Source organism: Sphingomonas molluscorum, assembly GCF_039522995.1.
In the GTDB taxonomy this organism is placed as follows: Bacteria; Pseudomonadota; Alphaproteobacteria; order Sphingomonadales; family Sphingomonadaceae; genus Sphingomonas; species Sphingomonas molluscorum.
Window position 1 is genome coordinate 1 of record NZ_BAAAEL010000013.1, and the last position, 52,721, is coordinate 52,721.

The window sequence follows — 52,721 nt, forward strand, 5'->3', positions numbered from 1 at the left end:
CCGCCTCGCGCCGCGTCCCCTGCGCCCGCTCCTCGGCATCCGCCGCCGCCAGCGCCGCCCGCGCCTGCTCGATCGCGCCCAGCGCCGCGACGCGGGCCGCGACGGCCGCCGCACGTGCGGCATGAAGCGGCGCCGCATCGGCTAGCGCCGCGAGCTCGGCCGCGATCCGCCGCTCATCCCGAGTTGCCCGCTCCAGCCGCGCCTGCGCAGCCTGCAGTGCCGCGCGTGCGACGCGCACGTCTGCAAGCTCGCTCGCCTGCCGCGCCAGCGCCTGGGCAAGCGCCACCTCGGCATCGCGGCTCGCCTGCTCGGCCGCCGCCAGGGCCGCGGCCAGCTCCGGCAGCGCCGCGTCGGCCGCCGCCGCCTCGGCCTCCAGGGCCTTGCTCTCGGCCGAAAGCCGCGCCAGCGCCTCGGCCGCATCGCTCGCCAGCGCGCCCTCGCGCCCGCGATCCTCGGCGATGCGCCCAATCGCCGCTTCCAGTTCGCGCAACCGCCGTTCGGCAGCCCCGCGTTGCGCCACCAGCGCCTCACGTCGGTGCGTCGCCTCGGACAGCGCGTCGCGCGCCGCCTGGGCGGTGCCGCGATGGGTGCCGAGCGCCGCCACCGCTGCCACCTGCGCCGCTTCCGCCGCCGCCTGTTCGGCCGTGCGGCTCGCCACCAGCGCGTCCGCCTCCTTGGCTTCGGCCCGCGCCGCATCCGCCGCCGCTGCCGCATCGCGCCAGCGCGCAAAGATCAGCCGCGCCTCGGCGACCCGGATCCGCCCCGACAGCTCGCGATAACGTTCCGCCTGCCGCGCCTGCCGTCGCAGCTGCGCGATCCGCCCATCCTGGTCGGCGAGCACCTCCGCCAGCCGGGCCAGATTGGCCTCGGTCGCGCGCAGCCGGTTCTCGGCATCCCGCCTGCGGACATGCAGCCCGGCGATCCCCGCCGCCTCCTCCAGCATCGCCCGCCGCTCGGCCGGCTTGGCGGAGATGACGGCGCTGATCCGGTTCTGGCTGACGAGTGCGGGCGAATGCGCACCGGTCGCGGCGTCGGCGAACAGCAGCGCCACGTCCTTGGCGCGCACGTCGCGGCCGTTGATGCGATAGGCGGAGCCGGCACCGCGCTCGATCCGGCGCACCACCTCCACTTCCTCCGCGTCCGGCCCGACTTCGTCGGCCAGGATCGACACTTCGGCGAAGTCCCGCGGCGGGCGCGTCGCGGTGCCGGCGAAGATCACGTCCTCCATCGCCGCGCCGCGCATCGACCGGGCGCTATTCTCGCCCATGGTCCAGCGCAGTGCTTCGAGGAGGTTCGATTTCCCGCAGCCATTGGGGCCGACCACGCCGGTCAGCCCCGCTTCGATCACCAGGTCGGACGCGTCGACGAAGCTTTTGAAGCCGGACAGGCGCAGCCGCCGGATCCGCATCGCCGCACGCGCCCGGTCAGAAGGCGATCAGGCGCCGGCGTCGCGCAGCGCCGCCTCGACCTGCGTCCAGTTCACCGCGTCCAGCTTGTTGTCGTTCAGGAAGAAGCTGGGCGTGCCCGTCACCTTGTCGGCGGCTTCCTCGGTGATCTTGACGAGCGCCTCCAGCCCCTTCTGGTCGGCCAGGCACTGGCGCGCCTTTGCCTCGGGAATGCCGCGCTGCTTGACGAAGTCGATGTAGCCCAGCTGCTGCGCCCAAAGCGAAACCGCCTGGGCCGGCGGCATCTGCTGCACCTGCGCCTGGAAGCTTTCCGGCAGCGACTGGAGCTTGTCCAGCACCGCATTCTGGTTGGCGTACATCTGGTCCAGGATCGGGAAGAACGGCCCCGTCCCGCCGCAGCGGCCGAGCAGCCCGGCGGCAAGATCCGGTGCGCCGTGGACCGCGAAATCGCGGAACTCGTAGGAGACCTTGCCGCTCGCGACATAGGTATCCGCCAGCGCCGGCACCGAATCGCGGCCGAACTGGCCGCAGGTCGGGCAGGTGCGCGATCCATATTCGACCAGCTTGATCGCCGCGTCCGGGTTGCCCATGCGATAGCCGCCCTCCGGCGTCACCGACACCGTCTCGGCCCAGTTCGTGCCGGCCGGTGCCGCCACCGCCGCCACCTTCTGCGCGGGCGCGCCGCTGTTGCCGGAGCCCGCGTCCCCACCACCGCAACCGACGAGCAGGAGAAGGGGCAGCAGGGGAAGAGCGATACGCATGATATTGGCTCCGTGAAGAGAAAGGGGGTTCAGCGCTGCAGCGCCTGGCGCAGCGGGGGCTCGACCTCGGCCCAGCTGTTCGCGGCCAGCAGGTTGCCGTCGATCTCGAAGCTCGGCGTGCCCTCGATCCGGCCCTGGACCTTCTCGGTCGCAGCGACGAGTTCCTGGCGCGCGGCCGGGTCGACCAGGCAGCGGTCCGCCTGCTGGGCGGTGAGCCCGCTGCGCGTCATCAGCGCGGTCAGCCCCGAACCCGCGGCGATGCGCCGCAGCCGTGCCTCGAGCGTCGTCGCGCCCTTGAACGAATCGGGCTTGGCCTGGAACGCCATCGCCTTGTCGAGCAGCGCCTTCTGGTTGGCAAAGATCAGCGCGTGCTGACGCGCGAACCGCGCCGTCCCGCCGCAGCGGGCGAGCAGCGCGCTCGCAAGGTCCAGCGGATCGCGCACGAAGTTGCGGATCTCCACCCGGACCTGGCCGTTGCGGACCAGCCCGTCATGGAGCGGCGCCTTGGATTCCTCGACGAAATGGCCGCAGTGCGGACAGGTGTAGCTGACATATTCGACCAGCGTGACGCGCGCCTTGGGGTTTCCGATCTGGAAACCGCCGCTTGCTGCCTTCACCGTCACCGTGCGCCAGTCGCGTGCCGGCTGCGCCTCCGCGCCGCCCATCATCACCAGCCCCGCGAGCACACCCGCGAGCACCCCCAGCAACCGCATCAACGAACCTTTCCCAGAACCGGAATCGAAAGCGGCGTCGGCGGCGCGGCGACGCCGGCCGCCAGTGCCGAAAGCACCGCCTTCAACTCCGGGTCGGCGATGGTGCGCAGGCTCTCGCCCAGCTCGGCGGGCACATGCGTCGGCGTCGGGCGCGGCGGCGCGACCCGCTGCGCGCGGCGAACGTCGCCCTGCCGGAATGCGATGCGGCCGACCGCAGCATAGCCGAAGAAGCGGTTCACCCGCTCGACGATCTCGGGGCCGATGTGCTGCATCATGGTCACGTGCGCGCCGTGCACCACCAGGGTCAGCACCCCGTCGGTGCGCTGCCCCTGCGGGAAGCGGATCGATTCGGGTGCCGAGACGCGTGCGTAGCGCTCGCCGACGATCTCGGGCCAGCGGCTCACGACCGCGCTCTGGATGAAGCCGAACTTGCGGAACGCCGCCCGGCCGATGTCCGGCAACAGGTCCGCCACCGCGCGCGCATAGCCGTGGCGCTTCGGCTCCTCCTTGGGAGGCCGGACCTTGGTGGCGGTTGGGGCTTTAGGGGGCGTCGTCATCGCGGCTTCCCCATGCCATAGGCGCGGCGTGCCCGCCAACCTTTCTGCAATCGCTCCCGCCCTGCTCGACTGGTACGACGCCAATGCGCGCAGCCTGCCGTGGCGCGCGCCGCCCGGCACCCCTGCCCCCGATCCGTACCGGGTGTGGCTGTCGGAGGTGATGCTCCAGCAGACCCAGGTCGCGACCGTCCGCCCATACTTCGAAAAATTCGTCGCGCGCTGGCCTGACTTCGCGAGCCTCGCCGCCGCCGAAGATGCCGAGCTGATGGCCGCCTGGGCAGGGCTCGGCTACTATGCCCGTGCCCGCAACCTGCTCGCCTGCGCCCGTGCCGTGGCGAACGACCACGGCAGCGTGCTGCCGGACACCGAGGAGGGCCTGCGCGCCCTCCCCGGGCTCGGCGCCTATACCGCCGCCGCCATCGCCGCGATCGCCTTCGGTCGCCGCGCGGTGGTGGTCGACGCCAATGTCGAGCGGGTGGTCGCGCGGCTGTTCGCGCTGTCGCAGCCGCTCCCCGCCGGCCGTCCGGCGATCCGCGTCGCAACCGGTTCGATCACGCCGGACGCGCGTGCCGGCGATTTCGCCCAGGCGATGATGGACCTCGGCTCGGGCATCTGCACCCCGCGCACGCCGCGTTGCCTGCTCTGCCCCTTGCGCACCCAGTGCGACGCCTTTGCCACCGGCGATCCGGAAGCCTTTCCGCTCAAGGCGCCCAAGCGCGAGAAGCCGCACCGCCACGGCACGATCTTCTGGCTCGAACGCGACGACCAGGTGCTGCTCGTCCGCCGCCCGTCCAAGGGCCTGCTCGGCGGCATGCGCGCGCTGCCGACGGGCCCCTGGGCGGAGACGCCCCCCGGCCTGGCCGAGGCGCCGTTCGAGGCCGAGTGGCAGACGATGGGCGCCGTCGCCCACGGCTTCACCCATTTCCGCCTGAGCTGCACGGTTGCGGCGGCCACGCTGCCGGCCCACATGGCCGTGCCGGATGGCGAATGGTGGCCGATCGACTCGCTCGACGAAGCGGGCATGCCGACGGTGTTCGTCCGCGCACAGCGGCTGATGGAGGGATTGCGATGACGGCACGGACGTGGATGGCAGGCATCGCGGCGCTGGCACTGGTCGCCCCGCCGATCGCAACCGCGCAGGTCGCCTCCACCCGCCAGCCCTCCGCCCCAGCACTCCCGAGCGTCGAAGCGGTCGCCGACCGCTATGTCGCCGCCGGCCGGGCGCCCGGCATCGCCGTCGCGATCGGCGGTCCGGGTGAAACCCGCTTCGTCGCCAGGGGAAGGCTTTCGGACGGCGGCGCCGCCGTCACTCCCGATTCACTGTGGCGCGTCTATTCGATGACCAAGCCGATCACGGCGATGGCGGCGATGATGCTGATCGAGGACGGCAAGATGCGGCTCGACCAGCCGGTGTCGGATTTCCTTCCCGCCTTCGCCAAGATGCGGGTGCTCACCGATCCGGAGCGCAGCCTCGCCAGCCGCCCTGCCGCGCGCCCGATCACCATTCGTCACCTGCTCACCCACACGGCGGGTCTGGGCTATTCCATCGTTACCAAGGGGCCGTTGCTGCACGAGTATGAGCGGCTCGGCATCGTCCCCGCCGCGATCAATGCCAAGGTCGAGACCGAGATGCTGCGCGTGCGGCCGAAATCGCTCGCGGAGTTCGCCGACCGTCTCGCCACCCTGCCGCTGATCGCGGATCCGGGCAGCACGTGGAGCTATTCGGTCAGCCTCGACCTGATGGGCCGCGTCATCGAGGTCGCGAGCGGCATGTCGTTCGAACGCTTCCTTGAAACGCGCATGTTCGGCCCGCTCGGCATGACCTCCACCTACTGGCAGGTGCCCGCCGACCAGGCCGGGCGGCTCGCGACCAACTATGTTTTCGTCGGCGACCGCGCGGTGCCGCTCGATCCGGCCGCGACCTCGATCTTCCTGAACGCGCCGAGCTTCCCCTATGGCGGCGCCGGCCTTGTCTCGTCGGCACGCGACTATGATCGCTTCCTCCACATGCTCCAGAACCGCGGCACGTTGGACGGCAAGCGCGTGATGAAGCCGGAGACGGTTGCGCTCGCCATGTCGAACCTGCTCCCGGCCGGCGTCTCCTTCGGCGGCGTCGACGCGAGCACCGGCGGCACCAATGCACCGAAGATGGGCTTCGGGGCCGGCGGCTCGGTGTATCTGGAGGACGTGCCCGGCAGCCTGGGCAAGGGCACCTATGGCTGGGGCGGTGCCGCCGGCACGATCGCCTTCGTCGATCCCGCCCGCCAGCTGCGCGGCACGGTGATGGTCAACTATTTCCCCGCAGATCGCTGGCCGCTGCGTGCCGACCTGACGCGCGCGCTGCTCGCGGACCTCCAGCGATGATCGGCTTCACCGGCGGCACTCTCGACCGCGCCGATCGCGAGCGCGACGATCCGGAGGCGCTCGCCACCGCCCTCGCCGATCCGCGCGCCCGGCTGCTGCGCCTGCGCGCGCTCGAACCGGAAGTGGACGCCGACGGCCGCATGGTCTGGGACGCGCTCGACACGCTTCCCGCCGGCGTAACGCCGCTGTTCCTGGGCTATGACGCGGGCGTCCCCCGGTTCGTCGCCGCCCTCGATGCGGAAGGGTCGCCGGTCAGCCGCTCGCCGAACCTGATGGGGGTGCTCGCCGCCATGCCGGCCGCCGACGCCGCCACCTATGCCGCCGCGCGCAGCCTCGCCGACTGGCACCGCCGCCACCGTTTCTGTGCCAATTGCGGCACTCCGACGGACCTGTTCCGCGCCGGCTGGGCGCGCCGCTGCCCGGCCTGTGCTGCGAAGCATTTCCCGCGCACCGACCCGGTCGTCATCATGCTGGCCGAACATGACGGTCGCGTTCTTCTAGGCCGCCAAGCCTCCTGGGCACCCGGCCGCTATTCGGCACTCGCCGGCTTCGTGGAGGTGGGCGAATCGCTGGAAGAAGCCGTCCGCCGCGAAGTGCTGGAGGAAGCGGGCGTGCCCGTGGGCGCCGTCCGCTACGTCGCCAGCCAGCCCTGGCCCTTCCCCTCGCAGCTGATGCTCGCCTGCGTCGGCGAAGCGCTCGACGATCGCATCACGCTCGACACCCACGAGCTGGAGGATGCCTTCTGGGCGACCCGCGACGAGGTGGCCGGTGCGCTCGCCCGGGCCGAGGGCGCGCGGTTCGACGCCCCGCCGGACTATGCCATTGCCTACAGCCTGCTCGCCCATTGGCTGGACGCGCAGGACTGACCGCTCAGCCGCGCTCGCGGGCGCGGGGATAGCTGCCGAGCAGGCGCACCCATTTGCTGTGATAGCGCAGCTCGTCGAGCGCACGGTCGACGGCGACGTCGCCCGGCTGCCCCTCGATATCGGCGAAGAACTCCGACGCAGTGAAGCTCGCGTCGCGCTGGTAGCTTTCCAGCTTGGTCATGTTGACGCCGTTGGTCGCAAAGCCGCCCAGCGCCTTGAACAGGGCTGCGGGCACGTTCTTCACCTCGAACACCAGGCTGGTCATCGCCGGCCCCTCGATCCGCCCGCCCCGCGCCTCGCGCGCCAGGATCACGAATCGGGTCGTATTGTGCGCAGCATCGGCGATGTCGCTGGCGAGCACGTTGAGGCCGTAGAGCTCGGCCGCGCCCGGCGGCGCCAGCGCGGCAAGGCTCGGGTCGCCGGTTTCCGCCACCAGCGCCGCCGCACCGGCCGTGTCGGCATAGGCGACCGGCGCGATCCCGCGCTCGGCCAGCCAGCGGCGGCACTGGCCCAGCGCCTGCTCGTGGCTGGTCGCCTGCGTCACCTCGTCCAGCCGGCCCAGCCCCATCAGCGTGTGGCGGATCGGCAGGAAATGCTCACCCACGATCACCAGGCCCGATTCGGGCAGCAGGAAATGCATGTCGGCGACACGGCCGTGCAGCGAATTCTCGATCGGGATCACGCCGCAGCCGGCCGTGCCGCTCACCACCGCCTCCACCGCATCGGCGAAGCTGAAGCACGGCAGCGGCAGCCCGTCCGGAAGCGCCTGGTTGGCGGCGACATGGGAGTTCGCGCCCGGTGCGCCCTGATAGGCGACGGCGCGTTCGGGGGCTGCGCGCGCCGCTTCGGTCATGCGCGCGACCAGGGCCCGCGCCGGTGCGGCATAGCTCTGCATGGGGCAGGCGATTAGTTGCGCGATGTCAACGACGCAAGGCCTGCTTGCGACGCAAGGGCAGACCGACGTAAAGCGTAACAATCTTCCCTTGTTTAGCGAGAAATCGGCGGCGGCATGGACAATCGGATGAACACGATCGCTGGCTGGACTTTGGCTGGTCTGGCCGCTGCTTTGGGCCTGACCGTCGCCAGCGGCATGATTTTCGAAGGCGGGCGCCCGGAAAAGATGGGCTATCCGATCGAGGGCGTGGAAGGCAAAGGCGCCGGTGGCGCTTCGGCGGTCCCGTTCGCGACGCTGCTCGCCTCGGCCGATCCGGCCAAGGGCGCCGAGGTGTTCAAGAAGTGCACCGCCTGCCACACCGTCAACCAGGGCGGCGCCAACGGCATCGGCCCGAACCTCTACGGTGTCATCGGCAAGCCGCACGGCCACCTGCCGAACTTCGCCTATTCCGACGCGCTGAAGTCGGTCCCCGGCAACTGGGACTTCGACGCGATGGACGCCTGGCTGACCTCGCCGCGGAAATACGCGCCGGGCACCAAGATGACCTTTGCCGGTCTCGGCAATGCCCAGGATCGCGCGAACGTCGTCGCCTATCTCAATTCCCAGGGCTCGAACCTGCCGCTCCCGGCCGCACCCGCCGCAGGCGAGGCGCCGGCCACCCAGGCGGAGGCCAATGTGGCCGAGGGGGCGCCGACCGCCGACCTCGAGAATGCCGCCACCCCGGCGTCGGGTGCGCCGTCGGTGGATCCGGCTGCCGCCGTCCAAGCTTCGAAGAAGGGCGACTGATCCCGGGCTCCGGCGCCCGGCCGGAGCCGGTCAGTAGTTGGGCCAGAGACCCGGCGTGGCGAGTTCCAGGACGTGCCCGTCGGGGTCCTCGAAATAGAGGCTGCGCCCGCCGCGCGGCCACGCCACTTCGCTGCGCAGCGCCACATCGCGCGCCGCGAGGTGCGCGCGCCACGCATCTTCGCTGCCGGCGGGAATCGCGAACGCCATGTGCACCGGGCCGCTGCCGTCATGGCCCGGGACCACGCCGCCGGCACCCGGCATGTCCTCCGTGGAGGCTCCGGCCAGGAACAGCAGCAGCACGCCCGAGCCGCCGGCATCGAACGCCGTCAGCCGCTCGCCCGTGAGCATCGGCCGCAATCCCAGCACCTCGCGAAAGAAGTCGGCCGCGCGGGCCATGTCGGCGACGTAGAGCGCGGTTTCGAGCAGGCCGGAGATGGGGGGCAGCTCCGGCACCGCGTCAGAAGCCCTCTTCGCGCAGCGGACGCGTCAGCAGCGCCTCGACCACCCGGCCCACGTCCGCCCCGTCCAGCAGCTGGCACACGGCTTCGGTGACCGGCATGTCCACGCCGGCGGCAGCCGCCGCCTGCGCCAGCACCGGCGCGGTATGCGCACCCTCGGCCACGGTGCGGCGATCGGCGAGCAGGTCCTCCGCCGCGCGCCCCTGCCCCAGCCCCACCCCCAGCGAGAAGTTGCGCGAGCTCGTCGACGAACAGGTCAGCACCAGGTCACCCAACCCCGACAGCCCCGACAGCGTCTCCGCCCGTGCGCCGCGCGCCAGGCCGAAGCGCGTCATCTCGGCAAAGCCGCGCGCGATCACCGCCGCCCGCGCATTCTGCCCGAGCCCTGCGCCCTCGACCACGCCGCACGCGATCGCCAGCACGTTCTTGACCGCGCCGCCCACCTCCGCGCCGACCACGTCGGTCGAGACGTAGGGGCGCAGCGTCGGCTGGGCGATGGTCGCCGCCAATTGATGGGCAAGGGCGGCATCCTCGGCCGCCAGCGTCACGGCCGTCGGCAGCCCGGCCGCCACCTCGTGCGCAAAGGTCGGCCCAGACAGCACCGCCACCGGAGATCCATCGACGACCTCGCCCGCCACCTCGTGCAGGAACTTGAGGCTCCCCGCCTCGATGCCCTTGGAGCACAGGATCAGCGGCTGGCCGTGGCGCGGCAGGTCGGCGAGCACCGCGCGCATGTGCTGCGCCGGCGTCACCACCAGCACGGCCGCCGCCTCCGCGGCCCAGGTAATGTCCCCGGTCGCCTCGATGCGCTCGGATAGCGTCCGGCCAGGGAGGAACAGCGGGTTCTCGTGGGTCCCGTTGATCGCCTCGATCACCTCCGGCTCGCGCACCCACAGCCGCACATCGTGGCCGCCGCTCGCCAGCACCTGCGCCAGCGCCGTGCCCCACGCACCGCCGCCAAGAACCCCCAGCACGCTCATGCCTTCACCCCCGCCCCGCGCACGCGTTCCCCCTCCAGATCGAGCGGCCAACGCGCCCGCGCCGGCACGTCGAGCGGATCGGTGAGCCCCGCTTCGAAGCGCTCGGCACCGGCCCAGGCGATCATCGCGGCATTGTCGGTGCACAGCCACAAGGGCGGCGCCACGAAGCGCAGGCCATGCTCGGCCGCCACCTGCTCCAGCGCACCCCGCACCGCGCGATTGGCGGCGACGCCGCCGGCCACCACCAGCGCCGTCGGCGGGGCGATCCGTCCCAGCGCGCGTCGGGTACGATCGACCAGGCAATCGACCACCGCCTGCTGGAACGAGGCAGCGATATCCGGCGTCGCATGGATGCCGGCATCCCGCGCCCGCAGCACGGCGCTCTTCAACCCCGCGAACGAGAAATGCGGCTCGCCCGATCCCACCAGCGGCCGCGGCAGCGGCACCGCACGGGGGTCGCCATCGGCCGCCGCCCGCTCCACCGCCGGCCCCCCGGGAAAGCCCAGCCCCAGCAGCTTGGCCGTCTTGTCGAACGCCTCGCCCGCGGCATCGTCGATCGTGGTCGCCAGCCGGCGATAGGCGCCGACGCCCTCCACCAGCAGCAGCTGGCAATGGCCGCCCGACACCAGCAGCAGCAGATAGGGAAACTGGAGATCCGGATCGGCGAGCCTGGGGCTCAGCGCATGCCCCTCCAGATGATTGACCGCGATCAGCGGCTTGCCCGCCGACAGCGCCAGCGCCTTGCCGGTCACCAGCCCGACCATGACGCCGCCGATCAGCCCCGGTCCCGCCGTCGCCGCGATGGCATCGACGTCGGCCAGCGCCACCCCCGCATCGGCCAGCGCCGCCTCTACCAGCGGCCCCAGCACCTCCACATGCGCGCGCGCGGCAATCTCCGGCACGACCCCGCCGAACGGGGCGTGATGCGCCTCCTGCCCGGCAAGCTTGTGCGACAAAATGGTGCGGTCGCCGCGGACCAGCGCGGCAGCGGTCTCGTCGCAGCTCGATTCGAGCCCGAGGATCAGGGGGGCGGACATGGCCCCGCTTCTATCCGCTCAGAGGTGGCTTGTCGAAGGGGCGGCTTGTCGAAGCGCGGCCGCTTGCCTACGCCAACCTCCATGGACACCGCTCCCCTCTTCCGTCTCGGAACGCGCGGATCGCCGCTGGCGATGGCGCAGGCGCACATGACGCGCGACGCGCTCGCCGCCGCCCATGGCTGGTCGCCGGACCAGATCGCAATCGTCCCGATCCGCACCACCGGCGACCGGGTGCAGGACCGCGCGCTCGCCGAGATCGGCGGCAAGGCGCTGTGGACCAAGGAACTCGACCGCGCCCTGCTGGAAGAGGAGATCGACGCCGCCGTCCATTCGATGAAGGACGTCGAGACGATCCGACCCACCCGCATCGCCATTGCCGCGATGCTGCCCCGCGCCGATGTCCGCGACCGCATCCTCGGCGTCGCCGCCCTCGCGGACCTGCCGCAGGGCGCCGTCGTCGGCACCAGCTCGCCGCGCCGTGCCGCCCAGGTGCTCCGCCATCGCCCCGACGCGAAGATCGTGCTGTTCCGCGGCAACGTCGAGACCCGTCTTGCCAAGCTCGCCGCCGGAGAAGTGGACGCGACGCTGCTCGCCTCGGCCGGACTGGTGCGGCTCGGCCGCGAAGACGTGGGCACCCCGGTGCCGCTCGACGTGATGCTCCCCGCCCCGTCGCAGGGCGCCGTCGGCATCGAGGTGCGGGCCGAGGATGCGCGCGCCCGCGAACTCGTCGGCGCCATCAGCCACGCCGATACCCGCGCGGCGGTGTCGGCCGAGCGCGCGCTGCTGGAGGCGCTCGGCGCCGACTGCCACTCCCCCGTCGCGGCACTCGCCACGATCGAGGGCAACCGCCTGACGCTGCGCGCGGAACTCTATGCGCAGGACGGCAGCGCCCATGTGACCGGATCGACGGAAGGCTCGGTTGGCGACGTCGCGCTGGCACCGGCCCTGGCGCAAGACCTGCTCGCACGCGCCCCCGATAGCGTGCGGCGGCTGTTCGCCGGCGAATGAGCCGCCCCCTCGCGGTGCTGCGCCCCGAACCCGGCGCATCGGCCACCGTCGAGCGGATCACGGCTGCCGGCTACCAGACGCTGCGCACGCCATTGTTTCACGTGGAGCAACGAGGATGGCCGCCGGTTGCCGCCTCGGACCACGACGCGCTCGTCCTGACCAGCGCGAACACGGTTCGGCACGCGGGGCCTCAGCTCGCCAGCCTGGCCATGCTCCCGGTGTGGGCAGTCGGAGAAGCGACCGCCCGGGCTGCCGCAGGCGTCCGCTTGACCGTCATTCGGGTCGGGACGGAGGGGGCCAAGACGCTCCTCGACACCGCCTGGGCGGCCGGCGTCCGTCGCGCCTTGTGGCTGGGCGGCGAGTCCCTCCGCCTCTTGGAGCATCCCGCCGTCTCCCGCATGGTCGCGGTCTATGCCAGCACGCCGCTGGCCCCGTCATTGGACGCCGTTCGCCGCCTCGCCGGCAGCGTCGCTCTGGTCCACTCCCCTCGCGCCGCCGAGCGGCTCCGACACGTCCTTGCCGAAGCCGGAGTGGCCCTCTCCACCCTAAGGCTCGCCGCCATCAGCCCCGCGGCGGCAGAGGCGGCCGGAAACGGCTGGGACGCGCTCGCCGTCGCGTCGGTTCCCACCGATCCGGCGCTGGTTGCGGCTGCAATCCGCCTCGCCGATTGACCGCGCGCACCGCCGCGAGGATAAGGACGCCATGACGATGGAAACGGCGACCTCCGCCACGGGGGCTCCCCGCAAGCCGCGCGGGAACACCATGCTGTGGATCGCGCTCCTCGCCTTTGTGCTCGGACTCGCGGCCATGGCCGGGCTGGTCCACCGCTTCGGCGCCTGGATCGGCCTCGGCCCCGCAGCCACGCCAGCCGTGGTCCAGAGCGCACCGCTGCCTGCCGCCCCGCAGAACCCCCGCCCGCCCGCGCAGCGCCCGGCCGACATCGCCACGCTGTCGCAGCGCGAGCAGGTGCTCGCCGCGCACATCGCCGAGCTCGAGGCGCGGCTCGCCAATGTCGATACCAGCTCGCGCGTTGCCTCCGGCTTCGCGACCCGCGCCGAAGGGCTGCTGGTCGCCTTCGCCGCCCGCCGCGCGCTCGATCGCGGACTGGCGCTCGGCTATGTCGAGGACCAGTTGCGCCAGCGCTTCGCCGCGGCCGAGCCGCAGGCGGTGGCAACCGTTATCGCCGCCGCACGCCAACCGGTGACGCTGGAGGACCTCCGCCTCGCACTCGACACCATCGCCCCCAAGCTGTCGGGCGGCGGACCCAACGAAAGCTGGTGGCAGGGCATCCGCCGCGAACTGTCGCAGCTGATCATCATCCGCCAGGATGCGAGCCCAAGCATGCTGCCCGCGGACCGCCTCGCCCGCGCGCGCCGCCGACTGGACGCCGCCCAGGTCGAAGGCGCGCTGGCGGAAATCGCGCGCATGCCGGGCGCCGCCAATGCGCAGAGCTGGATGGATGCCGCCCGCCGCTACATCGCCGCGCGCCAGGCGCTGAATGCGATCGAGACGGTGGCGATCCAGGGTGGCGGCACCCTGCCCGTGCCGCCGGCGCCGCTTCCGGTCCCGCCCGCCGCCCAGCCGATGGCGGACGAAGCCGCGCCTTCCGCTTCCGATCCCGTCCCGAACGACGAAGCCGGCCTGAGCCAGACCGGCGCCTGAAGAAGGAAGCGGCAATGGCCGACATGGGCCGGTTCGACTGGGCGGACCCGTTCGGGCTCGACGCGCAGCTGACCGACGAGGAACGCCTCGTCCGCGACACTGCCCAGGCATACGCCCAGGACAAGCTACTGCCGCGGGTCACCCGCGCCTATCTCGACGAAAACTTCGACCGCGACATCCTGCACGAAATGGGCGCGCTCGGCCTGCTCGGCGCAACCATCCCGGCCGAATATGGCGGCGCCGGCCTCGGCTATGTCTCCTACGGCCTGGTGGCACGCGCGGTGGAGGCGGTGGACTCCGGCTACCGCTCGGCAATGAGCGTGCAGTCGAGCCTCGTGATGCACCCGATCTACGCCTATGGCTCGGAGGCGCAACGGCGGAAGTACCTCCCCAGGCTCGCCACCGGCGAATGGGTCGGCTGCTTCGGCCTGACCGAGCCCGATGCCGGCTCCGATCCCGGCGGCATGCGCACCCGCGCCCAGGCGATCGTCGGCGGCTATCGCCTGACCGGTACCAAGACGTGGATCACCAACGCACCGATCGCCGACGTCTTCGTGGTCTGGGCGAAGTCCGACGCGCATGGCGGCAAGATCCGCGGCTTCCTCCTCGACAAGGGCACGCTGGGCCTGTCGGCACCGAAGATCGAGGGCAAGCTGTCACTTCGCGCCTCAGTCACGGGTGAAATCGTGATGGACGGCGTCGAGGTGGGCGAGGACGCGCTGCTCCCGGACGTGGTGGGGCTGAAGGGTCCGTTCGGCTGCCTCAACCGCGCCCGCTACGGCATCGCCTGGGGCGCGATGGGCGCGGCCGAGGCCTGCTTTCACGCCGCCCGCCGCTACACGCTCGACCGCCACCAGTTCGGCGTCCCCCTCGCCTCCAAGCAGCTGGTCCAGATCAAGCTCGCCGACATGGAGACGGAGATCGCGCTCGGCCTGCAGGCGGCGCTGCGCTGCGGCCGCATGTTCGACGACGGCACCCTCGCGCCAGAGGCGATCTCGATCATCAAGCGCAACAACTGCGGCAAGGCACTGGCCATCGCCCGCGTCGCCCGCGACATGCACGGCGGCAACGGCATCTCCGCCGAATTCCACGTGCTGCGCCACGCCATCAACCTGGAAACCGTGAACACCTACGAAGGCACCCACGACGTCCACGGCCTGATCCTGGGCCGCGCAATCACGGGTATTGCGGCGTTCTAGGGTGGCCCAACGTTCATCATGAACGTACCTGCTGCCCCCTCCGTTCGCCTCGAGCAGCCGTCGAGCTTGTCGAGACGGCGTGTCGAGAGGTCGGCGCGCGCGGCTTCCTCGACACGGGCTCTCGACAAGCTCGATCCCTGCTCGAGACAAACGGGAAGGGTGACCCCTGTCCTAATGGCCCGCCTAGTGCCACACCGAGTCGTGCGGCCGGACAAAAGGGACGCCAAGGTGCAGTTGAGCCTCAACTTCCTCAACTTCGTCCCGCAACGGGACGTTCAGTCGATCCGCACCAGCCCCTGGGCGAACCGGCGCTGACGCTCCGCATAGCCATCGGCGGAGCGGCGCAGCGCGGCGATCGCGGCCTCGTCCAGGCTGCGTACCGCGCGTGCCGGGCTGCCGATGATCAGGCTGCCGGGCGCAAACACCTTGTCCTCGGTCACCAGTGCGCCGGCGCCCACCAGCGACCCCGCACCGATCACCGCTCGGTTGAGCACGATCGCCCCCGTGCCGATCAGCACATCGTCCTCGATGGTACAGCCGTGAAGGATCGCATGATGCCCGACGGTCACCCCCGACCCCACCGTCAGCGGGCTGCCCGGATCGGAGTGCAGCATCGCCCCCTCCTGGATGTTGGTGCGGTCGCCGACCGAAATCGGCGTGTTGTCCGCACGGATCACGGCGCCGAACCACACCCCCACCTCGCGCCCCAGCCGGGCATCGCCGATCACGTCGGCCGAGGGTGCGACCCAGCTCGATCCGTCCTCCGGCAGCTGCGGCGAAAGGCCGTCGATTGCGTACAGAGGCATCGCTCAGCGCAGCCGCGCGATCAGCGCCTGCGCGGCTGCCGGCGCGCGCACCTTCGCCCCGTTGATGCAGAACACATAGGTCTCACGCGGCTCCACCGGTGGCGGCGCGGCGTCGACATAGGGCAGCCCTTCCGGCACGCCGCCCGCAGCCCAGGTCTGCGCTGCCTGCGCCCAGCGATCGAGTGCGGCCGCCGCATAGCCCTCCGGCTCCGCCTCCTCCGCCGCCTCCAGCCGCGCATAGACGAAGTCGGCGGTCACATCGGCGATTGCGGGATAGCTGGTCGAATCAGCGAATACGATCGCCACCCCCGCCTCACGCGCCATTGCCACGAACTCGGGGACGGCAAAGCTCTCATGCCGCACCTGCACCGCATGGCGCAGCGCCACGCCTCCGTGGCGACCCGGCAGCAAGCGCAGGAATGCGGCGAAGTCGTCGGCGTCGAACTGCTTGGTCGCCATGAACTGCCACAGGATCGGGCCGAGCTTGTCCCCGAGTTCGACGATTCCCTGGTTCAGGAACCGCTCGATCGATTCGCCCGCTTCCCCAAGCACCTTGCGATTGGTGACGTAACGCGATCCCTTGACCGCGAAGACGAAGCCCTCGGGCGCCGTGTTCGCCCAATTGGCAAAGCTCGCCGGCTTCTGGCTGCCATGATAGGTCGCGTTGATCTCGATCGCGGTCAGCGCCCGCGACGCGAACTCCAGCTCGCGCTTCTGCGCCAGGCCTTCGGGATAGAAGGTGCCGCGCCAGGGCGGAAAGCTCCATCCGCCGATACCGACCCGCACCGCGCCATCCGCCATCACCGCTCTCCCGCACTGCTTGCAGCAGCTAGGACCGGGAGAAGCGCAGACGCAAGCTGGTTGCGCTTGGGAGAAAGATCAGAAGGAGGAGGAGCGCCGTGGCAAAGCCACGTCGTCGGTCGCCGCGTTGCGGCGCCGGCCGTGTCGCCGATCATTTCATGATGTGGCGCCGCCACATCATGACGGCGACTGGAGCGGGCGAAGGGATTCGAACCCTCGACCCCAACCTTGGCAAGGTTGTGCTCTACCCCTGAGCTACGCCCGCTCTCTGGCGTTTCGCCGGTGTGCCCCGGCGAGGTGGGGCAACTAGCAGCGACTTTTAGACCCGACAACCCCCTTCTTGCACTTTTTCGAAAAGACTTGGCCTGCCGCATCCCAGCGCCCACATAGGCGGCCAACGCTGACCGCAATCGCAACAGGAGCACGCCTTGGCCACGCTTGGACTGTCCGCCGCCGAGAAGGAGGCCGTGGAAGCCTTCCGCCGCGACGTCGTCGAACCGTCGATGACCAAGCTGGTGATCATCGACTTCTGGGCGGAATGGTGCGGGCCGTGCAAGGCGCTCGGCCCCGTGCTCGAAAAGGTCGCCGCTGCCTATGCCGACAAGGGTGTGGTGCTGGCCAAGATCGACACCGACAAGAACCAGTTCATCGCCTCGCAATTCCAGGTGCGGTCGATCCCCACCGTCTATGCGATGTTCCAGGGCCAGCTGGTCGCCGACCTGACCCAGGCCCGCACCGAGAGCCAGCTCAAGGGCATGCTCGACCAGATCCTGCGCCAGCTGCCGGTGGAGCCCGGTGCCGCGGGAGAAGATGCCGGTGCCGATATCGAGCCCCTCGTCCAGATGGGCGAGGAGGTTCTCGCCGGCGGCGACGCCGAGCGGGCGCTGTCGATTTTCGATCAGGTTGCCGAGATCGCGCCCGAGCATGCCGGCGTCGCCATCGGCCGCGTCCGTGCGCTGATGGCGCTCGGCCGCAACGAGGAGGCAGAGGCCGCGATCGCCGCCCTCCCCGCCGAGGCCGCGAAGAACCCGGAGGTCGAGCGCGCCCGCGCCGCCCTTGCGCTGGCACGGGAAGCGCAGCCGGTGGACGATCTCGCCGGCCTCGCTGCCGAGGTGGCCACCAATCCGGAGGACCTGGATGCGCGCTTCCGGCTCGCCGGCGGGCAGATGGCGGCAGGTGACCGGGATTCGGCCGCGGCGACGCTGCTGTCGATCATCGCCGCCGATCGCGAGTGGAATGAGGGCGCTGCCCGCCAGCAGCTGTTGAAGCTCTTCGAAGCCGTCGGCCTGGAAGACCCGTGGGTGTCCGCGCAGCGTCGCAAGCTCTCCGCCGTCCTGTTCGGCTGAGCGAATGGCGACCCGCGTCTCGATCTTCCCGCTTTCGGGCGCGCTGCTGTTTCCAGGCATGCACCTGCCGCTGCACATCTTTGAGCCGCGCTATCGGGCGATGGTGTCCGACGCGCTCGCCCGCGATCGCCGGATCGGCATGATCCAGCCGCGTGGGGACGGCGAGCGCCCGGCGCTGTTCGACATGGGCTGCGTCGGCCAGATCATCGACGTGGAGGCGCTGCCCGACGGCCGCTTCGACATCGTGCTGGAAGGCCTTGCGCGCTTCCGCGTGCTCCAGGAGCTCGATGTGGCGACCCCGTTCCGGCAGGTCGAGGCGGAACTGCTCCCGAACCAGCCCAGCGGCACGCTCGCGATCGCAGAGCGCGCCTCGCTGGAGATGGAGTCCCGCCGCTTCGCCGAGGTGCAGGGCTATGCGGTCGACTGGGAATCGGTGTCGCGCCTCGACGACGAGACGCTGGTGAACGGAATCGCCCAAATTGCGCCGTTCGATCCCGCGTCCAAGCAGGCGCTGCTGGAAGCGGACACGCTGTCGGGACGCGCGGAACTGATCGTGCAGCTGATGCAGTTCTTCGGCCGGCACGGCGACGAAGAAGGCAGGACCCTGCAATGACCAAGACGCTCGATCCCTGGCTGCTCTCGATCCTGGTGTGCCCGGTGACGCGCACGCCGCTGCGCTGGGACGAGGATGCGCAGGAACTCATCTCGGAGGCGGCAGGGCTCGCCTATCCCGTCCGCGACGGCGTCCCCGTCATGCTGGTCGAGGAAGCCCGCCCGCTCGACGCATGAGCGACGCGGACCTGAGCGGCGTCTGGCTGGGCATCTTCAACTATCCCGAGGATCTGCCGGCCACCAGCTTCCGCGCGACGCTCACGGACACGGGCGGACGGCTGGGCGGCACCATCGAGGAGATCGACGCGGTGATCCTGGTCGGGCGCCATCTCACCTCCGCGCTCGACGGCACCCGCGATGGCCGGGCGGTGCGCTTCACCAAGTTCTACGCGCCCGTGAGCGAGGACTATGACGTCGTCGAATATCGCGGGACGGTGAACGCGGAAGGCGACGAGATCACCGGCCATTGGCAAGTGCACGGCGCCTGGGGCGGCAGCTTCATCATGACGCGGCCGCAAGCGGCACCGGCACAGGCCGAGCAAAGCGACGCGGCGGAACGGTAGTTTCCGCAACCGTGCTCCTGCGCAGGCAGGAGCCCAGGGTTACTGATCGCTGCGTTCGTGGCTCTGGGCTCCTGCCTGCGCAGGAGCACGGAGCGCGCTCAGGCTAGCTCGCCCTGCAACAGCTTCGGCAGCTGCCCCGTCTCGCCGCGCGCCTCGGCCATGAAGCGCGCCTTGAGCGGCGGGATGCGATCGACTGCCGAGAGCCCGAACCGACGCACCGCGCTCGCGGTCTTGCCGGGGATGCCGAACAGCCGGGTGAGCCCGTCGGTCGCCGTCGCCACCGCCAGCGTGTCGAGCCCGCGCCAATGGCCATAGCGCTTGAGCAGGTGCGGATCGCCCAGGTCCATGCCCAGCCGCTTGCCCTCGACCAGCACCTCTACCAGCGCAGCCACGTCGCGCAGCCCCAGGTTGAGCCCTTGGCCAGCGATCGGGTGGATGCCGTGCGCCGCGTCGCCCACCAGCGCCAGCCGGTCGGCGGTGATCGTCGCGGCATGGTGAAAGCCGAGCGGATAGCTCGATCGCGGCGACAGCGGCCCCAGATGCCCCAGGAACCCGCCCATCCGCTTCGACGCCTCGGCCAGCCAGCCGCGATCCGACAGCTTGAGCAGCCCCGGCGCGTCCTTGGCATCGACCGTCCAGACGATCGCCGAACGATGGCCGTTGGCGTCGTCGTTCATCGGCAGGATCGCGAACGGACCGGCCGGATAGAAGATCTCGTAGGCGACGTTCTCGTGGCTGTGCTCATGGTTCAGCGTCGCGATCATCGCGACATGGTCATAGCTCCAGCGCGCCACCCGGATCCGCGCCGCTTCGCGCGTCGGCGAATTGCGTCCCTCGGCCGCAATCAGCAGCGGGGCGGTGAGCGTATCGCCCTTGTCGGTCACCACCGTCACCCCGTTGGGGCCGCGATCGACCGACACCGCTCGCGTGCGCATCCGGAGGTCCACGCCCGGCGCGGCCTCGGCAGCTTCGAGCAGCGCGCGGCGGATCGCCTTGTTCTCGTACATGACGCCGAGCGGTGGCGCGTCGGCATCGGGGACGAAGTCGAGCGCGCCGGGTGCCAGGCCGTCGGTCGCGCGGATCGCACGGATCGGGCAGCCCTTGCCCTCCAGCTGCTGCGCGATGCCCAGCGCCTCGAACATACGATGGCTGGCGCTTGCGATCGCCGACGCGCGGCCGTCGAAGCCGGGTGCCAGGATCACCGCCGGATCGGCGGGATCGATCACGATCGCGGTGAGGCCATGGGCGGCGAGTGCGACGGCGAGCGTGCTGCCCACCAGTCCGCCGCCGAGGATAAGGACGTCCGCTTGCTGCATGGCCGCCGGTGTAGTGCGGAAACCCGCCCGCGCAAAGGGCCGGGCCGATTGCCGCCGCCTTGACGGCGGAGTCGGCGCGCGCGATGCATCTTGCCGGTTTTTCTAAGATATTCGAGCGGGAAGAAGGTCATGGCCAGCCAGGCGCAACCGATGGTGTGGCGCGACGCGATGCGCGCGGGGGCCGTTCGCAGCGGTGCGATGATCGGCGCAGCGGCGCTGTTCGTGCTGATGCTGCTCGTCGCGGTGGCGCTGATCACCTATCACCCGAGCGACCCGTCGCTGAACACCGCCGCCGGCGCCACCATCGGCAATCGCGTGGGCGCACCCGGCGCCTATGTCGCGGACCTGCTGCTGACGATCTTCGGCGTGGCGGTCGGGCTGCTGATTCCGCTCGGCATCATCATCGCGGTCCGCCTGTGGCGCGACGTGCCCGTCGGCCGCTGGGGCGCGATGCTGCGCGATTGCGTGCTGGGCGTCGCGCTGATGGGCACCGCCCTCTCCTTCGTCTCGCACGAAGCGGTGACGGCGCTTCCCGGCGGCTGGGGAGGCGTGGTCGGCTGGTCGCTCGCCTCGCTCCTCCAGGCGTTGATCGAGTTCCTTCCCGATGCAACGGCGGTGCTGTGGACGCAGCGGGTCGTAGGACTGCTGGCCGGCATCGCAGGCGTGGTGCTGTGGGGCCGCGGCATGACGATCGAGCTGCCCGCCGGCGCGCTCCGCCTGCCCCGCCGCAGCGCGGCCGCCGACCTGATGGACTGCGAGGACGAGGAAGAGGCGATGCCGCTCGCCGGCAGCCGCCGCATTGCGGTCGATCCCGAGGACGCCGAAGACCTTCCCTTCGAACCCCGCCCACGCAAGCTCGCCGAGCCCGAACGTCGTCCGCCGCCCACGATCGAGGACCGCGTCGCCGCGCCCTCGCCGGCCGCGCAGCCCAAGTCGGCGCAGCAATCGCTCGACCTGCGCGACAATTTCGAGCTGCCGTCGATCGAGCTGCTCGCCCCGCCGCCGCCCAACAGCGGCCCCTCGGTGGACAAGGCGGCGCTGGAGCGCAACGCGCGCCTGCTCGAAAGCGTGCTGGACGACTTCAACGTCAAGGGCGCGATCGTGAAGGTGTCGCCGGGTCCCGTCGTCACCATGTACGAGCTAGAACCGGCACCAGGCATCAAGGCGAGCCGCGTGATCCAGCTCGCCGACGACATCGCGCGCAACATGTCGGCGATCTCCGCCCGTGTCGCCACCATCCCCGGCCGCACCGTGATCGGGATCGAGCTGCCGAACGCGCGCCGCGAGACGGTGAACCTGCACGAGCTGATGGCGAGCCAGAGCTTCGCCGACCAGAATGCGCAGCTGCCGATCGTGCTGGGCAAGAACATCGCCGGCGATCCCGTCGTCGCCGACCTTGCGCCGATGCCCCACCTGCTGGTCGCTGGCACCACCGGCTCGGGCAAGTCGGTGGGCCTGAACTGCATGATCCTGTCGCTGCTCTACCGGCTGACGCCCAACCAGTGCCGCATGATCATGATCGACCCGAAGATGCTGGAACTCAGCATGTACAAGGGCATCCCCCACCTGCTCGCCGACGTGGTGACCGATCCGCCCAAGGCGGTGCGCGCGCTCAAATGGGCGGTGGAGACGATGGAGGACCGCTATCGCATGATGGCGTCGGTCAACGTCCGCTCGCTGGGCTCGTTCAACGAAAAGGTCCGCGCCGCCAAGGCCAAGGGCCAGAAGCTCGGCCGCAAGGTGCAGACCGGCTATCACCCGGAAACCGGCCAGCCGATGTACGAGGAAGAGACGCTCGACCTGCAGCCGCTGCCGCAGATCGTCGTGATCGTCGACGAGCTCGCCGACCTGATGATGACGGCGGGCAAGGAAGTCGAGTTCCTGATCCAGCGCCTGGCGCAAAAGGCCCGCGCCGCCGGCATCCACCTGATCATGGCGACGCAGCGCCCGTCGGTCGACGTCATCACCGGCGTCATCAAGGCGAACCTGCCGACCCGAATCTCCTTCCACGTCACGTCCAAGATCGATTCGCGCACCATCCTGGGCGAGCAAGGCGCCGAGCAGCTGCTGGGCCGCGGCGACATGCTCTACATGCCCGGCGGCAAGCAGCTCGCGCGCGTTCACGGCCCGTTCGTGTCCGACGACGAGGTGCAGGCCGTGGCCGACTTCTGGCGCTCGCAGGGCGAGCCCGACTACATCGACGCGGTCACCAACGATCCCGGCGAGGACGGCGGCTTCAGCCTGGATGGTGCCCCCACCGGCGACGACAGCCCCGAGGACCAGCTCTATCGCAAGGCGTGCCAGCTCGTAGCCGAGAGCCAGAAGGCTTCTACCTCCTGGCTGCAGCGCCAGTTGCGCGTCGGCTACAACTCGGCCGCCCGCTTGATCGAGCGCATGGAGAAGGAAGGGCTCGTCTCGCGTCCGGACCATGTCGGCCGGCGCGAGGTGCTGATGGATCCGGACGGCAGGCCACTGGCCTGAGGCGGCGGCAATCCGGCTGAACGCCAGGAAACCGGCGAGTTCACGACGCGTTCAATCCCCCACGCCTAATCCTGGCCCCATGATCTGGAGACGACCCATTCGCTTTCTCGCCCCCGCCGCCGCGATCGCGCTTGCCGCGCCCGTCGCCGTGCACGCGCAGGCCCCTGTCACGCTCGCGACCGTGCAGCAGCATCTGGCGCAGACCAACTCGATGACGGCCGCGTTCACCCAGACCGACCGCGCGGGCAAGGTGCTGACCGGAACGCTGACGCTCAAGAAGCCCGGCAAGATCCGCTTCCAATATGAGAAGGGCGTGCCGATCCTGGTGGTTTCGGATGGCAAGTCCCTCTACTTCCTCGATTATCAGGTCGGGCAGAAGCAGCGTTGGCCGATCGGGAACTCGCCCCTCGGCATCCTGCTCGATCCGTCCCGCGATGCGTCGCGCTATGCCCGCGTGCTTCCGGAGAGCGACTCCCGCGTTGTGAGCGTCGAGGCCTATGATCCCAAGCATCCGGAATATGGCCGAATCACCCTGATCTTCGCACGCAGCGCCTCGGCACCCGCCGGGCTGATGCTCCAGGGCTGGGTGACGCTGGACGCGCAGAACAACCGCACGACGATCCGCCTGTCCAACCAGCGGTTCAACGTGCCGGTCGCGGACAGCGCCTTCCGCTTCAACGAGCCGCGCCGCGGCACCAACCGCCGCTGAACGGATTCTTTCGATCCATTCATTCTGGCGACAGCTTTCACCCTTTAGAGGGTGTCTTGCGGAGTTGAGGCGCGTCCGGGATTTTCCCCCCTGTTGCCCGGGTTCTCAATTCCTGCCTGCGTGACGAACGCTAGGTCGGCCCTCGTTCCATGCCCCCGGAACGAGGGCCTTTCCATTTCCGCGACAAACGCGCCGCGCTCTGGCGCCTTCCGGTCCCCATCGCTACATCGCGGGCGATGACTGCGCCTCTTTCGATCGCCTCGTGGAACATCAACTCGGTTCGTTTCCGGATGGAGATCGTCGAGCGATTCCTGCGCGAAATCTCGCCCGACATCCTGTGCCTTCAGGAAACCAAGGTGGTGAACGAGGACTTCCCGCACGCGCCGTTCCGATCGCTCGGCTACACGCACATCGCGATCAACGGCCAGCGGATGCACCATGGCGTGGCGATCCTGAGCCGCGTGCCGCTGGTCGAGGACGACCGGCTCGACTGGCAGGCCAATGGCGAGGCGCGGCACATCGGCGTGCGTCTGGAAAACGGCCTCCGGCTCGAGAACGTCTATATTCCCGCCGGTGGTGACGTGCCGGACCGGGAGGTGAACCCCAAGTTCGGCCAGAAGCTCGACTTCCTGGAACGGATGACGCGCTGGTCCGAAGGCTTGGCGGGCATTCCCACGCTGCTGGTCGGGGACTTCAACGTCGCCCCGCTCGAAAGCGACGTCTGGAGCCACAAGGCGCTTCTCGACGTGGTGAGCCATACGCCGATCGAGATCGAAGCGCTGGCGCGCCTACAGGCGGCGAACGACTGGGTAGACCTTGGTCGCCACTTCGCACCGGCCCCCGAGCGGCTGTTCACCTGGTGGAGCTATCGCGCAAAGGATTGGGCAGCTTCCGATCGCGGCCGCCGGCTCGATCACATGTGGGCGAGCCGCGACGTCGCCGCCAAGGCAACCGGCCACAAGGTCTTCGAGCATTGCCGCAGCTGGCTGAAGCCCAGCGACCATATCCCGATCCTCACCGAGTTCGCGCTTTGACCGACCCCCGCGCCGTTGCCCGCGCGATCGACGCGCTGCGTCGGGGCTGGCCCGTGGCGATCCTCGGCGCCGAGGCAGCCATCACCGTGCTGGCAATCGAGACCGCCGACCCGCTGCGGCTCGCCGCCTTTGATCCGGATGCAAACGCCTCCGTACTGCTCTCCGCCGGTCGCGCCGCCACGCTGAAGCTCGCCAACCAGCGCGACGCCGCCGTCCCGGATTCGCCGGTCCTGATCGACCGCGCACCGTGGCTCGACTTCGCCGCCGCGACCGCGCTTGCCGATCCGCAGCTCGATCTTGCAACACCCCTCAAGGGGCCTTTTCGCGCGATCCCGCTCCCCTCGCCCGATGCCGCGCAGACCGCATTGCAGCTCGCGCGGCTCGCGGGGGTGCTGCCCGCCTTCTTCCATCGTCTAGGCCAGGAGATCGGCGCGGAAGCCGTGACGCCCGCGGACGTCGCAGCGCATGAGGATCCCGCCCGGCTCGCCATTGCCACCCGCGCGCGCCTGCCGGTCGCCGGTGCGGAGATGGCCGAGATCGTTGCCTTCCGGACGCCGGAATCCCCCGGCGAGCATATCGCGCTGCTGATTGGCACGCCCAATGGTCAGCCGCCGCTGGTGCGGCTGCACAGCGAATGCCTGACCGGGGATGCGCTCGGCAGCCTCAAGTGCGACTGCGGTCCCCAGCTGGACGCGGCGATCGCCGCGATTGCGGAGAGTGGCTGGGGAATCCTGCTGTATCTGCGCCAGGAAGGACGCGGCATCGGCCTAGTCAACAAGCTGCGTGCCTATGCGCTTCAGGACCAGGGGTTCGACACGGTGGACGCCAACACGCGGCTGGGCTTCGCCATCGACGCCCGCGATTTTCGCACCGCCGGACGCATGCTCCAGCTGCTCGGCCAGCGGCAGATCCGCCTGCTGACCAACAATCCGGCCAAGGTTGCCGCGCTCGAGGCCGCCGACGTTACGGTAGCCGAGCGCGTGCGCCATGCGCTCCCACCCAATCCGCACAACGAACGCTATCTCGCCACCAAACGCGACCGCACCGGCCACCAGCTCTAACCTCGGGCCGAGGCGACCCGCCTCAGATCACGTCACCGCTCAGCCGCTGGCAAACCATGTCGAGCTGGTCGAGGGTCGAATAGCTGATCGTCAGCGTGCCACCCTTTTCCCCATGCGCAATGCGCACGTTGAGGCCGAGCGCGTCGCCCAGCTGCTGCTCGAGCGCCAGGATGTCCGCGTTCCCGTCCGTCGCGTTGCCGCCGCCCCGGCTGCCCCGCGGCTGCGCGCCGCCGAGCGGTTGTGGCTTGGCTTCGCGGGCGAGCCGTTCGGTCTCGCGCACCGACAGACCCTTGGCGATCACGCGATCGGCCAGCGCCTCCGGATCGGGCGCACCGATGATCGCGCGGGCGTGACCCATGCTCAGCTGCTGGGTCACCACCAACTCCTGCACCGGTGCCGGCAAATCGAGCAGCCGCAGCAGGTTCGCGATGTGGCTGCGCGACTTGTGCACCAGCTTCGCCAGCGCATCCTGGGTATGGCCGAACTCGCCGATCAGCTTGCGATAGGCGTCCGCCTCTTCGATCGCGTTGAGATCCTGCCGCTGGATGTTCTCGACGAGAGCGATTTCCATCGTCTCTGCGTCGCTCAGCTCCCGGACCAGCACCGGAACCTCATGCAGCCGGGCTCGCTGCGCCGCGCGCCAGCGGCGCTCGCCGGCGACGATCTGATATTCCTTGCCGTGCGGCCGCACGACGATGGGCTGGATCAGTCCTCGCAACGCGATCGAGGCCGCCAGATCATCGAGGGCCGCTTCGTCGAAGTGCCGCCGCGGCTGATCGGGATGCGGGACCATCGCCGTCACGGGAAGCAGCCGGACGCCGCTCGGCTGTCGCTCCACGCCCGAGACCGGCGCCTCGCGCGTGCTGTCTCCCAGCAGCGAACTCAGCCCGCGGCCAAGACCGGGGCGCGGCTTGCGGGCGGGTGCAGTGTTATCGGTCATGCGGCCTCCGCGAGCTTGGGCAAGCGACCGATCACTTCGCGTGCCAGGGCGATATAGGCTTCGGAGCCGGCGCAGCGATGATCGTAGATCAGCGCCGGCATGCCGTGGCTGGGTGCTTCGGACAGGCGGACGTTGCGCGGGATCACCGTATCGAACACGACCTTACCGAGCACCGAGCGAACGTCGTCCGATACCTGGTCGGTAAGGCGGTTGCGGCGGTCGTACATCGTCAGCACCACACCCAGGATCGACAGGCCCGGATTGAAGCGGCCACGGATCTGCTCGACGGTGGTGAGCAGCTGGCTGAGCCCTTCCAGCGCGAAGAACTCGCATTGCAGCGGCACCAGGAGCGCGTGCGCCGCCACCATCGCATTGACGGTGAGCAGCCCCAGGGACGGCGGGCAATCGACGAGGATCACGTCCCAGCGCTCTCCCCCGCGTTGCAGCGCCCGATCGAGGCGGTGCGTGCGGGCGTCGAACTCGATCAGTTCGATCTCTGCTCCCGAAAGATCGACTGTCGCCGGCACGATGTCGAGGAGCGGAACCTGGGTCGGGATCGCCGCTTCCTGAAGCGTGGTATCGCCCAGCAGCAGATCGTAGGTCGATCGCTCGCGATCATTGCGGCCGATGCCGAGCCCCGTCGAAGCGTTGCCCTGCGGGTCAAGGTCGAGCAGCAGCACCCGCAGTCCCGTGGCGGCGAGTGCCGTCCCGACGTTGATGGCGGTCGTCGTTTTGCCGACGCCGCCCTTCTGGTTGGCGATGGTGATGCAGATCATGCTGGGGTTATCCCGCGTGCAATCACGATGAGCGATTCCGGATCGGTGAGGCTGTGTTCCACGTGAAACAGACCTTGCCATGAACCGGTTAAGGCTTCCACCTCGGATCGCGCCGATCGCCCTTTCGGCAACAGCCATAGCGTATCTCGATCGGTCAGGTGCGCCGCACCGCCGAACAATGCCGGCAATGCGGCGACGGCACGCGCGCTGACGATCGCCGCCGGTGGCTGCGGCGCGACGCTCTCCGCCCGCTTCTGTTCGACCCGAACGTTCGCCAGGCCCAGCGCATCGGCAGCGTCCCGCAGGAAGCTTGCGCGCTTCTGCCGCGGCTCGACGAGCAGCGTGGGCGAGTCGCGCAGGATCGCCACCACCATGCCGGGGAAGCCGCCCCCCGTGCCGATGTCTATCCAGAGCCCTTCCCTGGCCTCCGCCAGCTCGACCAGCTGCGCAGAGTCCAGGCCGTGGCGGAACCACAGGTTCGGAAGCGTGGAGGCGGCTACCAAATTCTGCCGCCCGCTCTCCTCGCGCACGATCTCCAGAAAGCGCGCGACGCGCTCCACGCGCGCGGCGTCATAGCGGTCGGCGAACCAGCTGCGGGCTTCGTCTTCGGTCATCATGCAACCACCTTTCGGGCATGGACCAGCACCGCAGCAAGCGCGGCCGGTGTCACCCCGCGCACGCGCGACGCGGCGCCAAGCGTCGTGGGTCGCGCCGTCGACAGACGTTGCACCATTTCGGCCGACAGTCCGGGCACCGCCGTATAGCCGAAGTCGTCGGGTAAATGGATGTGGTCATTGGCCCGCATCTCCGCGAGCTCCGCCTGCTGCCGCTCGATGTAGGGGGCATAGCGCGCGTCTTCGACTGCTTCCGCGAGCAACGCGTCGGGAGTTGCCTCAAGCCCGTCCGGCAGCAGCTGCTCGAGCGCGACGCCGGGGAAGCGCAGCCATTCGCGAACGCTGCGCACGGCACCGTCCTGGCTCACCTGCCCGCCATTCGCTGCAACCATGGTCGCGGACAGGCGGGTGTCGAAGCGCTGCTCCAGTTCTGCGCGTGCCTCCGTGCGGGCACGTACCCAGGCGAGCCGTTCCGGTCCCAACAGACCCGCCTCCTCCGCGGTTGCCGAAAGACGCGTCGGCGCATTGTCCGCGCGCAGGGTCAACCGATACTCGGCACGCGCAGTAAGCATGCGGTAAGGCTCGCTCACCCCTTGGAGCACCAGGTCATCGACCATCACGCCGATGTAGCTGGACGCGCGATCGAGCAGCAGCGGCGCCAAATCGCAAGCATAGGCGGCCGCGTTGGCGCCGGCGACGAGCCCCTGCCCCGCAGCCTCCTCATAGCCGGTGGTGCCATTGATCTGCCCGGCACAGAAGAGCCCCGGCATCGCCCCAAGCGCCAACCTCGGATCGAGGGCGCGCGGATCGACATAGTCATATTCGACCGCATAGCCGGGGGTCACGATGCGGGTATGCGACAGCCCCGGAATGCTCCGGATCATCGCCTCCTGCACATCGACCGGCAGCGACGTCGAGATGCCGTTCGGGTAGACCAACGGGGTGTCGAGCCCTTCCGGCTCCAGGAAGATCTGGTGCCCGTCCCGATCGCCGAAGCGATGCACCTTGTCCTCGATCGAGGGACAATAGCGCGGACCGGGCGCCCCGATCGCGCCACTGAACAGCGGCGAGCGATCCAGACCGCTCCGAATGATTGCATGTGTCTCTTCGGTCGTGCGGCTGACCGCGCAGAACAGCTGCGGCAGCACCCGGCCGGACTGCATCGGCGACATGGTCCAAGGCTCGGCATCCGACGGCTGTTCGTCGAGCGCCGCCCAGTCGATCGTACGGCCATCGAGCCGCGGCGGGGTGCCGGTCTTCAACCGTTCCATCGGTAAACCGAGGTCGCGCAGCTGCACGCCCATGACGGTCGCCGCACGTTCCCCCACGCGGCCGCCCTCCTCGCGCTCTTCCCCGCGAAAGATCCGCCCGCCCAGGAACGTCCCCGTCGCGAGCACCACCGCGCGCGCACTCAGCCGCGTGCCATCGGCAAGCAACAGGCCGGCAACGCTTCCCTGCTGCACGAGCAGCTCTTCCGCCTCTCCCTCGATGAGGGTCAGGTTCGGCTGCGCACGAAGCATCGTTTGGATCGCCGTCGCGTAGCGAACGCGGTCGGCCTGGACGCGCGGACCCTGCACGGCAGCACCCTTGCTGCGGTTGAGCATCCGGTAGTGAATCGCCGCCTGATCGGCCGCGCGCGCAATGAGTCCGTCGAACGCGTCGACCTCCCGGACGATGTGGCCCTTGCCCAACCCGCCGATTGCGGGGTTGCACGACATGGCTCCCAACCTGCCAAGGTCGAAGCTCAGCAGCGCCGTGCGCGCGCCACGACGGGCGGCCGCGGCTGCGGCCTCGGTGCCGGCGTGCCCGCCGCCCACCACGATCACATCGAATGGAGACATGCTTGTGCGCTACTGCGCCACCGCGCGGCCGTCAAAGCGTTCCACGTGGAACACTCACTTGCCGATGCAGAACCGCCCGAACAATGCGTCGAGCACGCCCTCGACATCCGCGCGGCCCGTCACGCGATCAAAGGCCGCGCGTGCCCGGCGCAGCTCCTCGGCAAGCAGCAGCGGATCATGGTGCATGGCAGCATCGGCGAGCGCATCTGCAGCATCGCGGAGCAGATCCCGCTGCCGCCGATTGAGCGCCAGCATGTCCTCGCGCGGCAGCAGCCCGCGGGCCCTACGCTCCAACTCCGACCAGAGCTCGGCGATGCCCCACCCCTGCGCGACCGAAAGGCCGATGCGACCCGGGGGTACCTCCGCCCGCCCCGGCACGTCGGCACGCGGATGGAGCGCCAGCACCTCCACCCCTTCGATCGCTGGCGCCGGCTCGTCGGCGAGCCACAGCAGCAGATCAGCACTGCGCATCGCCTCCTCCGCCCGCGCGATGCCGATCCGCTCGATCGGATCGTCCGTTCGCTCCGCCAGCCCGGCCGTATCCGTCAGCACCCAAGCGACCCCGTTGCGCACCACCGCCGCTTCGATACGGTCCCGCGTGGTGCCCGCGATCGGGGAAACGATCGCCGCCTCGCGATCGGCAAGTGCGTTGAGCAGCGTCGACTTGCCACTGTTGGGCGGTCCCGCGAGCACGACGCGGATCCCGTCGCGCAGGCGCTCCACCGGAGGGGCTGCGAGCACCTCGACCAGTTCGGCACCCAGCGCGTCGCACCCTGAGCGGATATCCTGAAGGGCGCCGATATCGTCGGCAACGTCGTCCTCATCGGCATGATCGAGCATCGCTTCGACCTGCGCGGCGAGCATCAGCAGGCGCGCCTGCCAACTCTCCACCTGCCGCCGAACCGCGCCTTCCGCAGTGGCAAGCGCCGCGCGCCGCTGCGCCTCCGTCTCTGCCATCAGCAGGTCGCCCAGCCCCTCGGCCTCGCTCAGATCCAGGCGGCCGTTGGCAAGCGCACGACGCGTGAACTCCCCCGCCTCCGCCGGGCGCAGTCCAGGCTGGCGAGCAAGGCAGGCTTGGACGGCCTGAACCACCGCACGCCCGCCGTGCAGGTGCAACTCCACCGAGTTCTCGCCGGTCGCGGTGTGCGGTCCTGGGAACCACAGCAGCAGCGCACGATCCAGCAACCCGCCATCGGCCGGGTCGCGCAACGCCCGCAGCCCTGCGCGGCGCGGTGGTGGCAGCGTGCCGGCCAGCGCCTCCGCCGACGCGACCGCATTCGGGCCGCTTATCCGAAGCAGCGCGATCGCGGCCGGGGGTTGGCCGCTCGATACCGCAAAGATCGTATCCATCGGCTCAGCCGGATCGGCTCGCCGTTTCGAACATCTTGCGCCAGAAGCTCATGCCGGCCTCCTCCATCGGCGCCCAATGGCGCATCAACGTGTCCAGCATCTCCGGACTCGCCCCCTTTTCGAGCGACTCGCTCAGCATCGCGACATAGCGCTCGTGCACCGGCGTGAAGTCCGGCAAGCCCATGGCCCGCCGCGCCTCTTCCGGCGTGCAATCCACCTCGACGTTGATCTTCACTGGCTGTCTCCGCTTGAGGGCCCCGGCGCCATTGCCTAGCGTCCTGCTGCTATGCGCCGGACGCAGGCTTCCCTGCAAACGCCGCATCTTTCGAACCAAAGGAGCCTCCATGGCAACGATCACCATCGACACGCTCGACGGCACGAGCCAGTTCACCGCCTACCGCGCCGATCCGGCAGAAACGCCGCGTGCAGCAATCGTCGTGATCCAGGAGATCTTCGGCGTGAACGCCGGTATCCGCGCCAAATGCGACCGGCTGGCGGAACAGGGTTATCTGGCGGTCGCACCGGATCTGTTCTGGCGGATCGCGCCGGGCGTGGACCTCAATCCCGATGTGCCGGAGGAGATGCAGCATGCGCTCGATCTGATGGGGCAGTTCGATCAGGACACCGCCATTGCGGACATCGAAGCAACGGTCCGGTTGGCGCGAACGCTGGTTTCCGGCGGCAAGGTGGGCGCGATCGGCTTCTGCCTGGGCGGTCGGCTCGCCTATATGACCGCTGCCCGCACGGACGTGGATGCGAGCGTCGGCTATTATCCCGTCGGCATCGACGGACTGCTTGGGGAGAAGCACGCCATCGCCAGGCCGCTGATGCTGCACATTGCCGGAGCCGATCACTTCGTTCCTGCGGAAGTGCAGGCGGCGATGCACGCCGGCCTCGACGATCACCCCAAGGTCACGCTGCACGACTATCCCGGCGAGGATCACGGCTTTGCGACCGAGCTGGGGGATCGACGTTCCGACGCCGCCGCGCGCCTCGCAGACGGTCGGACCGCCGCGTTCCTTTCCGAAGCGCTCGCCTGAAACGAAAAGGGGCGGCCACCACGGCCGCCCCTCTCCTTCTTTTCCAGTCTCGGCCGCTCAACCGAACAGCTGGAGCAGGCCGATATGGTGATCGGTGATGCCCTCGTAGATCATCTTCACCGCGACATAGAGGATCACCGCCAACCCCACATAGGCGATCCAGCGATAGCGCTCGATGTACTTGGCGATAAGGTTGGCGGCGATGCCCATCAGCGCGACCGACAGCAGCAGGCCGATGATCAGGATGCCCGGATGGTCCCGCGCCGCACCGGCCACCGCGAGCACATTGTCGAGGCTCATCGAGACGTCGGCGACTGCCACCGCCCAGGCCGCTGCCGCAAAGCTCTTCGCCGGACGGATGCTCTCCGTCTCGTCCCCATAGACTTCAGGGGAGCCCGGGCCGCCGGCCGGCCGCAGCTCGCGCCACATCTTCCAGGCCACCCACAGCAGCAGCACGCCGCCTGCGAAGATCAGGCCGATGATCCCGAGCAGCCAGCTGACCACCAGCGCAAAGGCGATCCGCAGCACCAGCGCGGCGATGATGCCGATCAGGATGACCTTCTTGCGCTGTGCCACCGGCAGCCCGGCCGCCAGTGCACCCACGACGATCGCGTTGTCGCCGGCAAGCACCACGTCGATCATCAGGACCTGTAGGAACGCCGACAGCGCCGACGGCGAGCCGATGTTGCTGAAGTCCGAGATGATGTGGTTCCAGATCTCGGCCGGGGAGCCCGGCCCCGCTGGAACCGCCGTGGCGGCCACACTGAGGTGCGAAAGAAGGTCTAGCATTGCGAAATCCTAGTCTGCGGCTCTGCGAGCGCCTAGTCCGAACGACGGGCGCCGGCTTTTCCAGCAATGGTTCGTAACAATTCGTCGCCACCGGGCGCCGGCGCGCCAAAAACGCGATCGGCCCGCGAGCCGACCGAACCCATCGGGTGACGGTCGGCCGGCGGACCGGTCCGTTTGTCAAAAAAGAAGCGCTTACTGGTTCATCGAGTCGAAGAAGTCTTCGTTGGTCTTCGAATCCTTCATCTTGTCGAGCAGGAACTCCATCGCATCGATGGTGCCCATCTGCATGAGGATGCGGCGCAGCACCCACATCTTCGACAGCTTGGCCTTGTCCACCAGCAGCTCTTCCTTGCGGGTGCCCGACTTGCCCACGTCCAGCGCCGGGAAGATGCGCTTGTCCGCCACCTTGCGGTCCAACACGATTTCGGAGTTGCCGGTGCCCTTGAACTCTTCGAAGATCACCTCGTCCATGCGGCTGCCGGTGTCGATCAGCGCCGTCGCGATGATGGAGAGCGAGCCGCCCTCCTCGATGTTGCGGGCGGCGCCGAAGAAGCGCTTGGGCCGCTGGAGCGCATTGGCGTCGACACCGCCGGTCAGCACCTTGCCCGACGACGGTACGACCGTGTTGTAGGCGCGGCCCAGACGCGTGATCGAGTCGAGCAGGATCACGACGTCCTTCTTGTGCTCGACGAGGCGCTTGGCCTTTTCGATCACCATCTCGGCAACCTGGACGTGGCGGGTCGCCGGCTCGTCGAAGGTCGAGGAGATGACTTCGCCGCGCACCGAGCGCTGCATGTCGGTCACTTCCTCGGGCCGCTCGTCGATCAGCAGCACGATCAGGAAGACTTCGGGGTGGTTGTCGGTGATCGCCTTGGCGATGTTCTGCAGCAGCACCGTCTTACCGACGCGCGGCGGCGCCACGATCAGCGAGCGCTGCCCCTTGCCCTGCGGTGCGACGATGTCGATCACGCGCGCCGACTTGTCCTTGGACGTCGGGTCGAGCTGGTCGAGCGTCAGCTTCTGCTCGGGATACAGCGGCGTGAGGTTGTCGAAGTTGACGCGGTGACGGACCGCATCGGGATCGTCGAAGTTGACCGACACCAGCTTGGTCAGGGCGAAATAGCGCTCGCCGTCCTTGGGGGCGCGGATCTCGCCTTCCACGGTGTCGCCGGTGCGCAGGCCGTGCTTGCGAACTTGGTTGGGCGACACATAGATGTCGTCCGGACCTGCGAGATAGTTCGCCTCGGGCGAACGCAGGAAACCGAAGCCATCGGGCAGCACCTCGATCGTGCCCAGGCCCATGATCTGGTCGCCATTCTCGGCCTGCGCCTTCAGGATCGCGAACATCAGGTCCTGCTTGCGCATCGTCGACGCGCCTTCGACACCTAGTGCCTCCGCCATCGTGACGAGGTCTGCGGGCGCGTGCTTCTTGAGGTCCTTGAGGTGCATGGAGCTGATCCGAGTGGCGTTGATGCGGATAAGGGAGGAGCGTCGATCGGCGAGAAGGGAAGGCGCGAAACGATGCTGGAGGAGGACGCGCGAGTGCCGGAGGGCAACCGCTCGTTGTCGCGAGTTAGGTGCGCCCTGTGCCCAAGTCAAGCAAGGACGGAGCCGCGCTGCGATCGGCAGCGCGGCCTGTCCGCCGAAACGATCCCGGGAGGATCAGAAGGGCTTCACGACCGCCAGGGCGACGATTACCGCCAGCAGCAGCGCCGGCACTTCGTTGAGCATGCGCAGGCGCGAGGACGCGAGCGTGGGCCGCCCCGCCGCCAGCTTCTTGGTGTAGCCGACCGCCCAGCCGTGGTAGCCGGTCAGGAGCAGCACGAAGAGCAGCTTCGCGTGCAGCCAGCCCAGACCCGGCTGTCCGTCGAAAAGCCCGGCGTTGGCAGCAAGCGCCAGGCCCAGCAGCCATACCGCCACCAGCGCCGGGGTCAGGATCATCGCCCGAAGCTTCGCCTCCCGGGCAACCCAGCGAGGCCGCTCGGCAGCGTCGTCGAGGCCCTCCTGGTGGTGCACCAGGTAGCGCGGCAGGATGAACAGGCCGGCCATCCAGAACACCATGAAGATGACGTGCGCGGCCTTCACCCAGAGGTAGGCGGCCCCGAGGAAGTTGGTCATGCTTGGCTCCTGCGAACGCGTGCCACGAGCTGATCGACATGGGCGATCGGCGTATCCTGCTGGATGCCGTGGCCCAGGTTGAAGATGTGCGGGCGATCGGCGAAGGCGGCGAGGATCCGGTCGACCGCGCGGTCCAGCGTCTCGCCGCCCGCGATCAACGCGAGCGGGTCCAGGTTACCCTGCACCGGAAGATGGCGTGGCAAAGCGGCGTTGGCCCAGACCGGATCGACGGTTTCGTCCAACCCGATGGCATCGACGCCGGTGGCCTCGGCATAGGCGACCAGCTTGCCCCCGGCACCCTTCGGAAAGCCAATGATCGGCGTGTCGGGATGGCGTGTTTTGACCGCTTCGACGATGCGGGTCGTGGGGGCAATCACCCAGCGCTCGAACTGCTCGGGCGACAGGCTTCCTGCCCAGCTGTCGAACAGCTGCACCGCATCGACCCCGGCCTCGATCTGCGCGGACAGATAGTCGACGGTCAGGCCGATGATCCGATCGAGCAGTGCCGTCATCAGCTCGGGATCGAGATAGGCTAATCGCCGCGCCTCCGCCTGCTCGCGGCTGCCCTGCCCTGCGATCATGTAGGTCGCGACCGTCCACGGAGCTCCTGCAAAGCCAAGAAAGGTCACCGCGGGATCGAGCGCTGCCTTTACCCGCCGTACCGTCCCGTAGACCGGCTCCAGCCGCTCAGGTGCGGGTTGCAGGGACGAAAGGGTCGCCCGATCGACCTTGGGCGCCAATCGCGGCCCTTCCCCGGTTTCGAACCACAGATCCTGCCCGAGCGCGTTCGGCACCACCAGAATGTCGGAAAACAGGATCGAACCATCGAATCCGAAGCGACGCAGCGGCTGCAGAGTCACTTCCGCGGCTGCTTCGCTGTCGTTCACCAGGTCGAGGAATCCGCCCTTTTCGGCACGCAGCGCCCGATATTCGGGGAGGTACCGTCCGGCCTGCCGCATGAGCCACAGCGGAGGAACGGCCTGGCGATTGCCGCGCAGGGTTTCGAACAGCGGCTTGGGCGTCGGAATCTGAGTCAGCGTCGTGCCTCTACAGAAAAGAAGATTCAAAGAATGAAGGAGGTGGAGGTTGTTGGCGTGGGGATGCTGGGGTTTATGCCTCCGTCCCCAAATTGCCAACAGCTTGACGTGGGCAGACTCACGCAAGCCCTTAGATTCGGATTCACCTATCCACGTTATCCACAGGCTGGGGACGGAACCGGCCGCTGTCGATGCGGCTGTGGACGAATCTGGGGGAATGTGGACGGATCGGGCGGCTTGGCCGCGTGTCCGGGTTGCGCTAGCGCTTATCCCCATGTTGTCCACAGCCTTGTCCCGCTGAGCCATGCGGCTGCACCTGCACCTCCTGTCGGACTCAACCGGCGAGACGCTCGAGAACATCGCAAAAGCGGCGCTGGCGCAGTTCGACGGGGTCGAGACGCTTCGGCACTTCTGGCCGATGGTCCGCAGCCAGACGCATCTCGAGCGAATCCTGCAGGAAATCGCCCACAATCCCGGGATCGTCCTGTTCACGCTGGTGAACGCCGAAATCCGCAAGACCCTGGAGGCGCGGTGCCGCGTCATGGGTTTGCCGGCGGTAGCGCCGCTCGATGGGGTCAGCCACGCGTTGTCCAGTCTGCTCGGGCAGGAGGCAAAGGCGCGTCCGGGGCGGCAGCACATCCTGGATGCGGCCTATTTTGCGCGCGTGGATGCGATTCAGTTCACCATCGCCCATGACGATGGCGTGCTGTGGGAGGAATGGGAGGAGGCCGACATCCTGCTGGCAGGCGTGTCGCGCTCCTCGAAGACGCCGACCTCCATCTATCTCGCCAATCGTGGCTACAAGACCGCGAACATTCCCATTGTCGTAGAATCGCCACCGCCGCCGGCGCTCTATTCGCTGAAGCATCCGATGATCGTGGGGCTCACCACCAGTGCGGATCGGCTGATCCAGATTCGGCGCAACCGATTGTTGTCGCTCAACCAGGCTGCGAACACCGACTATGTCGAGCAGGATTCCGTCGCGCGCGAAATCGCGTTCGCCAGACGCATGTTCGCGGACAATGGGTGGCCGGTGATCGACGTTACCCGGCGTTCGATCGAGGAAACGGCCGCCGCGATCATCACCCTCTATCAGGAACGAAAGGTTGAGCGGCAATGACGGACGCTCCACGCCTGGTGCTCGCATCGCAAAGCGCGTCGCGCCGGGCGATGCTTGCCGCCGCCGGGATCGCCCACGACGCCGTGGCCAATGGTCTGGACGAGGAGGCGGCCAAGGCGGCGCTTGCGGCCGAGGGATTCGGGGCGCGCGACTTCGCCGATGCCCTTGCCGAGCTGAAGGCGGTGCGGGCGGCGACCCGCGTTCACAATGGCCTGGTGCTCGGTGCGGACTCGGTCGTCGCGGCGCCCGATGGGGGTTTGCTCGACAAGCCTGCCGATCGGGACGACGCGGCCGCCCAGTTGCGGCGGCTCTCCGGCGCCCAGCATGATCTCTATAGCGCGGCGGTGATCGTCGAGGGCGGACGCCCGGTCTGGCGCCACGTCGGCCACGCGCGCCTGCACGTGCGAACTCTGAGCGACGCCTTCATCGAAGCGTATCTGGACGCCGAGTGGCCGGCGATCTCGGGCTGCGTTGGCTGCTATCGAGTCGAGGGCATGGGCGCGCAGCTGTTCCATCGCATCGACGGGGATCATTGGACGATCCTGGGTCTGCCGCTGCTGCCGCTCGCCGCCTATCTGCGGGACAGAGGAGTCTTGTTGTCGTGACGCAACCCTATGCCGAGGTGATCGGGGACCCGATCACCCATTCCAAGTCGCCCCGCATCCACCGCTTCTGGCTCGACGCACTCGGCATGGACGGCGATTATCGCGCGACCCGCGTCGAAGCGGAGGGACTGGAGGCATATTTCGACGCGCGCCGTGCCGATCCCGCCTGGCGCGGCTGCAATATTACCCTGCCCCACAAGACTGCGGCGCTCGACCATGTCGAGGACCGGGGCGGCGTTCGCCAGTCGATCGGCGCGATCAACACGGTGTTTCGCGACGGAGACGGTCACCTCGTCGGCACCAATACCGACGCGGGTGGCTTTTACGCGCCCATCGCCGGGCTGCCGCTTGAAGGCGCCCCGGTATGCGTCGTCGGTGCAGGAGGTGCGGCGCGCGCGATCCTGTTCGCGCTGTCGAAGCTGAATGTCGGCCGCGTCACGCTGCTCAACCGCAGCCCGCTCAAGGGCGCGGCCCTGCTCGCCAGCTTCGGCCTGAAGGGCGATGCGCTGCCGCTTTCGGCGCCGGTCCCCGCCGCCAAGCTGCTGGTGAACGCCAGTGCCCTGGGCATGACGGGACAGCCGCCGCTCGACCTCGATCTCGCGCCTCTGCCGGAAGACGCGGTGGTCTACGACATCGTCTATGCGCCCCTGGAGACGCCATTGCTCACCGCCGCGCACGCGCGCGGGCTGGAAACGGTCGACGGGCTGGAGATGCTGGTGGGCCAAGCGGCGCTCGCGTTCGAGATCCTGTTCGACGCCCAGCCCCCGCGCGACCGGGACGAGGAGCTGCGCGCGCTGCTGCTGGCATGATCCGCCTCGGCCTCACCGGCTCGATCGGCATGGGCAAGTCGACCGTGGCGGCGATGTTTGCCGAGGCCGGTATTCCCGTGTTCGACGCCGATGCCGCCGTGCACCGGCTGCAGGGGCCGGCCGGGCGGCTGGTCGCGGCCATCGAGTCAGCGTTCCCCGACACGACCGGAGCGGAAGGCGTCGACCGCACGGCCCTGGGGGAAGCGGTCCTGGCTGACCCCGGGGCGCTCCGCCGGCTGGAGGCGATCGTCCACCCCGCGGTCGCCGATGAACGGGCCGCCTTTGTCCGCGATCATGGATCGGCGCCCATCCTGCTGTTCGATGTTCCCCTGCTCTACGAGACCGGGGGCGAAGCCTATGTCGACAAGGTGGCGGTGGTGAGCGCGAGCGCCGAGGTGCAGCGGCAGCGGGTGTTGGCGCGCCCCGGCATGACGCCCGCGCGACTGGAGGCGATCCTCGCGCGCCAACTGCCTGATGCCGAGAAGCGCGCCCGCGCCGATTTCGTCATCCCGACGGATGTTCCGCTCGCCGAGACCCGGGCTGCGGTTCACCGCGTGATCGCTTGCCTGTCCGGTTCGTACGAGGAATAGCGGTCGGATGCGCGAGATCGTCTTCGATACCGAAACCACGGGCCTCAGCTTCTCAGGCGGCGATCGGCTGGTCGAGATCGGCTGTGTCGAGCTGTTCAACCGGGTCGAGACCGGCCGGGTGTTCCACGCCTATTTCAACCCCGGTCGCCCCATGCCTGCCGAGGCGCAGGCGGTGCACGGCCTCTCCGACGCCTTTCTTGCGGACAAGCCGGCGTTTCACGCGGGCGTGGACGCGCTGCTCGAGTTCCTGGGCGACAGCCCGCTGATCGCGCACAACGCCTCGTTCGATTTCGGCTTCCTCAATGGGGAACTCGGCCTCTGCAAACGCTCGGCGATCCTGATGGACCGCATGGTCGATACGCTGCTGATCGCGCGCAGCCGCCATCCCGGCGCCAAGCATACGCTCGACGCCCTGTGCGTCCGCTTCGGGATCGATCGCAGCCGCCGGGTGCTGCACGGCGCGCTTCTGGACGCCCAGCTTCTGGCGCAGGTCTATGTCGAGCTGATGGGAGGGCGCCAGATCGGGCTCGGGCTCGCTTCGGCCGCGCCGCAGGTGGAGGAAACCATCGTCGTTGCAGCGCCGAAGGTGCGTCCGCCACGGGTTTTCGCGGCGAGCGATGCGGAACTGGCGGCTCATGCAGCGTTTCTAGAGACGGTCAAACAGCCGTTGTGGCTTGCCGGGGCGGCTGGTTGACGGGTCTGGGCACTGTGCCTAGGCCGGTTCAATAAGTGGAGAGAAGTATGGACATCCGGGTTTCAGGGCACCAGGTCGACACGGGCGACGCGCTGAAGCAGCTGGTCCAGGAGCGCCTCCAGGGCATCGCCGACAAATATTTCGCGCGCGCGATCTCCGCGACGGCGACCTTCGGCAAGGGGCCCCACGACAACGGCTTCACCTGCGACATCGTCGCGCACGTCACCCAGGGTCTGGTGCTCAAGGGGCATAACTCGGGTCAGGATGCGCAGGGTGCCTTCGTCGGCGCCGCCGACAAGATCGAAAAGCAGCTGCGCCGCTACAGCCGCCGTCTGAAGGACCGCAACGCGGTGGAGGCCACTGCCCTCGCCCAGGCGGGTGCCTATGACGACTTCGACAACGCCGGCTACACTGTCTTCGGCGGCAACCAGGCCGAGGAAGAGGCAGAGGCCGACGCACCGCTGATCATCGCCGAGACGCGTGTCGACGTGCCGGATGCCAGCGTTTCGGACGCGGTGATGATGCTCGACCTGCGCAACACCAACGCGCTGCTGTTCAAGAACAGCGGCACCGGCGCGTTCAACATGGTCTATCGGCGCCATGACGGCACGATCGGCTGGGTCGAGCCCAACCGCGCGGCCTGAGGGCTGCCGGAGATTCCAGTCGCCTGATGATCGACTTCAGTGATCTCTTGACGCCCGATCGCGTGCTGGCCGGCGTGCTAGCCGCGAACCGGAAGGCGTTGTTCCAGCAGTTGGGCACGGTCGCAGCGACCGTGCCCGGCGTGGACCCGCGCGCGGCGTGTGATCTTCTGACGCATCGCGAGCGACTGGGATCGACCGGGTTCGGCAACGGTACTGCGACCCCCCATGCCCGCATCCAGGGTCTTGGCTCGGTAGTGGGCGTGTTCGTGCGGACGGCCAGGCCGATCGACTTCGCGGCCGTCGACGACCTGCCTGTCGACCTCGTCTTCGCGCTGTTCTCGCCCAGCGAAGGTGCCGAGCATCTGAAGGCGCTGGCGCGCGTGTCGCGGGCGCTGCGGGACGCCGACTTCCGCGCGAAGCTGCGCGGCGCCGGCTCCTCCGACGCGCTGTACGCGCTGCTGACGGGAGTGGAGGCGCGTGACGCCGCCTGATCCGACCGGTGCGGAAGCCCATTTTCGTGCGCTTGAGTCGCTTTACGCGGCCGCGCCGATCAACCGGCTGTTCGAATCCCGCCTAGAGATTCCGGAGAGCGGCCTGGCTCGCATCCATTTCGAGATTCAGGAAACCCATTATCACGCCGCCGGCGCCGCGCACGGCACGAGCTATTTCAAGATGCTCGACGATGCGGCCTTCTATGCTGCGAACAGCCTGGTCACCGATCGCTTCCTGCTCACGACCGCGTTCAACCTGCTGCTCACCCGTCCCCTGCGCGCGGGGCCGGTAGTGGCCGAGGGACGCTGGATCAGCGGCCAGCGTCGCGTGTTCGTTGCCGATGCCCGGCTGATCGGCCCTGATGGCGAGGAGGCGGCGCGGGGTACGGGCACCTTCATGCGCTCGCAGATCCCGCTCGCGGGCCTGCCGGGCTATCGGGCCGCGTGAGCGACCGTCTTCCGACCGCCCTTGCGGTCAACGCCCTGGTGCGGCTGGTCGACCAGGCGGGGGGAAGCGCGATGGTGCTGGCACGCGGCGACCGCGACTCGGGAATCGTGCTGCTTCTGGTCGAGCAGCGCGGCAGCCCCTCGCGACTGTTCGAGCGCGGCTACGGCCCCGGCGGCCGTCGTGCGATCGTCCAGGTGGGCCCCCAGGACGGAGATCCAGGGGCGGTGATCGACTATTGGCAACGGCGTCGGCGCAGCGATCCTGACCTCTGGGTCGTCGAGGTGAATGTCGCAGATGCACAACGTCTCGCCGCTGAGACGATCTTCGCTGATTGACTCGATCTCCTGCCGCGGCGATGGGAGTTCCACTGTTTCGTGGCGTTGTGCCGCGCCGGGGTGCGATACCGGTCGGTGACGCAGTCGGGGGGAAAGCCCGGGCGATCGGCATGCCGATCGGTCGCGCACCAACCGCATAGCAATGATGATCCATGTCGTCCAAGAAGCGGACCGCGTGCACCGCGGCCCTCTATCTCTGTGTCGCGCTGCTGGGCGCGATCACCACTCCGGGTTTCGCGTTCGAAGCAGAACGTGCATCCGTCGAGACTGTTAACGTGGAGAGCGCGGCAAAGGTTCCCGCAGCCCCCGTTACCCAGCTGGCCACCGTCGCAACGACGGTCGCCCCCGCCGCTTCCCCGCTGAAGCCGCAGACCGTTACCTTCGCTGCCTCCACCCCGATCGTTCAGGCGGTGGGTACGGCCAGCGTCACCGCCACCTTTGGCTCGCTTGCTGCGGCGGTTGCCGCGCAGCCGTCGAATGTAGGCGAAGACGAGCAGATCAACTGCCTCGCCACCGGCATTTATTATGAGGCGAAGGGTGAGCCGCTTTCCGGCCAGCTCGCCGTTGCCGAAGTCATCCTGAACCGCACCCAGTCGGGTCGCTTCCCGGACACTGCGTGCGGCGTGCTGAAGCAGCCGGGCCAGTTCTCGTTCGTGCGCGGCGGCAAGCTGCCCGAGCCGAACGCGGGCAGCAGCGCGTGGCGCACTGCGGTTGCCGTGGCGCATGTCGCAAAGCGCGCGCTCTGGGACAGCCCTGCTGACGGCGCGCTGTTCTTCCACGCCCGTCGCCTTGCGCCGCGCTGGGGCAAGGCCCGCGTGGCCTCTGTCGGCAATCACGTCTTCTACCGCTGATCGTCCCGGCGCGGGGCTTTCCCGCGTTCGTGAATTGTTCTAACAAGCGCGACATGGGTTCCGTGCTTGTTCCGAACGCCGCGTCTGCGTTGCCCACGGTCGATGCCGGTCCGCTGATGGCGGCGGATGTCGCCCGTGGGGTGACCCGCCTGCTGCTGCGGCACGACTGCACCGCCATGGCGGAAGTGCCGCTGGACGGTGGACGCCGCGCCGACCTGATGGCGCTCGATGCGCGCGGCCGCATCGTCATCGTCGAGATCAAGGTGTCGCGCAGCGATCTGCTCGGGGATGGCAAGTGGACCGACTACCTCAGCCACTGCGACCGCTATTTCTGGGCGGTGCCGGCCGGATTCGACACCACGATCCTCGAAACCGAGGCGTTCCTGCCCGAACGTTGCGGCATCTTGGTCGCGGATCGCTACGATGCCGCGGTGTTGCGGGAGGCGACGACGGTGCCGCTGGCAGCGGCCACCCGCAAGCGCTGCACCCTCGCCTTCGCGCGCCGCGCTGCGCGTCGGCTGATCGGCGTCACCGATCCTGATGCGGTGCAGGGCTGGTAGCCAGCCGCTCGCGTTTCCCGCGCCTAGAGGCGCGGACCGGCAACGACGGGCTTCTTGGCCTTGGGCGCTTCGTCCATCAGCTTGAGCAGCGCAGGGGTGCGGGTGTCGCGCCGGGCATAGTCCCGCGCCGACATGCCGGCCATGACGTCCGCCTGATCCGGGTTGGCCCCGCCTTCGATCAGCGTACGCACCAGATCGATGCGGCGCAGCTGCACCGCGCGGATCAGCGGAGTCTCGCCCCGCGAGTTCGCAAGGTTCAGATTGGCCTTGTAGCGGATCAGCGTATCCAGTCCGTCGGTAAAGCCTTTCTCGACCGCCAGCATCGCCGGTGTGTTGCCGTCGGCATCCTGGATGTTCGGGTCCGCACCCTTTGAAAGCAGGAAGCGGAGATACACGCTGTCGCTACGGCTCGCCACGATGTGCAACGCGGCGTCGCCGGTGGTCCGGTCCTTGCTGTTGATCAGCAGCTGGCCAGGCTGGTTCAGGAAGTTGGTGACCTTGTCCCCGTCTCCCTTTCGCACCGCTTCGAGGAACTCGTAGCTTTGCGAGCGCTGCTGGGCGGAGGCGATGGAGGGAGACGCCACGAGGGCGGCGGCGAGACACAGGTTCAAGACGCGGGACATAGGGCGAAATTTACTCATCCGCTGGGGCTGCTTGCAAGCGCGAGCCTATCAGATCATGGCTGATCGCACCATGGATCGCTTCGCTCGCCTCGCCACCGCCCCGATGCTGTCGCTCGCGCTGCTTCTCGCCGGGTGCGGGGGGGCGACGAACGGCCCCTCTCAGGAGCCGCCGCTTGCCGGCGCGCGCATCGGCGGCGCGTTTGCGCTCACCGACGGGGCAGGCAAGACGGTTCGCGATACCGACTTCGCTGGCCAGTACCGCATCGTCTACTTCGGCTACACCTTCTGTCCGGACGTGTGCCCGGTCGATCTCCAGAAGATCGCCGCCGGGCTCAAGGCGTTCGAAGGTGCGCATCCCGAGCTGGGTGCCAAGGTCGTGCCGATCTTCGTCACCGTCGATCCGGAGCGGGATACGCCCGAGGTCGTGGGACGCTATGTCGCCGCCTTCCATCCGCGGATGGTCGGCCTCACGGGCACGCCAGAAGCGATCGCGCAGGTTGCGCGTGCCTATGCGGTCCCGTTCGCCAAGCGACAGGATGCGGGCTCGACCGAGTATCTGATGGATCATGGGACGCAGGCGTATCTGATGGGGCCGGACGGCAAGCCGATCGCGCTGCTGCCCACCGATCAGAGCCCGCAGGCGATCGCCCGCGAACTTGAACGGTGGGTACGATGAGCGACCGTTTCTGGGAGGATACCCCCCTCTCCAAGCTCGACCGCGCGCAGTGGGAGGCACTGTGCGACGGCTGCGGCAAATGCTGTGTGCACAAGCTGGAGGACGAGGATACGGGTGAGCTGATGGCGACCAACGTCGCCTGCCGCCTGCTCGATCGCCGGTCGGGGCAGTGCAGCGATTATCGCCACCGCCACGCTTATGTCTCCGAGTGCGTGCGGCTCACTGCGCGATCGGTCCCGCACATCGAATGGCTTCCCTCGACCTGCGCCTACCGGCTGCGCGCCAACGACGAGCCGCTGCCCGGGTGGCACTATCTCGTCTGTGGAGACCGGGAGGCGGTGCATGCCGCTGGGGAGTCGACCCGCGGGTGGACCATCTCCGAGGACGACGCCGGCGACCTCGAGCACCACATGGTCGATCGCCCGCTGTGAACGAAGCTCCGGGTGCGCCGATCGAGGTGGTCCGGCACCCGAGGGCGCGCCGCGCGCGCCTGTCGGTGGATCCGGCGACGGGACGCGTGCGGCTCACCCTGCCCGCCCGCGCCGCGCTCCGCCCCGCGCTTGCCTGGGCGGAGAGCAAGCGATCCTGGATCGACGCGCAACAGGCGCGCCTGCCGGAAGCGCGCCCCTTCATCCCGGGCGAGACCATTCCCTTCGGCGATACCGAGCTTCGAATCGTCTGGGAGGAGAAGGCCGGCCGCAGCCTTGTGCGTGAAGGCGATCTGCTTCGATGCGGAGGGCCGATCGAGCGGGTACCGGCGCGCGTGGAGCGCTGGCTACGAAGCGAGGCGCTGGCGTTGCTGTCCAAGGAGACGCAGCACTACGCCATGCGGGCGGGCGTGACCGTCACTCAGGTGGCGATCGGCGACCCGCGGGGTCGGTGGGGGAGCTGCACCGGATCCGGGGCGATCCGCTACAGTTGGCGGCTGATCCTGGCGCCTGCGTTCGTGCTGCGGGCGACCGTGGCGCATGAGGTCGCGCATAGGCTGCACATGGATCATAGCCCGGCCTTTCACGCCGCCGTGGCGCGGTTGCTGGAAGCCGATCCGGCACCGGCGCGCGCATGGCTCCGCGCGCACGGTGCGTCGCTTCACTGGTACGGGCGCGCGTCCGGGTCATAGCCCGGGCGTTCGACCGATCGTCTGGGATCGCCCGGTGCGGGCCGGCGCGGTGGCGGTGCGGACTCCCGCGGCGGCCCGGTCCGGCCGATCGCCCGATCCAGCCAATCCTGGTCCAACGTCTCGCGCGGCGCCGGCTCTTCGTAGGGCGTGCGTGTGGGCTGCTGCGGGACTTGTGCCGGCGGCAACGCCTCCGGCTCGGACGGCCCTTCGATCGGATAGCCGTCCTCGTCGACGAACACGCCGTTGTCGGGCTCGCCATAGTAGGACTCGGCGTCCGGTTCTTCCTGCCACTCGGGCAGAGTCACCTGAGTCTCGAAATTCTCAACCGGGCGACTGGCGACCGCTTTCCGCATGAAGCTCGCAAAGGCACGCGCGGGTGCGGTGCCGCCCTGCAGGCCGCCGACCGCACGGGCATCGTCGCGGCCCATCCAGACTCCCGTCGTCAGCCCGCTCGAGAAGCCCAGGAACCAGCCATCCTTGTTGGACGAGGTCGTGCCGGTCTTCCCCGCTACCGGCCGGCCGATCTGCGCCGCCCGGCCGGTGCCGGTCGCGACGGCAGTCTGGAGCAGGTCCGTCATCTGCGCTGCGACATAGGGCGCGACCAGCACGCGTGAGGTGTCGACCTGGTGCTGGTAGATCACCGATCCACCGGCGGTCACGCGGGTGATGCCATATGGGGTCACCGCAACGCCCTTCTGCGACACGGAGGCGAAGGCGCGGGTCATGTCGATCAGCCGCACGTCGGAGGTGCCCAGCACCATTGCCGGACGCGTGTCGATGGGCGTGGTGATGCCGAAGCGGCGGGCCATGTCGGCGACGGTGGTGTAGCCGACGTCGCGGCCCAGCTTCGCGGCCACGGTGTTGATCGAATAGGCGAACGCCGACCGCAGGCTCATCGAGCCGTTGAAGCGGCCGGAGCTGTTGCGGGGGCTCCAACCGTTGATCGTCACCGGCTCGTCGACCACCTGGTCCTCGGGCTTGTAGCCCGCTTCCAGCGCAGCCAGGTAGACGAACAGCTTGAACGCCGAACCGGGCTGGCGGGTCGCCTGGGTCGCGCGATTGTAGATCGACGACACATAGTCCTTGCCGCCGACCATCGCCCGCACGGCGCCGTCGCGATCGAGCGACAGCAACGCGCCTTGCACGCCGGCCGGCGCGTTGGCGCGGATCGCCTGGTCCGCCGCCCGCTGCATCGACAGGTCCAGCGTGGTCCAGACGTCCAGCGGCGCGTCGGTTTCGTCGATCAGCGTCTCGAGCTGCGGCAATGCCCAGTCGGTGAAATAGCGAACGCTGTTCTGCTTGGGCTCTGGGGCGAGCTTTACCGCATGCGGATCGGCCGATGCGGCCTCGCTTGCGCTGATCGCCCCCGTCTCCTGCATCAGCTCCAGGACGACGCCGGCGCGGCCCACGGCTGCCTCGGCATCGGCGGTCGGCGAATAGCGCGAGGGTGCCTTCACCAGCCCGGCGACGACTGCCGCTTCCGACAGATCCAGCGAGGTGCCGGGATGGCCGAAGAAGCGCCGCGAGGCCGCGTCGATCCCATAGGCACCGCCGCCGAAATAGACCTTGTTGAGGTACAGCTCGAGGATCTGGTCCTTGGTGAACTTGCGTTCCAGCGCGAGCGCCAGCACGACCTCGCGCAGCTTCCGGCTCACCGTATAGCTGTTCGACAGGAAGATGGTGCGCGCCACCTGCTGGGTGATGGTCGACGCACCCTGCAGGCGCCGGCCGTTGCCGTGGTTGTCGATCGCGAACTTGATGATGCGCGCGATGGCGACCGGGTCCACTCCCCAATGCGAGCGGAAGCGTCGGTCCTCCACGGCGACCATCGCGTCACGCATCACCGGGGGGATCTCGTCATACGGGATCCACTCGCCATAGCTCGGCCCCAGAGAAACGAGGATCGTGCCGTCGGCGGCGCGTACCCGGATCATCTGCCCGTTCGGGGAAGATTTCAGTTCCCCGAAGCTCGGCAGATTGGCCCGCGCGTTCATCACCGCGACGGTGAGGCCGAGGGCGGCTAGCAATAGCAGGGCAAGCCCCGAACCCAGGGTCCAGAGCAGGATGCGGCGCCACCGGGGCGCGGGCGGGCGTTTACGGGTGCGGGTGGCCATGGAAGCCGTGCCGGATTACGCGCTGCGGGCGCCGCCCACAAGCGCGCAACGCCGTTCTTGCGATCAGCCGCCGCTTTGCGCGCGTGGGCGGAAGTCGAGCGCGACCGAGTTCATGCAATAGCGCAGACCCGTGGGCGGCGGGCCGTCCGGAAAGACATGGCCCAGATGGCCGTCGCAGCGCGCGCAGCGCGTTTCCACGCGACGCATACCGTGGCTGGTGTCGCTGTGGTTGGTCACCCGATCCTCGGCGATCGGCTGCGTGAAGCTCGGCCAACCGGACCCGGAATCATATTTGTCGAGGCTGTCGAACAGCTCGTTGCTGCATCCGGCGCAGCGATAGATGCCGTCGGCCTTGTTGTCGTTGTAATGGCCCGCAAAGGCGCGCTCGGTCCCCGCCTCCCGCAGCACATGATAGGCCTGGGGCGACAGTCGCTTGCGCCACTCGGATTCCGACAGGTTCAGATAGTCCATGAACCTAGATGTGTTGTGCCCCTGGCCCCGCGTCAACCAGTGGAATTAACGAGGGGCCGCGTGGCTGTGCACGCGGCCCCTCGGGAACCTCAGTACGGGAAGGGCAGCGCCCGGAAGGCTCAGTCTTTCCAGGCCCAATACAGCTGCGCCGGCGGGACGTTCCACCACTCCATGTCATGGTCGATCCGCTCGAAATTGGGCGAGAGGAAGTCGCGGACCTTGGGGCTGAACTGATAGACCAAGAACGCACCACCCGGCCGCAACACCTCTGCGGTGGCAGTGGCAATCTTGTCGCCGATGCCGGGGGGCAGGGTCGAAAACGGCAGGCCGGACAGCACATAGTCGGCATGGGCATGCCCGTGGTCGGCGACGATCTGGACCACGTCGGCCGCAGAGGCGTGTACCGCCGAGAAGCGCGAGTCGAGGATCGTACCGTTCAGGTAGTCGATGAACTCGGGGTTGGTATCGATCGCGATCAGCTGCGCGTCCGGTGCCATCCGTTCCAGGATCGGGCGGCAGAAGGTGCCCACGCCCGGACCATATTCGACGAACACCTTGGTGTTGGCCCAGTCGACCGGTGCCAGCATCTTGCGGATCAGCTTGCCCGAAGAGGGGATCACCGATCCCACCATCACCGGATGCTTGACGAATCCGCGCAGGAACATGCCCGCCGGGGATGGAACGCGCTTGGGGCTCCGTCGGCTGGCGGTGGTGGAACTGGTGTTCATGGAAATCCTTGGGCGGGGCGGCCGCAGCCGCGTCGAAGTTGTCGTCGCAAAACCGAAACGAAGATGCAAGCCGAACGGTTTCGTCGTGACGCGATGCGGTATCACAGCGCGGCGAACGACGCCCTTCCAAGGAAGGCGCGCGCCGCTTCCGTGCAGGAAGCGGCGCGCGGTCCCGTTATTGCTTTTCGCCGCGCGGCTGTACCATTCCGGGAGCGATGAAGCCGATCGGCTGAATCGCAACCGCGTCCTGCTTCAGCTTGGCGGACATCCGCCGATACTCCTGCTCCATTTCCGCGGTGACCGAGGCGCGCGACTCGCCGAGCGCCTGGCGGAAATGAGACATCCGCACGGAGGTGTTGGAGAGTGACTCACGCAGCGCCATCAGACCCGCGCGCCGCACCACATCCTCCAGGTCCGCACCGGTGAAGCGCTCGGTCTCGGCCGCGATCGCATCCAGGTCGACATCCTCGCCGATCGGCATCTTCTCGGTCTGGATCGACAGGATCCGCCGCCGGCCGGCCTGATCCGGCACCCCGACATAGACCAGTTCGTCGAAGCGGCCCGGGCGCAGCAGCGCCGGGTCGACCAGATTCGGCCGGTTGGTCGCCCCGATCACCACCACCGACTGGAGCTCTTCCAGTCCGTCCATCTCGGCCAGGATGGTGTTCACCACCCGCTCGGTGACCTGCGGCTCGCCCATGCCGCCGCCCCGTGCAGGCACCAGGCTGTCGAGTTCGTCGATGAAGATCACGCACGGCGCGACCTGGCGCGCACGGGCGAACAGTCGCGCGATCTGCTGCTCGCTTTCGCCATACCATTTCGACAGCAGGTCGCTCGACTTGGTGGCGATGAAGTTCGCCTCCGCCTCGCGTGCGACCGCCTTGGCGAGCAGCGTCTTTCCGGTGCCTGGCGGGCCGTACAGCAGGAAGCCCTTGGCCGGACGGATGCCGAGCCGGCGAAACGCGTCAGGAGACTTGAGCGGCAGCTCGACGCCTTCCTTGAGCCGCATCTGCGCCTCGTCCAGCCCACCGACGTCCTCCCAGCGGACCTGCGGTGCCTGCACCATCACCTCGCGCATCGCCGAAGGCTGGACGCGCTTCAGCGCCTCCAGAAAGTCGTCGCGGCCGACCGACAGCGTATCGAGTACCTCTGCCGGGATCGTCTGCTCCGACAGGTTGAGCTTCGGCATGATCCGCCGCACCGCCTCGATCGCCGCCTCGCGGGTGAGCGCCGCCAGGTCCGCGCCGACGAAGCCATAGGTGGTCCGCGCCAGTTCGCCCAAATCGACGCCGTCCCCTAGCGGCATGCCGCGGGTGTGGATGCCCAGGATCTCGCGACGGCCGCGCTCGTCGGGCACGCCGACCACGATCTCGCGGTCAAACCGGCCCGGACGCCGCAGCGCCTCGTCGATCGCCTCCGGCCGGTTGGTCGCGGCGATCACCACCACATTGGCGCGCGCCTCCAGCCCGTCCATCAGCGTCAGCAGCTGCGCCACGAGCCGCTTCTCGGCCTCGCCCGACACCTGCCCGCGCTTGGGCGCGATCGAGTCGATCTCGTCGATGAACACGATCGAGGGGGCGTTCTGGCTCGCTTCCTCGAACACCTCGCGCAGCCGCTTTTCCGACTCGCCATAGGCCGAGCCCATGATCTCGGGCCCGTTGATCAGGAAGAAATCGGCATCGCTCTCGTTCGCGACCGCGCGCGCCAGGCGCGTCTTGCCGGTGCCGGGCGGCCCATGGAGCAACACGCCCTTGGGCGGATCGACGCCCAGGCGCTGGAACAGCTCCGGATAGCGCAGCGGCAGTTCGACCATTTCGCGCAGCTGGTCGATCGTGCCGGCCATGCCGCCGATATCGTCATAGGTGACGTCGGCGCGGCGCACCTCGCGCGGCTCCTCATATTCGGGCCGCAGCTCGATTTCGGTGTTCTCGTCGATGTGCACGACGCCCTTGGGAGTCGAGGACACGACGGCGAGGCGGATTTCCTGCAGCGCATAGGCGGGGGCATTCACAAAGCGCTGGATGGCAGGGTCCGTCACGCGCTGATGTCCGGCGGTCGCCACCACGTCGCCCTGGCAGATCGGCCTTCCGAAGAAGGTGCGCTTCAGCGCGTTGCTGGACCCCTGAAGGCGCAGGTTCTGCTGGGCAGGCGCGAACACCACTCGCGTCGCCGGCTTCGACTCGACACGCCGTACCTCGACGAAGTCGCCCGCGCCCACGCCGGCGTTCGCCCGCTGCAGGCCGTCGAGCCGGACCAGATCGAGACCCTCGTCCTCGCCATAGGGGCCGACCGCGCGGGCGGGTGTCGTCCGCTTGCCGACGATCTCGACCACGTCTCCCTCGGCAAGGCCGAGCGAGGTCATCAGGGCACGGGGAAGGTGCGCGATGCCGCGACCGCTGTCCTCAGGCCGCGAATTCGCAACCTGTATCCGGCGCGCTTGCGAGTCGTCGTCGGCCATCGGCATCCTTTCACCTTCTCGAAACGAGTGCGGGAGATAGGATCGAGGGGTCGCCGGGCAAGGCGCAAAAAAAAGGCCGATCGCGAGGACCGGCCGTGAAAGGTTTAGGAGAGGATGCCTGAAAGGCCTGTTCCGTATGCGGTGCAGAGCTTTTTTGTGCAAATGCGAAAGAAAATATCGCGGTTGCAGAAACTGCAATCGAAGAGCTAATTTCCTTCGTGCGCGGCGGTGCTAGCGCCATCGCGCGGTACGGTTATGATGCGGTGCAACAACAAGGCAGGAGCAGATGCGGCGGCTTCCTCCTCTCACGGCGATCGAAGCATTCGTGCACGTCGCCCGACTTGGATCGATCAAGGCGGCGGCCGAGGAGCTTGCGTTGTCGAGTCCCGCGCTCAGCCGGCGGGTTCAGGCGCTCGAGCGTTTCATTGGCAAGCCGCTGTTCGAGCGGCGGCACCAGGCACTCCGCCTCAACCACGACGGCGAGCGGTTGCTGGGAATGATCTCGCATGCGCTCGATACGCTCTCGGACGCAGTGGAGCGGATGTCGGCGGGGTCGGACCTGCTGCGCCTTCGATTGGGCGTGCTGCCGCTGTTCGCCACCCAGAAGCTGATGCCGCGGCTTGGTGATCTCAAGCGGCGCCATCCGGAGCTCCATCTCGACGTGGATACGGCGGGGCACAGCCTTGCTCGGCTCGGTGACGGCATCGACGTCGGCATCGTGCTTGGCCACACCATCGACCCGGCGCTCTACTCGCGGCGCCTGGACCGGAACCGCGTCTATGCGATCGCGTCGCGCGCATTGGTGGAGGAGATGCCGCTTACCGACCCCAAGCAGCTGTCCAAGCTCACCGCGCTGATCCATCGCGACATGCCGGACACCTTCACCGACTGGCGGCAAGCGGCCGGACTTCCCTATCTGGAGCCGGCGGCGACGGACTTCTTCGATTCCGGTGCGTTGATGCTTGAGGCGGCGGCGCAGGGGCTGGGCGTCGCCTTCATGCTCGAATCACATTTCGAGGAGGCACGCGATGCCCGGCTCGTCCGGCTGTTCGATATGTCGGTGGAGAGCACCTACAGCCACTGGTTCGTGTGCCGCCCCCGCATGATGCAGCAGGAGCCGGCGCGACTGTTCCACGACTGGCTGATCGAAGCGCTGGGCGCGCAGAATATCTAGCCAAAGCCCGCGTCCTCGCGGGAATAATACCCGCGACCCGGAGGCGAAGAAAAAGCCGGCCGCCCTCGGGCGACCGGCCATTTGGGATCAGGCCTCGCTGCGGGCCTTGAGGATCTTGCCGGGCTGGCGCGGCGGCTCGCCCTTGGGCAGCGCGTCGACGGCTTCCATGCCTTCGATCACTTCACCCCAGACGGTGTACTGGCCGTCCAGGAAGCGGGCGTCGTCGAAGCAGATGAAGAACTGGCTGTTGGCCGAGTTCGGATCCATCGTGCGCGCCATCGAGC

At 68.7% G+C, this 52,721-nt stretch carries 59 protein-coding genes and 1 tRNA gene (1 of these 60 running past the window's edge); 32 read left to right on the forward strand and 28 right to left on the reverse strand.

What is annotated here, in order from left to right:
* From ABDZ92_RS13870 to ABDZ92_RS13885, 4 genes are all read right to left on the reverse strand, one after another.
* The coding region (locus ABDZ92_RS13870; protein ID WP_343763480.1) for an AAA family ATPase at nucleotides 1-1,408 on the reverse strand (1,408 nt) is incomplete at its 3' end.
* A 27-nt stretch (nucleotides 1,409-1,435) separates the two neighbouring features.
* On the reverse strand, nucleotides 1,436-2,167 hold the full coding sequence (locus ABDZ92_RS13875; protein ID WP_125960226.1) for a thioredoxin domain-containing protein: 732 nt from the start codon (nucleotides 2,165-2,167) through the stop codon (nucleotides 1,436-1,438).
* Nucleotides 2,168-2,196: 29 nt separating this feature from the next.
* Nucleotides 2,197-2,880, reverse strand: a complete 684-nt coding sequence (locus ABDZ92_RS13880) for a DsbA family protein (RefSeq protein ID WP_125960225.1) — start codon at nucleotides 2,878-2,880, stop codon at nucleotides 2,197-2,199.
* Entirely contained in the window at nucleotides 2,880-3,437 is a 558-nt protein-coding gene (locus tag ABDZ92_RS13885) for a DUF721 domain-containing protein (protein WP_125960224.1), read from the reverse strand. The genes ABDZ92_RS13880 and ABDZ92_RS13885 overlap by 1 nt, the downstream gene beginning before the upstream one ends.
* 28 nt (nucleotides 3,438-3,465) lie before the next feature.
* Here ABDZ92_RS13885 and ABDZ92_RS13890 point away from each other — a divergent pair, with 28 nt between their 5' ends.
* The 3 genes from ABDZ92_RS13890 to nudC are packed head-to-tail and all read left to right on the forward strand — an operon-like array spanning nucleotide 3,466 to nucleotide 6,667.
* The gene (locus tag ABDZ92_RS13890; RefSeq protein ID WP_125960223.1) at nucleotides 3,466-4,509 is read left to right on the forward strand and encodes an A/G-specific adenine glycosylase; all 1,044 of its coding nucleotides are present in this window, start codon (nucleotides 3,466-3,468) and stop codon (nucleotides 4,507-4,509) included.
* The gene (locus ABDZ92_RS13895) at nucleotides 4,506-5,801 is read left to right on the forward strand and encodes a serine hydrolase domain-containing protein (protein WP_125960222.1); all 1,296 of its coding nucleotides are present in this window, start codon (nucleotides 4,506-4,508) and stop codon (nucleotides 5,799-5,801) included. The genes ABDZ92_RS13890 and ABDZ92_RS13895 overlap by 4 nt, the downstream gene beginning before the upstream one ends.
* Entirely contained in the window at nucleotides 5,798-6,667 is an 870-nt protein-coding gene (gene nudC, locus ABDZ92_RS13900; RefSeq protein WP_125960221.1) for an NAD(+) diphosphatase, read from the forward strand. The genes ABDZ92_RS13895 and nudC overlap by 4 nt, the downstream gene beginning before the upstream one ends.
* A 4-nt stretch (nucleotides 6,668-6,671) precedes the next feature.
* Here the strand turns inward: nudC and ABDZ92_RS13905 are convergent, their stop codons facing one another.
* The gene (locus tag ABDZ92_RS13905) at nucleotides 6,672-7,562 is read right to left on the reverse strand and encodes a prephenate dehydratase (RefSeq protein WP_125960220.1); all 891 of its coding nucleotides are present in this window, start codon (nucleotides 7,560-7,562) and stop codon (nucleotides 6,672-6,674) included.
* 114 nt (nucleotides 7,563-7,676) lie between these two features.
* Between ABDZ92_RS13905 and ABDZ92_RS13910 the strand changes: the two genes are divergently transcribed.
* A complete protein-coding gene (locus ABDZ92_RS13910; RefSeq protein ID WP_125960219.1) occupies nucleotides 7,677-8,348 on the forward strand; it encodes a c-type cytochrome in 672 nt (223 codons plus the stop codon).
* A 30-nt stretch (nucleotides 8,349-8,378) separates the two neighbouring features.
* Here ABDZ92_RS13910 and ABDZ92_RS13915 read toward each other — a convergent pair whose 3' ends face one another.
* From ABDZ92_RS13915 to tsaD, 3 genes are read right to left on the reverse strand one after another with little or no spacing between them, the layout of a single operon-like run.
* The gene (locus ABDZ92_RS13915; RefSeq protein WP_206432167.1) at nucleotides 8,379-8,801 is read right to left on the reverse strand and encodes a VOC family protein; all 423 of its coding nucleotides are present in this window, start codon (nucleotides 8,799-8,801) and stop codon (nucleotides 8,379-8,381) included.
* Between the two features lie 4 nt (nucleotides 8,802-8,805).
* Nucleotides 8,806-9,786: an NAD(P)H-dependent glycerol-3-phosphate dehydrogenase gene (locus ABDZ92_RS13920; protein ID WP_125960218.1), complete on the reverse strand. Its 981-nt coding sequence runs from the start codon at nucleotides 9,784-9,786 to the stop codon at nucleotides 8,806-8,808.
* Nucleotides 9,783-10,823: a tRNA (adenosine(37)-N6)-threonylcarbamoyltransferase complex transferase subunit TsaD gene (gene tsaD, locus ABDZ92_RS13925; RefSeq protein WP_125960217.1), complete on the reverse strand. Its 1,041-nt coding sequence runs from the start codon at nucleotides 10,821-10,823 to the stop codon at nucleotides 9,783-9,785. Before tsaD ends, ABDZ92_RS13920 begins: the two co-directional genes overlap by 4 nt.
* Before the next feature lie 81 nt (nucleotides 10,824-10,904).
* Here tsaD and hemC point away from each other — a divergent pair, with 81 nt between their 5' ends.
* From hemC to ABDZ92_RS13945, 4 genes are read left to right on the forward strand one after another with little or no spacing between them, the layout of a single operon-like run.
* A complete protein-coding gene (hemC, locus tag ABDZ92_RS13930; protein WP_125960216.1) occupies nucleotides 10,905-11,831 on the forward strand; it encodes a hydroxymethylbilane synthase in 927 nt (308 codons plus the stop codon).
* The gene (locus ABDZ92_RS13935; RefSeq protein ID WP_125960215.1) at nucleotides 11,828-12,502 is read left to right on the forward strand and encodes a uroporphyrinogen-III synthase; all 675 of its coding nucleotides are present in this window, start codon (nucleotides 11,828-11,830) and stop codon (nucleotides 12,500-12,502) included. The genes hemC and ABDZ92_RS13935 overlap by 4 nt, the downstream gene beginning before the upstream one ends.
* A gap of 31 nt (nucleotides 12,503-12,533) precedes the next feature.
* A complete protein-coding gene (locus tag ABDZ92_RS13940) occupies nucleotides 12,534-13,493 on the forward strand; it encodes a hypothetical protein (protein WP_241211796.1) in 960 nt (319 codons plus the stop codon).
* A gap of 14 nt (nucleotides 13,494-13,507) precedes the next feature.
* Nucleotides 13,508-14,692 (forward strand): acyl-CoA dehydrogenase, encoded by a 1,185-nt coding sequence (locus tag ABDZ92_RS13945; protein ID WP_125960214.1) that lies wholly within the window; start codon nucleotides 13,508-13,510, stop codon nucleotides 14,690-14,692.
* A 275-nt stretch (nucleotides 14,693-14,967) separates the two neighbouring features.
* Here the strand turns inward: ABDZ92_RS13945 and ABDZ92_RS13950 are convergent, their stop codons facing one another.
* The 3 genes from ABDZ92_RS13950 to ABDZ92_RS13960 all read right to left on the reverse strand — a co-directional run bounded on the left by ABDZ92_RS13950 (nucleotide 14,968) and on the right by ABDZ92_RS13960 (nucleotide 16,564).
* Nucleotides 14,968-15,498: a gamma carbonic anhydrase family protein gene (locus tag ABDZ92_RS13950; RefSeq protein ID WP_125960213.1), complete on the reverse strand. Its 531-nt coding sequence runs from the start codon at nucleotides 15,496-15,498 to the stop codon at nucleotides 14,968-14,970.
* A gap of 3 nt (nucleotides 15,499-15,501) precedes the next feature.
* Entirely contained in the window at nucleotides 15,502-16,299 is a 798-nt protein-coding gene (locus tag ABDZ92_RS13955; RefSeq protein WP_125960212.1) for a DUF72 domain-containing protein, read from the reverse strand.
* A 190-nt stretch (nucleotides 16,300-16,489) separates the two neighbouring features.
* Nucleotides 16,490-16,564: transfer RNA gene (locus ABDZ92_RS13960), tRNA-Gly, on the reverse strand.
* A gap of 178 nt (nucleotides 16,565-16,742) precedes the next feature.
* On the opposite strand from ABDZ92_RS13960, the gene ABDZ92_RS13965 reads away from it, so the two are divergent.
* From ABDZ92_RS13965 to ABDZ92_RS13980, 4 genes are read left to right on the forward strand one after another with little or no spacing between them, the layout of a single operon-like run.
* Nucleotides 16,743-17,645 carry a tetratricopeptide repeat protein gene (locus tag ABDZ92_RS13965; protein WP_125960255.1) on the forward strand — a complete coding sequence of 301 codons (903 nt, stop codon included), beginning with the start codon at nucleotides 16,743-16,745 and terminating at the stop codon, nucleotides 17,643-17,645.
* A 4-nt stretch (nucleotides 17,646-17,649) separates the two neighbouring features.
* Nucleotides 17,650-18,258 carry an LON peptidase substrate-binding domain-containing protein gene (locus ABDZ92_RS13970; RefSeq protein ID WP_125960211.1) on the forward strand — a complete coding sequence of 203 codons (609 nt, stop codon included), beginning with the start codon at nucleotides 17,650-17,652 and terminating at the stop codon, nucleotides 18,256-18,258.
* Nucleotides 18,255-18,434, forward strand: a complete 180-nt coding sequence (locus ABDZ92_RS13975; RefSeq protein ID WP_125960210.1) for a Trm112 family protein — start codon at nucleotides 18,255-18,257, stop codon at nucleotides 18,432-18,434. The genes ABDZ92_RS13970 and ABDZ92_RS13975 overlap by 4 nt, the downstream gene beginning before the upstream one ends.
* Nucleotides 18,431-18,820, forward strand: coding sequence for a hypothetical protein (locus ABDZ92_RS13980; protein WP_125960209.1), 390 nt, complete (start codon nucleotides 18,431-18,433; stop codon nucleotides 18,818-18,820). The genes ABDZ92_RS13975 and ABDZ92_RS13980 overlap by 4 nt, the downstream gene beginning before the upstream one ends.
* A 98-nt stretch (nucleotides 18,821-18,918) precedes the next feature.
* Here the strand turns inward: ABDZ92_RS13980 and ABDZ92_RS13985 are convergent, their stop codons facing one another.
* The gene (locus ABDZ92_RS13985) at nucleotides 18,919-20,136 is read right to left on the reverse strand and encodes a UbiH/UbiF/VisC/COQ6 family ubiquinone biosynthesis hydroxylase (protein ID WP_125960208.1); all 1,218 of its coding nucleotides are present in this window, start codon (nucleotides 20,134-20,136) and stop codon (nucleotides 18,919-18,921) included.
* A 129-nt stretch (nucleotides 20,137-20,265) separates the two neighbouring features.
* On the opposite strand from ABDZ92_RS13985, the gene ABDZ92_RS13990 reads away from it, so the two are divergent.
* The 4 genes from ABDZ92_RS13990 (at nucleotide 20,266) to ribA (ending at nucleotide 25,421) form a co-directional block, all read left to right on the forward strand.
* Complete coding sequence (locus tag ABDZ92_RS13990; RefSeq protein ID WP_125960207.1) at nucleotides 20,266-22,617, forward strand: FtsK/SpoIIIE family DNA translocase; 2,352 nt, start codon at nucleotides 20,266-20,268, stop codon at nucleotides 22,615-22,617.
* A gap of 79 nt (nucleotides 22,618-22,696) precedes the next feature.
* Nucleotides 22,697-23,326, forward strand: coding sequence for a LolA family protein (locus ABDZ92_RS13995; protein ID WP_125960206.1), 630 nt, complete (start codon nucleotides 22,697-22,699; stop codon nucleotides 23,324-23,326).
* A gap of 236 nt (nucleotides 23,327-23,562) precedes the next feature.
* The gene (locus ABDZ92_RS14000; protein WP_125960205.1) at nucleotides 23,563-24,360 is read left to right on the forward strand and encodes an exodeoxyribonuclease III; all 798 of its coding nucleotides are present in this window, start codon (nucleotides 23,563-23,565) and stop codon (nucleotides 24,358-24,360) included.
* The gene (ribA, locus tag ABDZ92_RS14005) at nucleotides 24,357-25,421 is read left to right on the forward strand and encodes a GTP cyclohydrolase II (protein WP_125960204.1); all 1,065 of its coding nucleotides are present in this window, start codon (nucleotides 24,357-24,359) and stop codon (nucleotides 25,419-25,421) included. Before ABDZ92_RS14000 ends, ribA begins: the two co-directional genes overlap by 4 nt.
* A gap of 22 nt (nucleotides 25,422-25,443) precedes the next feature.
* Here ribA and ABDZ92_RS14010 read toward each other — a convergent pair whose 3' ends face one another.
* The 6 genes from ABDZ92_RS14010 to ABDZ92_RS14035 are packed head-to-tail and all read right to left on the reverse strand — an operon-like array spanning nucleotide 25,444 to nucleotide 31,177.
* Nucleotides 25,444-26,361, reverse strand: coding sequence for a ParB/RepB/Spo0J family partition protein (locus tag ABDZ92_RS14010; protein ID WP_125960203.1), 918 nt, complete (start codon nucleotides 26,359-26,361; stop codon nucleotides 25,444-25,446).
* The gene (locus tag ABDZ92_RS14015; protein WP_125960202.1) at nucleotides 26,358-27,137 is read right to left on the reverse strand and encodes a ParA family protein; all 780 of its coding nucleotides are present in this window, start codon (nucleotides 27,135-27,137) and stop codon (nucleotides 26,358-26,360) included. The genes ABDZ92_RS14010 and ABDZ92_RS14015 overlap by 4 nt, the downstream gene beginning before the upstream one ends.
* Nucleotides 27,134-27,754 (reverse strand): 16S rRNA (guanine(527)-N(7))-methyltransferase RsmG, encoded by a 621-nt coding sequence (rsmG, locus tag ABDZ92_RS14020; protein WP_272695185.1) that lies wholly within the window; start codon nucleotides 27,752-27,754, stop codon nucleotides 27,134-27,136. The genes ABDZ92_RS14015 and rsmG overlap by 4 nt, the downstream gene beginning before the upstream one ends.
* Nucleotides 27,751-29,592 (reverse strand): tRNA uridine-5-carboxymethylaminomethyl(34) synthesis enzyme MnmG, encoded by a 1,842-nt coding sequence (gene mnmG, locus ABDZ92_RS14025; RefSeq protein WP_125960201.1) that lies wholly within the window; start codon nucleotides 29,590-29,592, stop codon nucleotides 27,751-27,753. The genes rsmG and mnmG overlap by 4 nt, the downstream gene beginning before the upstream one ends.
* A gap of 54 nt (nucleotides 29,593-29,646) precedes the next feature.
* Nucleotides 29,647-30,942 carry a tRNA uridine-5-carboxymethylaminomethyl(34) synthesis GTPase MnmE gene (gene mnmE, locus ABDZ92_RS14030; RefSeq protein WP_125960200.1) on the reverse strand — a complete coding sequence of 432 codons (1,296 nt, stop codon included), beginning with the start codon at nucleotides 30,940-30,942 and terminating at the stop codon, nucleotides 29,647-29,649.
* Nucleotides 30,943-30,946: 4 nt separating this feature from the next.
* Nucleotides 30,947-31,177 (reverse strand): DUF6489 family protein, encoded by a 231-nt coding sequence (locus ABDZ92_RS14035; protein WP_125960199.1) that lies wholly within the window; start codon nucleotides 31,175-31,177, stop codon nucleotides 30,947-30,949.
* A 109-nt stretch (nucleotides 31,178-31,286) separates the two neighbouring features.
* Here ABDZ92_RS14035 and ABDZ92_RS14040 point away from each other — a divergent pair, with 109 nt between their 5' ends.
* On the forward strand, nucleotides 31,287-31,982 hold the full coding sequence (locus ABDZ92_RS14040) for a dienelactone hydrolase family protein (RefSeq protein WP_125960198.1): 696 nt from the start codon (nucleotides 31,287-31,289) through the stop codon (nucleotides 31,980-31,982).
* A 57-nt stretch (nucleotides 31,983-32,039) separates the two neighbouring features.
* Here ABDZ92_RS14040 and ABDZ92_RS14045 read toward each other — a convergent pair whose 3' ends face one another.
* The 4 genes from ABDZ92_RS14045 to hemE form a co-directional block, all read right to left on the reverse strand.
* Nucleotides 32,040-32,771, reverse strand: coding sequence for a TerC family protein (locus ABDZ92_RS14045; protein WP_125960197.1), 732 nt, complete (start codon nucleotides 32,769-32,771; stop codon nucleotides 32,040-32,042).
* Nucleotides 32,772-32,963: 192 nt separating this feature from the next.
* The gene (rho, locus tag ABDZ92_RS14050; protein WP_125960196.1) at nucleotides 32,964-34,220 is read right to left on the reverse strand and encodes a transcription termination factor Rho; all 1,257 of its coding nucleotides are present in this window, start codon (nucleotides 34,218-34,220) and stop codon (nucleotides 32,964-32,966) included.
* A gap of 213 nt (nucleotides 34,221-34,433) precedes the next feature.
* A complete protein-coding gene (locus tag ABDZ92_RS14055) occupies nucleotides 34,434-34,889 on the reverse strand; it encodes a CopD family protein (protein ID WP_125960195.1) in 456 nt (151 codons plus the stop codon).
* The gene (hemE, locus tag ABDZ92_RS14060; protein WP_241211798.1) at nucleotides 34,886-35,926 is read right to left on the reverse strand and encodes a uroporphyrinogen decarboxylase; all 1,041 of its coding nucleotides are present in this window, start codon (nucleotides 35,924-35,926) and stop codon (nucleotides 34,886-34,888) included. The genes ABDZ92_RS14055 and hemE overlap by 4 nt, the downstream gene beginning before the upstream one ends.
* 304 nt (nucleotides 35,927-36,230) lie before the next feature.
* Between hemE and ABDZ92_RS14065 the strand changes: the two genes are divergently transcribed.
* From ABDZ92_RS14065 to ABDZ92_RS14115, 11 genes are all read left to right on the forward strand, one after another.
* Nucleotides 36,231-37,046, forward strand: a complete 816-nt coding sequence (locus ABDZ92_RS14065) for a pyruvate, water dikinase regulatory protein (protein WP_125960194.1) — start codon at nucleotides 36,231-36,233, stop codon at nucleotides 37,044-37,046.
* A complete protein-coding gene (locus ABDZ92_RS14070; RefSeq protein ID WP_125960193.1) occupies nucleotides 37,043-37,651 on the forward strand; it encodes a Maf family protein in 609 nt (202 codons plus the stop codon). Before ABDZ92_RS14065 ends, ABDZ92_RS14070 begins: the two co-directional genes overlap by 4 nt.
* Nucleotides 37,648-38,460, forward strand: a complete 813-nt coding sequence (locus ABDZ92_RS14075) for a shikimate dehydrogenase family protein (RefSeq protein WP_125960192.1) — start codon at nucleotides 37,648-37,650, stop codon at nucleotides 38,458-38,460. Before ABDZ92_RS14070 ends, ABDZ92_RS14075 begins: the two co-directional genes overlap by 4 nt.
* The gene (gene coaE / locus ABDZ92_RS14080) at nucleotides 38,457-39,050 is read left to right on the forward strand and encodes a dephospho-CoA kinase (RefSeq protein ID WP_125960191.1); all 594 of its coding nucleotides are present in this window, start codon (nucleotides 38,457-38,459) and stop codon (nucleotides 39,048-39,050) included. Before ABDZ92_RS14075 ends, coaE begins: the two co-directional genes overlap by 4 nt.
* Nucleotides 39,051-39,057: 7 nt before the next feature.
* Nucleotides 39,058-39,744, forward strand: coding sequence for a DNA polymerase III subunit epsilon (gene dnaQ / locus ABDZ92_RS14085; RefSeq protein ID WP_125960190.1), 687 nt, complete (start codon nucleotides 39,058-39,060; stop codon nucleotides 39,742-39,744).
* A 47-nt stretch (nucleotides 39,745-39,791) separates the two neighbouring features.
* Nucleotides 39,792-40,388 carry a ribosome hibernation-promoting factor, HPF/YfiA family gene (gene hpf, locus ABDZ92_RS14090; protein WP_125960189.1) on the forward strand — a complete coding sequence of 199 codons (597 nt, stop codon included), beginning with the start codon at nucleotides 39,792-39,794 and terminating at the stop codon, nucleotides 40,386-40,388.
* A gap of 26 nt (nucleotides 40,389-40,414) precedes the next feature.
* Nucleotides 40,415-40,879: a PTS sugar transporter subunit IIA gene (locus ABDZ92_RS14095; protein WP_125960188.1), complete on the forward strand. Its 465-nt coding sequence runs from the start codon at nucleotides 40,415-40,417 to the stop codon at nucleotides 40,877-40,879.
* Entirely contained in the window at nucleotides 40,866-41,327 is a 462-nt protein-coding gene (locus ABDZ92_RS14100; RefSeq protein ID WP_125960187.1) for a PaaI family thioesterase, read from the forward strand. Before ABDZ92_RS14095 ends, ABDZ92_RS14100 begins: the two co-directional genes overlap by 14 nt.
* The gene (locus ABDZ92_RS14105; RefSeq protein ID WP_125960186.1) at nucleotides 41,324-41,662 is read left to right on the forward strand and encodes a DUF1491 family protein; all 339 of its coding nucleotides are present in this window, start codon (nucleotides 41,324-41,326) and stop codon (nucleotides 41,660-41,662) included. The genes ABDZ92_RS14100 and ABDZ92_RS14105 overlap by 4 nt, the downstream gene beginning before the upstream one ends.
* Before the next feature lie 152 nt (nucleotides 41,663-41,814).
* Entirely contained in the window at nucleotides 41,815-42,513 is a 699-nt protein-coding gene (locus tag ABDZ92_RS14110) for a cell wall hydrolase (RefSeq protein ID WP_125960185.1), read from the forward strand.
* Nucleotides 42,514-42,566: 53 nt separating this feature from the next.
* Nucleotides 42,567-43,073 carry an MmcB family DNA repair protein gene (locus ABDZ92_RS14115; protein WP_206432166.1) on the forward strand — a complete coding sequence of 169 codons (507 nt, stop codon included), beginning with the start codon at nucleotides 42,567-42,569 and terminating at the stop codon, nucleotides 43,071-43,073.
* A gap of 23 nt (nucleotides 43,074-43,096) precedes the next feature.
* On the opposite strand, the gene ABDZ92_RS14120 is transcribed toward ABDZ92_RS14115, so the two are convergent.
* Entirely contained in the window at nucleotides 43,097-43,696 is a 600-nt protein-coding gene (locus ABDZ92_RS14120; protein WP_125960184.1) for an ankyrin repeat domain-containing protein, read from the reverse strand.
* Between the two features lie 55 nt (nucleotides 43,697-43,751).
* Between ABDZ92_RS14120 and ABDZ92_RS14125 the strand changes: the two genes are divergently transcribed.
* Genes ABDZ92_RS14125 through ABDZ92_RS14135 form a run of 3 tightly spaced genes read left to right on the forward strand, consistent with a single transcriptional unit; the run spans nucleotide 43,752 to nucleotide 45,492 of the window.
* Nucleotides 43,752-44,372: an SCO family protein gene (locus ABDZ92_RS14125; protein WP_125960183.1), complete on the forward strand. Its 621-nt coding sequence runs from the start codon at nucleotides 43,752-43,754 to the stop codon at nucleotides 44,370-44,372.
* Nucleotides 44,369-44,803: a YcgN family cysteine cluster protein gene (locus ABDZ92_RS14130; RefSeq protein ID WP_164521223.1), complete on the forward strand. Its 435-nt coding sequence runs from the start codon at nucleotides 44,369-44,371 to the stop codon at nucleotides 44,801-44,803. The genes ABDZ92_RS14125 and ABDZ92_RS14130 overlap by 4 nt, the downstream gene beginning before the upstream one ends.
* Complete coding sequence (locus ABDZ92_RS14135) at nucleotides 44,800-45,492, forward strand: M48 family metallopeptidase (RefSeq protein WP_125960181.1); 693 nt, start codon at nucleotides 44,800-44,802, stop codon at nucleotides 45,490-45,492. The genes ABDZ92_RS14130 and ABDZ92_RS14135 overlap by 4 nt, the downstream gene beginning before the upstream one ends.
* Here ABDZ92_RS14135 and ABDZ92_RS14140 read toward each other — a convergent pair.
* The 4 genes from ABDZ92_RS14140 to ABDZ92_RS14155 form a co-directional block, all read right to left on the reverse strand.
* Nucleotides 45,462-47,606, reverse strand: a complete 2,145-nt coding sequence (locus tag ABDZ92_RS14140) for a transglycosylase domain-containing protein (protein ID WP_125960180.1) — start codon at nucleotides 47,604-47,606, stop codon at nucleotides 45,462-45,464. The genes ABDZ92_RS14135 and ABDZ92_RS14140 overlap by 31 nt on opposite strands.
* A gap of 63 nt (nucleotides 47,607-47,669) precedes the next feature.
* Nucleotides 47,670-48,077 (reverse strand): peptide-methionine (R)-S-oxide reductase MsrB, encoded by a 408-nt coding sequence (gene msrB / locus ABDZ92_RS14145; RefSeq protein WP_125960179.1) that lies wholly within the window; start codon nucleotides 48,075-48,077, stop codon nucleotides 47,670-47,672.
* Nucleotides 48,078-48,196: 119 nt separating this feature from the next.
* A complete protein-coding gene (locus tag ABDZ92_RS14150) occupies nucleotides 48,197-48,805 on the reverse strand; it encodes a class I SAM-dependent methyltransferase (RefSeq protein ID WP_239555258.1) in 609 nt (202 codons plus the stop codon).
* 175 nt (nucleotides 48,806-48,980) lie between these two features.
* Nucleotides 48,981-51,263, reverse strand: a complete 2,283-nt coding sequence (locus ABDZ92_RS14155) for a CDC48 family AAA ATPase (RefSeq protein WP_343763522.1) — start codon at nucleotides 51,261-51,263, stop codon at nucleotides 48,981-48,983.
* Nucleotides 51,264-51,549: 286 nt separating this feature from the next.
* Between ABDZ92_RS14155 and ABDZ92_RS14160 the strand changes: the two genes are divergently transcribed.
* A complete protein-coding gene (locus tag ABDZ92_RS14160; RefSeq protein ID WP_125960177.1) occupies nucleotides 51,550-52,437 on the forward strand; it encodes a LysR substrate-binding domain-containing protein in 888 nt (295 codons plus the stop codon).
* Between the two features lie 87 nt (nucleotides 52,438-52,524).
* Here the strand turns inward: ABDZ92_RS14160 and ABDZ92_RS14165 are convergent, their stop codons facing one another.
* Nucleotides 52,525-52,721, reverse strand: partial view of a peptidylprolyl isomerase gene (locus ABDZ92_RS14165; RefSeq protein ID WP_125960176.1) — the 3' portion only. The gene runs 262 nt beyond the window's last position; the window shows 197 of its 459 coding nt (coding positions 263-459); its start codon lies beyond the right edge, outside the window; it ends in the stop codon at nucleotides 52,525-52,527.

What these genes read in the sequence shown, in the direction of transcription:
- rho (WP_125960196.1), bottom strand. Translation starts at nt 34,220, where the DNA reads ATGCACCTCAAGGACCTCAAGAAGCACGCGCCCGCAGACCTCGTCACG.
- ABDZ92_RS14140 (WP_125960180.1), bottom strand. Translation starts at nt 47,606, where the DNA reads ATGGCCACCCGCACCCGTAAACGCCCGCCCGCGCCCCGGTGGCGCCGC.
- ABDZ92_RS14010 (WP_125960203.1), bottom strand. Translation starts at nt 26,361, where the DNA reads ATGACCGATAACACTGCACCCGCCCGCAAGCCGCGCCCCGGTCTTGGC.
- ABDZ92_RS14150 (WP_239555258.1), bottom strand. Translation starts at nt 48,805, where the DNA reads ATGAACACCAGTTCCACCACCGCCAGCCGACGGAGCCCCAAGCGCGTT.
- tsaD (WP_125960217.1), bottom strand. Translation starts at nt 10,823, where the DNA reads ATGTCCGCCCCCCTGATCCTCGGGCTCGAATCGAGCTGCGACGAGACC.
- ABDZ92_RS13980 (WP_125960209.1), top strand. Translation starts at nt 18,431, where the DNA reads ATGAGCGACGCGGACCTGAGCGGCGTCTGGCTGGGCATCTTCAACTAT.
- ABDZ92_RS14160 (WP_125960177.1), top strand. Translation starts at nt 51,550, where the DNA reads ATGCGGCGGCTTCCTCCTCTCACGGCGATCGAAGCATTCGTGCACGTC.
- ABDZ92_RS14045 (WP_125960197.1), bottom strand. Translation starts at nt 32,771, where the DNA reads ATGCTAGACCTTCTTTCGCACCTCAGTGTGGCCGCCACGGCGGTTCCA.
- rsmG (WP_272695185.1), bottom strand. Translation starts at nt 27,754, where the DNA reads ATGATGACCGAAGACGAAGCCCGCAGCTGGTTCGCCGACCGCTATGAC.
- ABDZ92_RS14125 (WP_125960183.1), top strand. Translation starts at nt 43,752, where the DNA reads ATGGCTGATCGCACCATGGATCGCTTCGCTCGCCTCGCCACCGCCCCG.
- ABDZ92_RS13985 (WP_125960208.1), bottom strand. Translation starts at nt 20,136, where the DNA reads ATGCAGCAAGCGGACGTCCTTATCCTCGGCGGCGGACTGGTGGGCAGC.
- hemC (WP_125960216.1), top strand. Translation starts at nt 10,905, where the DNA reads ATGGACACCGCTCCCCTCTTCCGTCTCGGAACGCGCGGATCGCCGCTG.
- ABDZ92_RS13875 (WP_125960226.1), bottom strand. Translation starts at nt 2,167, where the DNA reads ATGCGTATCGCTCTTCCCCTGCTGCCCCTTCTCCTGCTCGTCGGTTGC.
- ABDZ92_RS14095 (WP_125960188.1), top strand. Translation starts at nt 40,415, where the DNA reads ATGATCGACTTCAGTGATCTCTTGACGCCCGATCGCGTGCTGGCCGGC.
- mnmG (WP_125960201.1), bottom strand. Translation starts at nt 29,592, where the DNA reads ATGTCTCCATTCGATGTGATCGTGGTGGGCGGCGGGCACGCCGGCACC.
- dnaQ (WP_125960190.1), top strand. Translation starts at nt 39,058, where the DNA reads ATGCGCGAGATCGTCTTCGATACCGAAACCACGGGCCTCAGCTTCTCA.
- ABDZ92_RS13935 (WP_125960215.1), top strand. Translation starts at nt 11,828, where the DNA reads ATGAGCCGCCCCCTCGCGGTGCTGCGCCCCGAACCCGGCGCATCGGCC.
- nudC (WP_125960221.1), top strand. Translation starts at nt 5,798, where the DNA reads ATGATCGGCTTCACCGGCGGCACTCTCGACCGCGCCGATCGCGAGCGC.
- ABDZ92_RS13955 (WP_125960212.1), bottom strand. Translation starts at nt 16,299, where the DNA reads ATGGCGGATGGCGCGGTGCGGGTCGGTATCGGCGGATGGAGCTTTCCG.
- ABDZ92_RS13880 (WP_125960225.1), bottom strand. Translation starts at nt 2,880, where the DNA reads ATGCGGTTGCTGGGGGTGCTCGCGGGTGTGCTCGCGGGGCTGGTGATG.
- ABDZ92_RS13990 (WP_125960207.1), top strand. Translation starts at nt 20,266, where the DNA reads ATGGCCAGCCAGGCGCAACCGATGGTGTGGCGCGACGCGATGCGCGCG.
- mnmE (WP_125960200.1), bottom strand. Translation starts at nt 30,942, where the DNA reads ATGGATACGATCTTTGCGGTATCGAGCGGCCAACCCCCGGCCGCGATC.
- ABDZ92_RS14000 (WP_125960205.1), top strand. Translation starts at nt 23,563, where the DNA reads ATGACTGCGCCTCTTTCGATCGCCTCGTGGAACATCAACTCGGTTCGT.
- ABDZ92_RS13910 (WP_125960219.1), top strand. Translation starts at nt 7,677, where the DNA reads ATGGACAATCGGATGAACACGATCGCTGGCTGGACTTTGGCTGGTCTG.
- ABDZ92_RS14015 (WP_125960202.1), bottom strand. Translation starts at nt 27,137, where the DNA reads ATGATCTGCATCACCATCGCCAACCAGAAGGGCGGCGTCGGCAAAACG.
- ABDZ92_RS14055 (WP_125960195.1), bottom strand. Translation starts at nt 34,889, where the DNA reads ATGACCAACTTCCTCGGGGCCGCCTACCTCTGGGTGAAGGCCGCGCAC.
- ABDZ92_RS14120 (WP_125960184.1), bottom strand. Translation starts at nt 43,696, where the DNA reads ATGTCCCGCGTCTTGAACCTGTGTCTCGCCGCCGCCCTCGTGGCGTCT.
- ABDZ92_RS13950 (WP_125960213.1), bottom strand. Translation starts at nt 15,498, where the DNA reads ATGCCTCTGTACGCAATCGACGGCCTTTCGCCGCAGCTGCCGGAGGAC.
- hpf (WP_125960189.1), top strand. Translation starts at nt 39,792, where the DNA reads ATGGACATCCGGGTTTCAGGGCACCAGGTCGACACGGGCGACGCGCTG.
- ABDZ92_RS13975 (WP_125960210.1), top strand. Translation starts at nt 18,255, where the DNA reads ATGACCAAGACGCTCGATCCCTGGCTGCTCTCGATCCTGGTGTGCCCG.
- ABDZ92_RS13905 (WP_125960220.1), bottom strand. Translation starts at nt 7,562, where the DNA reads ATGCAGAGCTATGCCGCACCGGCGCGGGCCCTGGTCGCGCGCATGACC.
- ABDZ92_RS14070 (WP_125960193.1), top strand. Translation starts at nt 37,043, where the DNA reads ATGACGGACGCTCCACGCCTGGTGCTCGCATCGCAAAGCGCGTCGCGC.
- ABDZ92_RS14110 (WP_125960185.1), top strand. Translation starts at nt 41,815, where the DNA reads ATGTCGTCCAAGAAGCGGACCGCGTGCACCGCGGCCCTCTATCTCTGT.
- ABDZ92_RS14040 (WP_125960198.1), top strand. Translation starts at nt 31,287, where the DNA reads ATGGCAACGATCACCATCGACACGCTCGACGGCACGAGCCAGTTCACC.
- ABDZ92_RS13895 (WP_125960222.1), top strand. Translation starts at nt 4,506, where the DNA reads ATGACGGCACGGACGTGGATGGCAGGCATCGCGGCGCTGGCACTGGTC.
- ABDZ92_RS14155 (WP_343763522.1), bottom strand. Translation starts at nt 51,263, where the DNA reads ATGGCCGACGACGACTCGCAAGCGCGCCGGATACAGGTTGCGAATTCG.
- ABDZ92_RS13940 (WP_241211796.1), top strand. Translation starts at nt 12,534, where the DNA reads ATGACGATGGAAACGGCGACCTCCGCCACGGGGGCTCCCCGCAAGCCG.
- ABDZ92_RS13995 (WP_125960206.1), top strand. Translation starts at nt 22,697, where the DNA reads ATGATCTGGAGACGACCCATTCGCTTTCTCGCCCCCGCCGCCGCGATC.
- msrB (WP_125960179.1), bottom strand. Translation starts at nt 48,077, where the DNA reads ATGGACTATCTGAACCTGTCGGAATCCGAGTGGCGCAAGCGACTGTCG.
- coaE (WP_125960191.1), top strand. Translation starts at nt 38,457, where the DNA reads ATGATCCGCCTCGGCCTCACCGGCTCGATCGGCATGGGCAAGTCGACC.
- ABDZ92_RS13885 (WP_125960224.1), bottom strand. Translation starts at nt 3,437, where the DNA reads ATGACGACGCCCCCTAAAGCCCCAACCGCCACCAAGGTCCGGCCTCCC.
- ABDZ92_RS13920 (WP_125960218.1), bottom strand. Translation starts at nt 9,786, where the DNA reads ATGAGCGTGCTGGGGGTTCTTGGCGGCGGTGCGTGGGGCACGGCGCTG.
- ABDZ92_RS14130 (WP_164521223.1), top strand. Translation starts at nt 44,369, where the DNA reads ATGAGCGACCGTTTCTGGGAGGATACCCCCCTCTCCAAGCTCGACCGC.
- ABDZ92_RS13945 (WP_125960214.1), top strand. Translation starts at nt 13,508, where the DNA reads ATGGCCGACATGGGCCGGTTCGACTGGGCGGACCCGTTCGGGCTCGAC.
- ABDZ92_RS13970 (WP_125960211.1), top strand. Translation starts at nt 17,650, where the DNA reads ATGGCGACCCGCGTCTCGATCTTCCCGCTTTCGGGCGCGCTGCTGTTT.
- ABDZ92_RS14115 (WP_206432166.1), top strand. Translation starts at nt 42,567, where the DNA reads ATGGGTTCCGTGCTTGTTCCGAACGCCGCGTCTGCGTTGCCCACGGTC.
- ABDZ92_RS14065 (WP_125960194.1), top strand. Translation starts at nt 36,231, where the DNA reads ATGCGGCTGCACCTGCACCTCCTGTCGGACTCAACCGGCGAGACGCTC.